This is a genomic window from Agromyces intestinalis, assembly GCF_008365295.1.
In the GTDB taxonomy this organism is placed as follows: domain Bacteria; phylum Actinomycetota; class Actinomycetes; order Actinomycetales; family Microbacteriaceae; genus Agromyces; species Agromyces intestinalis.
The window spans coordinates 2,447,212-2,503,475 of record NZ_CP043505.1 but is presented as its reverse complement, the minus strand read 5'-3'; the positions used below and the strand labels follow the sequence as shown (position 1 = coordinate 2,503,475).

Genomic DNA, 56,264 nt, shown 5'->3' with positions numbered 1-56,264 from the left:
CCGCGGTCGCCGAGGCGGTGAGCTCGGGATGCAGCATCCCGCGATCGCCGGCGAACCCGCAGCATGACCAGTCGACGGGTACGTGCACCTCGCGCGCTGCGGCGCGGCCGAGGGCGATGAGCGCGTCGTTCAGGCCGAGCTGGGTCGACGAACAGGTCGGATGCAACGTCAGCGACGGTGCCTTCTCGTCGGCGTCGAGCGGTCGCAGTGACGGAAGCACGCGGCTCGCCGCGAACGCGACCGCGTCCACCACGCTGACCGTGCGCGGGTCGCCGGCGACGACCGCTTTCTCGACGATGCGCGCGACGCCCTCGGTGCACGACGAGGCATCCACGACGACGGGCAGCTCGCCGCCTCGCGAGGCATCCCAGATCGCATCGAGCACGCGCTCGCTCATCGCGGCGTGTCCGTCGGCGAATCCCTTCGATGACCACGGAGTGCCGCAGCACAGCCCGTCGACGCCGTCGGGCACGACGAGCCCCACACCGGCGGCGGCGCACAGCGCCGCGAACGCACTCTGCGTGCCGAGCGCGGCCGATCCCCCACGCCGGGGACGCTCGTGGTCGCCTGCCTCGCCGCCGAGCGGCAACGAGCGTCCCCGAGACCTCGAGCCCGAGCCCGAGCCCGAGCCCGAGCCCGAGCCCGAGCCCGAGCCGAACATCGCGCCCTGGCAGCTCGGGAGGAAGACGGCGGCCGGGGCGCCAGCGGGGGCGACGAGCGAGGCGGCCGGGGCGACAAGCGAGCTGGAAGGCGCGCCGGTCGCGCCGAGCGATCCGCTCGCACCGCGCGAGCGCGCCACCCGGCTGCGCCGTCGTCCGCCCGCCGGCAGGTCGCGCGTGTGCAGCGGCACCGCATCGGCACCCAGCACGGCGCGCGCAGCGCGGTTCGGCAGGGCCACGAGCGGCTCGGGCAGGCGTGCCGTCGCGTCGAGGGCCACAGCGGCGGTCGCGGTGATCGTGCCCCAGGTGCCTGCGGCGGCCTTCCACCCGCGCTGGGCGATCGTGCTGTGCTGTTCGGCGCGCAGGCGCTTCACGAGGTCGCCGGTGTTGATGCGCACGGGGCACGCGGTCTGGCACATGCCGTCGACGGCGCACGTCTGCACGCCCTTGTAGTCGTACGCGCGGTCGAGTTCGGCGACGAGCGCTCCGTCGCCCGCCGCCTCGGCGACCGCACGCGCCCGACGCACCGCGATGCGCTGGCGCGGCGTGAGCGTGAGGTCGCGGCTCGGGCACACGGGCTCGCAGTAGCCGCACTCGACGCACCGGTCGACCTCGGCCTCGACGGTCACGACGGGCTTGAGGTCGCGCAGGTGCGCGTCGGTGTCGTCGGTGAGCACGACGCCCGGGTTCAGCACGCCCGCGGGGTCGAACGCGCGCTTCAGCTCGCGCATCACCTCGACGAGCTCGGGCCGATACTGCCGCGGCACGAACGGCGCCATCGCCCGGCCCGTGCCGTGCTCGGCCTTGAGGTTGCCGCCGTGGCCGAGCACGAGATCGACGAGTCGCTCGGTGAACGCCTCGAGCCGGGCGATCGCCGCGGGCTCGCCGAAGTCGTCGGTGACCATGAAGTGCAGATTGCCGTCTTTCGCGTGCCCGAAGATCACCGCGTCGGCGTAGGCGAACTCGGTGAGCAGGGCGGCAAGTTCGCGGCAGGCGTCGGCGAGACGTTCGACGGGCACGACGATGTCTTCGAGCAACGCCGTCGTGCCGCTCGGGCGGGCACCGGCGACGGTCGCGTAGAGGTCTTTCCGCACGTGCCAGAGCGCGGCGCGCGTGGCGGCATCGGCCGAGAGCGCGGCGGCGCGAACGAGCGGCAGCCCGTCGAGCACAGGAGCGGCGGCGGCGGTCGCGCGATCGAGATCGGCCTGCGTCGCGCCGCGATACTCGACGAGCAGCGCCGCGTGCTCGACGATCTCGAACCCGCCGATGTCTGCGGGCGCGGTCGGGTCGCGGCGGGCGACCCGCAGCGACGTGGCATCCAGCAGTTCGACGGTCGCCGCACCGGTCGCGACGAGCGCCGGCAGCGCGCGCATCGCGTGGTCGACCGACTCGAACACGAGCAGTCCGGTCGCGGCGAACGGCAGCACCGGCAGCGTGCGGAACACCGCCTCGGCGACGAATCCGAGCGTGCCCTCGCTGCCGATGAGCAGCCGCACGAGCAGGTCGAGCGGGTCGTCGTGGTCGAGGAACGCGTTGAGCCCGTATCCCATCGTGTTCTTCATCGCGAAGCGCTCGCGCAGCTCGCGCACCGACTCGGGATCGGCGCGCACGCGGTCGCGCAGGCGCTCGAGGGTCGCGACGAGCTCGGGCTCGGCTTCGCGCAGGCGATCGGATGCCCCGGGCGCAGCGCTGTCGACGACCGTGCCCGACGGCAGCACCGCGACGAGCGACTCGAGCGTGCGATAGCTGTTGTGCTCGATTCCCGCGGCCATGCCCGACGAGTTGTTCGCGATGACGCCGCCGATGGTGCACGCGACCTCGCTGGCCGGGTCGGGGCCGAGCACGCGGCCGTGCCGCGCGAGTCGCGCGTTCGCCGCGCGCATGGTGACGCCGGGCTGCACGCGCAGGCGCTCGCCGCCATCGAGGATCTCGAGTCCGCGGAACCCGCGTCGGGTGTCGAGCAGGATGCCGCGGCCCGACGCCTGCCCCGACAGGCTGGTGCCGCCCGAGCGGAACGTGACCGCCACGCCGTGTGCGGTGGCGGCGGCGAGCGTGGTGGCGACCGCGTCGCGGTCGTCGGCCGAGACGATGAGCTCGGGCACGAGGAGGTAGTGCGAGGCGTCGTGGGCGCGGGCGTGCCGGGCGAGGGCCGAGGCGTCGACGGCGTGGGGGCCGAGGGCGGTGGTGAGGGTGGTGGATACGGCTGCGAGCGCCGAGTCACCAGGTCTCGATACGCGGCCTCCTTCGTCGGTCGCTCCTCGACCAGCGGATATGGAGACCGTCGCCCCCTCCGCTGGTCGAGTAGCGCCGACGCGAAGCGGCGACGCGTATCGAGACCCGGGGACGTGCGCTGGGTCGCGGCGTCTCGATGTCACCGATTCGCCCAGACGTACGGGACATGGGTGGTCACCTCGGCGGCGGCGGCGCGCTCGGCGAGGATGAGGGCGCCGTCGAGCGGGTCGCCGGCGGGGGCGACGAGCTCCACGTCGGGTCGCGCAGCGGCGAGCGCCCGGGCGAACGCGGCGGCGACCCCGCCGCCGGCGCCGAACACCCCGCCGGTCGCCGCGACGCGCCCGGGCAGCGCCGGGTCGAGCGCCGCGATCGCACTGCGCGCGGCTTCGGCGCCGGCCTCGGCGATGATCGCGGATGCCACGGGGTCGCCGCCCTCGGCGACCCGGGCGACGTCGGCCGCGAATCCCGCGAGCACGCCCGCCCGGTCGGCCCGGGTGTAGAGCTGCGAGGGCCAGGTGAGCACCTCGCCGAACCGCGCCCGCGCGGCCTCGAGCAGTGCCGCGCCGGCCGGGTCGACCCCGTCGTGCGCGCGCACGGCCGCGTCGAGCGCGCGCAGGCCGATCCACGCCGCGCCGCCGCGGTCGCCGAGCAGATGCCCCCATCCGTCGACCCGCCGCCACACCTCGCGGCAGTCGGTGCCGAACGCGATCGCACCGGTGCCGAGCGCGACGACCACGCCGCCCTCGCCGGCGAGTGCGCCGAGATGCCCGGTCACCGCGTCGATCGCCACCGCGACGCCGACCGAACGGCCGGGCGCGAGCCTCGCGAACGCCCGCTCGACCGCGGCCACCAGGTCGGCAGGCCGCTCGACCAGGGTCGCGAGCCCGGTCGCTCCGACGCCGACGCCCTCGACCGCGGCGAACTCGTCGGGCCACTCGGCCGCGGCGCGCTCGATCAGCGCGAGCACGGCGTCGGGCACCGTGCTGCCCTCGGCGGTCACGCCGATCCGGTCGCCGAGCAGCTCGAGCCGCGAGGCATCCGGAGCAGCTGAGACATCCGAGACATCCCGCACCCACGCAGCCCGCCGCAACGCGACCCGACTCCCCGAGCCGCCCACGTCGATGCCGAGAAGGTACGTCACTTGCTCATTCCAGCAGTGAGTCCGGAGACGATCTGCTTCGTGGCCAGCAGGAACAGCACGACGAGCGGAATCGTCGCCAGCGTCAGGCCCGCGAACAGCGTCGCCCAGTCGGTCTGGTACTCGCCGAAGAACCGCGTGATGCCGACCGGCAGCGTGTACGAGTCCTGGTCGCGGATGAGGATGAGCGGGTAGAAGAAGTCGTTCCACACCGGCACGAAGCGGAACACGATGACCGTCGCGATCGCCGGGCGCACGAGCGGCAGGTGCACGCGCCAGAACGTGGCGAACGGGCCGGCCCCGTCGAGGCGCGCCGCCTCGTCGAGCTCCATCGGCAGCTGCCGGAAGAAGCTCGCCAGCACGAACGTCGAGAACGGGATGCCCAGCGCGCCGTACACGAGGATCAGGCCCCAGAGGTTCGACACCAGGCCCGCGGCATCCAGCATGAAGAACAGCGGGAGGATCGCGAGGTAGACCGGCAGCATGAGCCCCGACAGGAACAATCCCTCGAGGGTCGCGAACAGCTTCGAGCGGGTGCGAGCGAACGCGTACGCGGCGAGCAGCGACACCGCGGTCGACAGCAGCACCGACGCGACGGTCACGAAGATCGAGTTGAAGAAGTAGGTGTCGAACGACGCGGTGATCCACGCCTTCTGGTAGCTCGTGAAGTTCGGCGGCAGCGGCAGGCCGAGCGGATGCTGCGCCATGTCCTGCGTGGTGCGCAGCGAGTTCGACAGCATCAGCAGCAGCGGCGCGATCGAGATCGCCGCGTAGATCCAGAGGAAGGTGCCGGATGCCGCGCCGCCGAAGGTGACGCGGCGCCGACGGCGCGGGGTATCGCTGCGAGCGGGCGTGCGCCCGACGGATGCCTCGGTGGTGCCGGGGGTGATCGTCGCGGTCATCAGAAGAGCTTCCGTTCGGCGCGGCGCATGAACGCGGTGATGAGCATGGAGATCCCGAAGATGAACAGGAACAGCAGGGTCGCGATCGCCGAGCTCGTGCCGATCGCGTTCGACGAGCCCGACTCGAAGGCCGTGCGGTAGAACAGCAGGCTCAGCACGTCGGTGGCGCCGGCCGGGTTGCCCTGCGAGCCGCCGAGTGCGTACGGAATCGGGAACGCCTCCATCGCGCCGATGAACGTGAGCACGCTCACCGTGCCGATCGCGGGGATGAGCATCGGCAGCGTGATCGAGCGGAACCGCTGCCACGAGCTCGCGCCGTCGATCGACGCGGCCTCGTCGACCTCGGCCGGGATGCCGCCGAGGGCCGCGCCGTACAACAGCACGGGGAAGCCGATCCACTGCCAGGCGGTGACGATGACGACCACCCAGATCGCGGTCTGCGGGTTGCCGAGCCACGGCTGGGCGAGGTCGCCGAGCCCGATCGCCCGCAGCGTCGCGTTGACCGGGCCGAACAGCGGCGACAGCATGAGCGACCAGAGGTAGCCGATGACGAGCGGCGACACCAGGTACGGCAGCGTGTACATGGTCTGGAAGAACCGCTTGAAGCGGCGCACGCGGTGCAGCAGCGTCGCGAGCCCGAGGCCGACCGTGTTCTGGAACAGCATCGCGCCGACGAACAGCAGCAGGTTGTGCACGAACGCGTTCGGGATGTCCTCGGTGTAGGGCAACTGGGTGAACAGCGTGAGGTAGTTCTGCAGCCCGACGAACTCGCCGCGCAGGATCCCCGTCCAGCCGAAGAACGAGTAGCTGAGCGCCGTGAGCAGCGGGTACGCGATGAACACTCCGAAGAGCACCAGCGCGGGGAGGACGAAGACCATGCCCGCCCTGCGGGACAGGGTGACGCCGGTCGTAATGCGCTTGCGGCGCACCTTCGGCACGGTGATGGCGGACATGGTCTTCGTCGCTCCTTATCGTTCGGTCGTTGCGGGCCGCCGGCTCACTCGCCGGGCGTGAACCACTGCGAGATGCCGGTCTGCAGGGCGGCCGCGGCACCGGCCGCGTCGACCTGGCCGAGGAACATCTTCTGCACCTCGGCGCCGAGCACCGCGGTGCCGAGCGGCTCACCGTACCGGAAGTCGACGAGCAGCAGGTACGGAGCCTGGCCGTCCTCGTAATTCGACCACGCTTCCTGCATGACCTCGTCCGAGTACTCGACACCCGGGATCGCCGAGAACTGGTTGAGCTCGTCGGCGACCAGCTGGCCGAACTCGGGCGTCGCGAGCCAGTTCAGCAGCTCGAACGCGGCCTCCTTGTGCTTCGACTTCGAGTTGATGGCGAAGTTGCCGTCGGCGTACGCCGGCGAAACGGGCGCGTCGAGCACGGCGCCGTCGGGCACCGGCACCTGGTAGGAGCCGAAATCGAGGTCGGGGTTCTGCGCGCGGAACGTCGCGATCTCGAACGAGCCGCCCGGGAACTGCGCGGCCTGCCCCGAGGTGAACTGGATCTGGCTGTCGGTGTAGCTCACGCCGACCACGTCGGGCGTGAGGTACTTCTGCAGGTCGGTGATGAGCTGCAGCGCGCCGACGTAGTTCGGGTCGGTGAAGTCGGTCTCACCCGACAGCACCTTCTGCTCGAACTCCGACCCGCCGTAGCGGGCGCTGCCGACGATGTCCGAGAAGATCGGCAGGATCCAGTCGTCCTTCGCGCCGAGCGCCATGGGGGTGATGCCCGCGGCGAGCAGCTTCTCGTTGACGTCGATGAACTCGTCCCACGTGGTGGGCACCTCGAGTCCCTGCTCCTCGAAGATCTGCTTGTTGTAGAACATCTGCAGCGTCTGGGTGGCCAGCGGCACGGCGTAGGTCTGGCCGTCGGCCTTGCCCTTCGCGCCCGCGATGACGCTGTCGGCGATGCCGTCGAGCCCGTCGACCTTGCCGTCGATCGGCTCGAGCTGACCGGCCTCGATGTTCGGCTGCAGCTGGCCGTAGGCGCGCACCATCGGCACGTCGGGGCCGTCGCTGCCGGCGAGGCCGGTGGTGAGGATCTGGTTGTACTCGGTGTTCTGGAACGCTTCGAACTCGACGGTGATGCCGGGGTGCTCTTCCTCGAACACGTCGAAGATCGCGTTGTACGCCTCGACGTCTTCGGTGCGCCACGACCAGACCTTCAGCGTGACGTCGTCACCGCTGGCCTGTTCGACGTCGCCGCTGGATGCGCTCGGTGCGCAGGCGCTCAGCAGCAGCGCGGTTCCCGCCGCGAGCGCGGCGGTGGTGAGGATGCGTCGCCTCATTGTTTCCTTCTCCTTCGTAGGTGATGCGGATGCTTCGTGGTGCGGGTGGTGCGATGGGACGTCAGTTCGCCGCGGTCGGCGCCGCCTCGAGCGCGGCGAGCGCCGCGCGCACCGCACCGTCGTGCTCGGCGAGCAGGGTGCGGGCGCGGGGCGCGTCGACGCCGCCGAGGGCGGCGACGATGGCGGTCTTGAGTTCGCCGTCGGCGGCGTCGAGGAGGGTGCGCGCGGTGGGCTCGTCGACGTCGGCGGCCTCCTGCAGGATGCGCACGGTGCGGTCGCGCAGCTTCGCGTTCGTGGCGACGACCGAGACCATGAGGTTCGACCAGGTGCGCCCGACGGCGATCATGAGCGCGGTCGAGAACCCGTTGAGCACGAGCTTCTCGGCGGTGGCCGCCTTCAGCCGGGTCGAGCCGGTGAGCACCTCGGCCCCGGTCTCGAGCACAAGGTTCGTGTCGGCGAGCGGGGCGAGCAGCGCGTCGGGGTTGCTCGACACGAGCACGGTGTGGGCCCCCGCCGCGCGGGCCGCGGCGAGCGCGCCACCGACGTAGGGCGTGTTGCCGCTCGCGGCGAGGCCGATCACCACGTCGGCGGCGCCGACCGCGGCGGCAGCGGCGGCGCGGCCGTCGGCCTCGGAGTCCTCGGCGTCCTCGACCGCGTTGACCAGCGCGGTCTCGCCGCCGGCGATGTGGCCGACGACCCGGCCCGCCTCGAGATTGAAGGTGGGTCGTAGTTCGGCGGCGTCGAGCACGCCGAGTCGGCCAGAGGTGCCGGCGCCGAAGTAGTGCACGTCGCCACCGCGGCGGAATCGCTCGGCGGCGAGGTCGACCAGATCGGCGAGCTGCGGCAGCACGGCCTCGACGGCGTCGACCGCGATGCGGTCGTGTGCGTTGAGCAGCCGAAGGACCTGCAGACTGGGAAGGGCGTCGAGCTCGGCGGACGCGTCGAGGCGCTGCTCGGTCGGCGGGAGTCGCCGATCAGCCTCGGAGCGGTCGAGCAGGTCGTGGTGCGTTGGCATCGGCGAGCGGATCCTTCACGTCGTCGGGGTGGTCGAGAACCCAGTATGTACAAGAATGTCGCAGATGCAAACTGAATCGGATATTTTTTTCAGATGAGCGAATCCTCCACCGCGGCACCTGCCGATCTCGCGACCCTCATCGAGCACGGCGCCCGCGACGGCGTCTACAGCGCGGCGACGCTGCTGATCGCGGTCGACGGCGAGATCGTGGAGGAACACGCGGCGGGCATCACCCGCCGATGGGACGCACCCGGCATCGAGGCATCCAGCCCTGGTTCGAAGACGGATGCCTCGACGCGATTCGACCTCGCCTCGATCACCAAGCTCGTGACCGCCGCGACCCTGCTGGGCCTCATCGACGAACGCGGCGCCGACCCCTCGCTGCCCGCCGCCGAGGTGCTGCCCGAGTTCGCCGCCGACCCCGCGCTTCGCGCGATCACGCTGCGCCACCTGCTCTCGCACACCGCGGGTATGCCGCCCGAGTGGTTCGACCGCGAGGCCGATGCGGGCGCGGTGCGCTTCCGCGCCGGCGCGCGCCCGACCGCGGCGCCCGACACGGTGCACGCGTACTCGTGCGTGAGTTACATCTGGGCAGGCCTGGCCGCCGAGGCCATCGGCGGCGAACCGCTCGACCGGCTCGCGCGGCGGCTCGTGCTCGATCCCCTCGGCATGACCGAGACCGGCTATCGCCCCGACCCGGCGCTCGTGCCCCGCATCGCCGCCACCGAATACCAGGCCGAGCCGCCACGCGGCCTCGTGCACGGCGTCGTGCACGACGAAACCGCGTGGGCGCTCGGTGGAGTCGTCGGCAACGCCGGACTGTTCGGTACCGCCCGCGACCTGCTGCGGCTCGCCGAGGCGCTGCGCCTGCCGCCCGGCGACAGCGCGCTTCCGGCGGCGGTGGTGCGGTGGATGACCACGCCGGTCGACGTGCCGGGAGAGCCGGGCTACCGGCAGGCGCTCGGCCCGCGCCTCGACGACGCGTGGACCGCGGCCTGGACCTCGCCCGCCGGAGTCGCCGGGCACACCGGGTACACCGGCACCGCCGTGGCGACCGAGCCCGGCGGGCGACGCTCGGTAGTGTTCCTCACGAACCGGGTGCATCCCGAGCGCACCTCGCTCGAGATCCTCGCGCTGCGGCGCCAGATCGCCGCAGCCGTCGCCGAACGTGGAGAGAGCCGATGACCGACGTCTTCGTCGCGCTGCGCCAGCGCGTGCCGACCCTTTCGAAGGCCGAGCACCGCATCGCCGAGCTCGTGCTCGAGCACCCGTCGGTCGTCGTCGAGTCGACCATCACGCGCCTCGCCGAACTCGCCGAGACTTCGCCAGCGACCGTCGCCCGGTTCTGTCGCGCGGTCGGGTTCGCCGGCTACAAGGAGTTCCGCATGGCGATCGCCGCGGCGAACAGCCGCGAGGAGACCCAGCGCGAGCTCTTCCGCGTCGACGACGCCGAGATCGACGCCGCCGACTCGGCGCTCGATGTGATCACCAAGGTCGCCTACCAAGAGATGCGCGCGATCGAGGAGACCGCGCGCGGCCTCGACCCCGAGGCACTCGACGCCGTCGTGGGCACGCTGCGGTCGGCGAGCCGCATCGACGTGTTCGGCGCCGCGTCGAGCGGGCTCACCGCGCTCGACCTGCAGCAGAAGCTGCACCGCATCGGCGTCACGAGCTTCTGCTGGGCCGACACCCACCTCGCGCTCACGTCGTTCGCACTCACCGGTCCGGGCGGGGTCGCGATCGGCATCTCGCACTCGGGGCAGACCCTCGAGACGAACCAGATGCTCGACCTGGCGCGTCGCAGCGGTGCGACGACCGTCGCGATCACGAACTACCCCGACTCCCCGCTCGCGTCGGGGGCCGACCACGTGCTCGTCACGAGCGCGCGCGAGTCGAAGTACCGCACCGGCGCGATGTCGAGCCGCCTCGCCCAGATGGCGGTCGTCGACTTCGTGGTCGTGCGCCTGCTGCAGGGCGAGATCGACCGCGCGAGCGATCTGCTGCGCCGCACCTACGACGCCGTGCAGGAGCACCGCCTGGACGGGTGAGCCACCCGCTGGTCGAGGAGCGAGCGCCAGCGAGCGTATCGAGACCTGGTGAGGCGCCTTCCGGGGTCTCGATACGCGCTGCGCGCTACTCGACCAGCGGACGGGTCGAAAATTCTCTTCACATTTCGCGTGGGTTGCTGATACTTTTTTTCACTGTTGCCCCGGCGCGTGAAATCCCCCGCTCAGACCCGAGCCACCGGCGCCGGCGACGCGGCCACGAGCCGACTCTCGAATCGAATCCGAACGCAATGGAGCATCCAGTGAAGATCTTGGGACGAGTCGCCGTCATCATGGCGAGTTCGCTCACCCTCAGCGGGCTCGGCGTCGCACCCGCGCACGCCGCACCCGACCCGACCCTGACCGTGCACTACACCGATTCCACGCCATCCCCCGTCGGAGGCGTCACGGCGCAACTGCTCGACGGCACCGCCCCGACCTCGACCGAGGTGACGGGTGATGCCTACGGCGAGACCACGCGATTCGCGTTCGACGGCGACGTCGACGGTCCCGTCGGATTCCGCGTCACCGCCGACTCCGTCTTCGGCGACGATCTGCGGTACGTGCGGCCCGAGGCCGGCAGTGCCGAGGTCTGGGTCGTCGACGGCGATCCGCGTGCCTACGGCGAGCCGATCGCCGTCGACGACGCCGATGTGCGCGTGCAGGACCGCGCCGCCTACCTGCCCGTGTCGTCGCTCGAGGGCTACCTCGACGTGCGCTCGCAGTACGGCCGCAACGGCTACCGGTTCGATGGTGCGGCGACCGGCACCATCGACATCCTCACGATGTACCGCGGGCGCGACTACTTCGAGATCGCCGTCGACACGAACCGCATCGGCTCGAACGTCACCGGCAACATGCTGAACGCGTACACGGACCTCGTGTTCGACGACGTCGACGGGTTCCGCGACGGCGACGATTATTTCCTGTCGCTGTCGGCCATCGAGCGGATCTTCCAAGTCGGCACACTCGTCCACCCCGAGGGCGTGCTGCTGCTCGAACCGCAGCACGTCGCGCACGACCAGCTCGCCGAAGCCGACCCCGCATCGGTCGGATTCGACCCGGCGAAGCTCGACGAGATCGATGCGTACGTGCAGCGGCAGGTCGACGATGGCGGCCCCGCGGTCGCGATCTCGGTGACGAAGGACGGCAAGCTCGTGAAGACGGGCGCCTGGGGGGAGGCGTTGCGGTACTCGACGTCGACCGCCGAGGACGGCACCGTCACCCCGGCGGCCGAGCTGCCCGAGGCCGAGCAGATCCCTGCCGCCACCGACACGCTCTTCGACCTCGCCTCGAACTCGAAGATGTACGCCACGAACTACGCCATCCAGCGACTCGTCAGCGAGGGGCGGCTCGACCTCGACCGCACCCTGCAGAGCTTCCCGGGCTGGGAGGGCTTCACCGACGCGAACTCCGACTACACGGGCAAGTGGACGGTCGGCGGCCCCGGCGGCATCCCCGCGGTGTACACCGGCAAGGAAACAGTCACGATCCGCGACATCCTGCACCACGTCGGCGGCATGATCCCCGACCCCGAGTACCCGAACCGCGCATCCGCGGGCGACCTCTGGTACCAGACCGACGACCCCGACGACCGCGCCGGCATCGTCGACGCCATCTCGCGCACGCCGCTTCGGTACGCGCCGCGCACCGTGTTCGCATACAGCGACGTCGACTTCATGATCCTCGGCCTGCTCGTCGAGCAGATCACCGGACAGCGTCTCGACGTGTACCTCGATGCGGAGTTCTACGGCCCACTCGGCCTGGAGGACACCATGTACCGCCCGCTCGCCGCCGGCGTCGACCCCGACCGCATCGCGGCGACCGAACTGAACGGCAACACGCGCGACGGCAACGTCTCGTTCGGCGCACTCGATGACGGCACGCCCGTGCCGATGCGCGAGTACACCCTGCGCGGCGAGGTGCACGATGAGAAGGCGTACTACGCGATGGGCGGCGTCGCCGGGCACGCGGGCCTGTTCTCGACCGCGCCCGACATGGCAGTGCTCACCCAGCTCATGCTGAACGGCGGCGTCTACGGCGGGCACGAGTACTTCGCGAAGGACGTGGCCGACGAGTTCGTCACCCCGTTCAGCCTGAACCCGGCGACGGTCGGAAGCGCGACCGTCGGCCTCGGGTGGCGCGTCCACTCGCAGAACGCGGCGGCGTACTACTACTTCAACTGGGGTCCGAGCCGGTCGACCTACGGGCACCAGGGGTGGACGGGCACGCTGACGGTGATCGACCCGCTGCACCAGATGACGATCACGATCCTCACCAATATGCGCCACTCGCCCGTCGTGAGCCCGCCGAACGGGTTCGCCGGCGCGAACTACCCCGTTGCCGACCTCGCACCCCTCTCGGGGCTCGTGTACCGGGCGCTCGTGGGCGAGTCGACCGACTACGTCGTCGAGTCGTCGGTCTCGGCCGTCGACCCGATCGAGGTCGAGGTCGGCACCACCGCCGACGAGGTGGCCGCCGCGCTGCCGGCCGAGGTCGACGTCACCGACACCGACGGCGGCGTGCACCGGGTCGGCGTGACCTGGCGCCTCGGCGAGTTCGACGGCACGACTGCGGGCGACGTCTCGATCGCGGGTGACCTCGCACGGCCCGCGTGGCTGGTGCCCGCCGAGGGCGCCGAGCCGCTCGTGGCTTCGGCCGCGGTCACGGTGCGGGCCGCGACCGACCCCGGCACCGGTGAACCCGGCACGGGCGAACCCGGCACGGGTGAACCCGGCACCGGCGAGCCCGGCACGGGTGAACCCGGCACCGGCAGCCAGCCGGCCGGGTCGGATCCGTCGGGCGCGAACGCCGGCGACCTCGCGAGCACCGGCTTCCCGGTGGCCGCGTGGTCGACCCTCGCGGCGCTGATCCTGGCGGCGGGCGGCGCACTCGCGGTGATCGGCCTGCGCCGACGCGCACGTGGTGCCATCGCTGCGGGCGATCGCACCGAGTAGCGGTCCGGGGCGGCGGGAGGATGCCTCCCGTCGCCCCCGCCTGCACGGCACCCCGCATCACTGCGCCACCTGCGTGGGCACTGCGCCACCTGCGTGGTGTCTGCGCCACCTCAGCTGGCGCGGAAGCCGCCCAAGTGGCGCAGACCGAGATGGCACGCGGCGGCGAGGTGGGCGGGCGCCGGGCGCCGCGTCAGTCGGCGAGCAACTCGCGCACGTCGGCGGCGGTGAGCGCGGATTCGGGTGCGGCGCCGGGCGCGGCATCCACCCCCGCGTCCGGCTCGAGCCCGACCCCGTCGAGCACCGACGCGACGAGCTCGCCCTTCTTCGCCTTCAGCGCCATGACCTTCTCTTCGATGGTGCCGGCTGCCACCAGCCGGTACACGTTCACCCGTCGGGTCTGCCCGATGCGGTGCGCCCGGTCGACGGCCTGCGCCTCGCTCGCGGGGTTCCACCACGGGTCGAGCAGGAACACGTAGTCGGCCTCGGCGAGGTTCAGCCCGAATCCGCCGGCCTTCAGGCTGATCAGGAAGACGGATGCCTCGCCGGCACGGAACCGCGCGATCTCGGCGTCGCGACGCTTCACGGGCGTCGACCCGTCGAGGTACGCGTACGGCACCCCGGCCGCGTCGAGCCGCGCCGCCGCCCGGGCGAGGAACGACGTGAACTGGCTGAACACGAGCGCCCGGTGCCCCTCGGCGAGCACGTCGTCGAGCTGCTCGAACAGCGCGTCGAGTTTCGCCGACGGCATGCCCTCGTGGGCCTCGGGGTCGATGAGCGCCGCGTCGAGCGCGAGCATCCGCAGCAGGGTGAGCGAGCGGTAGACGATGAACCGCTGCCGGTCGAAGTCGTCGGCCACGAGCCCGAGCAGCTTCTGCCGCTCGCGCTGCAGGGTCGCGTCGTAGAGGCGCCGGTGCTTCGGCGCGAGCTCGACCGTGAGCACCTGCTCCTGCTTCTCGGGCAGTTCGGGTGCGACCTGCTCTTTCGTGCGTCGCAGCAGCAGCGGTCGGATGCGACGTCGCAGCCGCTCGCGTCGTTGGGCATTGCCGTCGAGCTCGATCGGGCGGCGGTACCGCTCGTCGAACGCACGCCGGCTCGGGAACAGCCCCGGCGCGACGAGCCGCAGGATCGACCACAGCTCGGACAGATCGTTCTCGATCGGCGTGCCCGTGACGGCGAGTACGAACGACGCACGGATGCGTCGGGCCGCGTCGTGCACCTTGGTCGCCGCGTTCTTCACGAACTGCGCCTCGTCGAGCACGAGGCCGCCCCACTCGATCGCCGCGAACGCGTCGGCCTCGAGTCGCAGCACCGCGTACGTGGTGATGACCAGATCGGCCTCGCGGGCGAGGTCGGCGAGCGGCGGGGCCGACTTCGCCCGTCGCCGTTCGGTCGCGGTGACGGATGCCACACGCAGCCCCGGCGTGAACCGTTCCGCCTCGGCGACCCAGTTCGACGCGACCGAGGTCGGGGCGACCACGAGGAACGGGCCGCCCCGCCCGCGGGCCGAGGAGCGTCCCGCGGACGCGACCGCATGCGCCACCAGCGCGAGCGTCTGCACCGTCTTGCCGAGCCCCATGTCGTCGGCGAGCACCGCGCCGACGCCGTTCGCCCACCGAGCGGCGAGCCACCGGAACCCGTCGAGCTGGTACGGCCGCAACGGCAGCACGAGCCCGGCGGGCGGATCGACGGGCGTCGCAGCTCCCGTGGCATGGGGCGCCGCCGCGAGCCCCGCCACGAGGTTCCGCCACGCCACGGCGGGCTCCGCGACATCCGCGAGGTCTTCGAAGTCTGCCCACAACCCGACCTGGCTGCGATGGATGCGCACCCCGGTCTGCCACTCGGCCAGTGTGCCGGCCTCTTCGATGAGCTCGCGCAGGGGTTCGAACACCGGCTGCTCGAGCGACAGGTAGGTCTTGTCGACGAGCAGCAGCCGCTTCTGCCCGCGCGCGAGCGCTCGGAACAGCGGCATGAACGGGATGCTGCGGCCCTGCACCGTCACCATGACCCCGAGGTCGAACCAGTCGCGCTGGCGCGATTCGACGGTCGACACCCGCAGCTCGGGCGCCTCGGTGAGCTCGCGGTACTCAGGTCGTTCGCCGTGCACCTCGGCGCGCACCCGCTCGATCGCCTCGATGCGCGGCATCGCGCGATCGGCGAGCCAGGCGACATCGTCGCCGCGCAGCACGATCGCCCCGAGCGGCAGCCCGTCGAGCTCGTCGCGCACGCGGGCGAGCACGTCGAGCGCGTCGCCGTCGAGAACGGACGCTTCGGGAGCGCCGGATGCCTCGGATGTCTCGGATGTCTCGAGTTCGTCGTCGACCGGGTCGCTCCGCCCGTCGGCGTGCTGCCACCGCCAGTCGAGCCGGGCTGCGTCGCCGCGCTCGAACCGCACGCGCAGCACGAGGTCGGGCGGCTCGGGATCGGGCGGCGTGAACGACCCGTCGAGGCTCACCACCGGAACCGCACGCGCGAGCCTCGGCAGCTCGCGCCGCAGAAACGTCGGCAGCTCGGGCGACGGCACGCGCACGGCGCCGTTCGAGGCCGTGCGGGTGCCGTCGCGCCCGAGCAGGGCGCGCTGCGCGGCCCCGAGGCCGCCGTCGACCGGCGCGAGCTCGAGCACGCCCGCATCGAAGTCGGCCCGATACATCCCGTGATCGCCGATCGCGCGCACCCCTGCCACCGGATGCCCCACCCCACCGAACACGACGGTCGGAGTGAGCCGGAACCCCTCGAGGTCGTCGACCGCATCGAGCGCCACCGTGCCCGACGTGTGCGCGCTGACGCGAGGCGTGACATCCGACCCGACGAGCGCGATGCCGAGGCGGCGCGCCTCGGCGAGCATCGCCCACAGCACCGGACTCTCGTACTCGTCGAGGGTCAGCCACTCGGACGAGTACCCGGTGAACACCGTGGGCGACGCGCCCTTCAGCAGCGCGAACTGGCCGAACCACCGCGCCTGCTCGGGGTCGAACCCCTTGCTCGCCCCGAGATAGGCGACGTTCTGCCAGGTCAGGGTGCCCTTGATCCAGGTGCCGCGGGCGCCCTGCTGCACGGGTCGCACGCCCAGCCGATCGACCGTGGCCGCGCGGGTCGCCGGCTCATCCGACGGCCCCTGCCAGTGCCCGGGTCGTCGGGCGACGCGGTGCCGCAATTCGAACTGCAAGCCGAGCGGCGTGGCATCCGAAGTATTCGTTGCCTCCGACGCACGCGATGGGGCCTGCCCTGCCGCCGCGATCGCCGCGAGCTCGGCGCGCCAGTCGGCGTCGGCTTCGGAAGGCATGCCGCCCATGCTGTCACGACCCGCCGACGAACCGGCGCGCCCGCGACCCACCGGCCCGCGAGCTACCAGCCGACCGTGAACCGCTGCCGGCGGTGCGCCGGCATCTCGATCTCGTCGATGAACGCGCGCGCGTAGTCGGCACCCGAGATCGCCGAGTCACCCTCGGCATCGGTCACGAGCACCTCGCCGCCGGTGCGGTACGTGCCGCGCACCTCCTGCGGACCGTACGATCCGAACAGCGCGGCGGGGCTCACCACGAACCAGTCGACTTCGTCGGGCGTCGCGCGCAGTGCGTCGAGGGTGTCGGCGAGCACGAGCGCCTCGGGCTTCCAGTCGGGATGGAAGTCGGGGGTGTCGACCAGACGCGGGCCGCCTTCGCGCACGAACGACGACCCCGCGCCGCCCACGAATCCGACCCGCACGCCCGATTCGGCCGCCTCGTTCGCGAGCGCGAGCGCGACGTCGCGATAGCCCGCCCCGAGCCCCGCGGCCGGCGGGATCGTGACGACCACGACCTCGGCGTCGGCGATCGCGGCGGCCCGCGCGGCGGGGTCGTCGACCGAGCCCGTGCGGTACTCGACGCCCGCCACGCGCGACGCGTCCTCGGGTGCGGTGCGGCTGAACGAGATCACGTCGATGCCGCGTCCCGTCGCCTCGGAGGCAAGATGCGAACCGGCATAGCCGGTGCCGCCGAAGATCGCGATTCGGGTCATACGGTGTCCTCCTCGAACAGGATGCTTCGAAGCATCCAGTCTCGCACCTGCCGGGCCTGCTCCCCTCTCCCCTCTCCCCTCTCCCCTCTCCCCTCTCCCCTCTCCCCTCCGCCCATTCCCAAAGTCGCATCCGCCGAGTGTTTCCGTTCGCGCCCACCGTTCCCACTGCAGCAGAAACCCAGTGCGCGAACGGAAACACTCGGCGGGGACGCCGGGTTGGCGCGCGAGGGAGAGAGGGAGAGGAGGGGGAGAGGAGGGGGAGAGGGAGAGGAGGGGGAGAGGGAGAGGAGGGGGAGAGGGAGAGGAGGGGGGTGAGAGTGACGTCAGAACAACCGCGTCTGGGCGACCACGGCCGCACCCTCGAGTTCGAGCAGCGTGCGCTTGCGATCCAGCCCGCCCGCGTACCCGGTGAGCGAGCCGTCGGCGCCGACCACGCGGTGGCACGGCACGATGATGCTGATCGGGTTGCGCCCCACAGCGCCACCGACGCGCCGGGCGAGGTTGCGGTCGCCGAGCCGTTCGGCGAGCGCGCCGTACGTCGTGGTCGTTCCGTACGGGATCTCGCGCAGCATCGTCCACACCGCGTGCTGGAACTCGTCGCCGACCGGCGCGAGCGGCAGATCGAATGCGGTGCGGGCGCCCTCGAGGTACTCGCCGAGCTGCCGCCCGAGCTCGCGCACCACGGGCTCGCCGCGCGGGTCGACATCGACGCCGAGCACTGCCGCGGCCGGCGGATGCCAGTGCGCCGGGAAGTACAGCCCCGTCAGCGCCTCGCCGTCGAGCGTGACGAGCAGGTCGCCGAGCCGCGAGGCGAGAGTGGTGTGCCGCAGGGTCATGCATCCATCCTCGCGCGGATGCGATCGGGATGCGCCGCTGTCGCGATGCCTCAGCGCTACGCGGCGCCGAGCAGCACGCGGGCGCGGTCGCGGTGCAGCGCGAGCTCGACGCGGGCTTCGTAGTCGAGCCGGCGCACGCGCCACGGCGCGGTGTCGTCGTCGAGGTCGGCGAGTTTCACGCGGCGGGCGAGCGGGTGCCGCCCGATGCGGGCGTAGTACGCGTCGTCGGAGAGCTCGGCGCTGCGAGTGAGCAGCTGCACGACCTCGACGACCGCGGGCACGACGCCTGCCTCGAGCAGGTCGTCTGCGGTCAGATCGGTGCGCTCGAGCACGTCGTGCAACCAGGCGACGGCCGCACCGATGGGCTCGGCGTCGTCATCGAAGCGCTCGGCCAGTCGGGCCGGGTGGTCGATGTACGCGGCACCCATGCGGTCGACCTGACCGTGGTGGGCGACGAACGCGATGCCCTTCGCCAGCGCCACTTGGTTGGCGAGGTCGCGCGCGGGGTCGGCGACGGGCGGCGCCGAAGCGGCCGACGCGGGCGCGGGCAGCGCCGAAACGGCCGACGCCGGCGCGGGCGGCAGCGGCGCCGCAGCTGCCGCAGGCGCCGGTGCGGTGATCGTGCCGCTCATCAGGTGCTCGAACTCCTCGATGGTCCAGTTGCGGTCGTCTGGTGCGCCGGCGGGCGACGCGGATGACTCGATGCTCACGGAGGCCTCCTCAGCCAGGGATTCGGGGGCAGGGGTGATCGGGGCTTCGGGTTCCGGTTCCGGCTCGGGCTCGGCGGCGGGCGCCGCCGCGGCGACCGCGGGCAGGAACACCGCCCACTCGGGCTCCGACAGTGGGTCGCGCCCGTGCACGGGACGAACGAACGCCAGCTCCGCCTCGAGCTCGCCCATCTCGCGGTCGTCGAGTTCGAGCATCGAGCGGGCGTTGCCCGTGCTGCGACGCGCGAAGTACCCCTCGTCGACCTCGGTGAGGCGCGACCCGTCACGGGTGGTGAAGTAGCGGCGGCGGTCGGCGTCGGTGACGGCGACGATGACCTCGACGTACTCGCCGCTCGGCTCGATGCAGCAGAGGTAGTAGCGCTGGCCCGAGGCGGCACGCGACGCCCGACGCGAGGTCGGGATCTGCCGGGGCGCGTCCGCCGGGGGCACCGCCGGGGGCGACGAGATCATCGCCACCGCACTCGCCGCGTCATCCGCCACTGCCTGCCGCCGGGGGCGCAACGGCCCGGCGGTCACCGTCGCGGGCGCGCCGGCGGTGCCGGGGGCGTCGTCGGAACTGGTCACGGGGGCTCCAGGGCGGGGGATCCGGCCGGCCGGGGGTGGCTGATCGGGGTGCGGCGCGGGGGCGCCGTGTCGATCGTATGCCGGGGCGGTGACGCGGCGCACCTGCCACGCGCCGTGTGACGCCCTGATCAGGGGGTTCGCGGCCGCGCCAGCACGCCGCCGACGAATCCGAGCACCGCGCCCAGCCAGACGAGGAACAGCCCGATGCCGATCGCCGGCACCACGGCCACGACCGCGAGGAAGATCAGCCAGGCGACGCTCAGCAGCACCACGAGGATCGCCGCCGCGCGCGTCAGCCGCCCCGACCGGCCGATCATGCCGAGCAGCATGAGCGCGGCGAACAGCAGCACGAGCACCCGCATCGCCGGCTCGGTGAGGCCGACGTCCTGCGGGTTCACGCCGAACATCACCACGTCGCCGATGAGCGCCGCCGACGGCAGGAACGGCGGGAACCCCGCGAACCACTCGGTGAGCGCGCCGATGATCACGAGCATGCCGCCGACGATGACGAGCACGCGGCTCACGATCGGCCGGCGGTCGGCGCGGGCCTGCGTGAACGTCGCCAGCGCCTCGATGCGGTGCACGCCGTCGGTCGCCGACACATGCAGTTTGCGCACGGCGGTCTGCCGGGGTTCGGGCTGCGGCGCGTCGACGATGAACCGCGAGCTGCCGACGGTGCCGGGCGGCACCACGAGCTCGGGTGGAGTGAACGTGAGCCGGGCGGCGCCGTCCTCCGACACGCCCTCGAGGCGCACGCCGAGCGGGTCGACGCCGCGCCGGTTGTCGATCGCGACGGTGAACGCGGCCTGCCGTTCGTTCACGACGAGCTGGGCCGGCGGGTCGACGGCGATGCCCGCGGTGAGGATCGGCTCGGGCGGCGACGAGAGCTCCACGGTTCCGGCCGCCTCGACGTCGCGCACGCCGTCGGAGGCGACGACGGTGAAGGGATGTCTCGCCGTCTCGCCACGGGCCGGAAGCGGTGCACTGAATCGCCCGCGCACGCGCTCGACGGCGTCGGCCTCGACCACGACCTGCGTCGTGCTGAATGCGAAGCCGATGACATGCGCCGGGTCGCGCCCGGCGATCGCGAGCGTGACCGGCTTGTGCGAACCGCGGTGGTCGATGACCACGTCGAACTCGCCGACGTTGCCGCGGTCGAGGGCGAGCGTGCTGGGTTCGATGCGCACGCGCACCGGTTGGTCGACCGCCTCGGGCGCGGTGCGCTGCACGATCGTGAGCGGCGCGGCCGCGCGCCCGGCGTCGTTGCCGGCCTCGATCGTGACCTGCCGGGTGAGTTCCTGCCCGGGCGCCGGCAGCGGTGCCGAGAACGCCACCACCACCTCGACGACCTGTCCGGGCGGCACCGAGACCACCGATGGCGCGAACGCGAATCGCACCGCCTCTTCGCTGTCGGTCGCGGTGAGCCGCACCGTCTGCGGGAAGTTGGCCGCCCGGTTGTCGAGCCGTACCGTGAACTCACCGGCCCCCGCGTCCTCGAGCCGGATCAGGCTCGGCCGCACCTCGAGCGCGGCGCTCGGCCCTCGCGGCGGCACGGTGAGCTGCAGCACCGCGTCGGCGGTGAGCGACGGGTCGGCGAGGGACGACGCGCGCACCGTCAGCGGCACCCGCTGCGCGAACACGAGCACGTCCCCGCGCAGCGAGAGCCGGAGCTGCACCGCCGCCTCCTGCCCGGGCATGAGGTGGGCGTCGTCGTGCGAGAACTCGAGCCACGCGGGGCCCGCGACGGGTTCGATGCGGTACCCGTCGACGATCGACGACGGGTTGGTCAGGCGCAGCGCGACGATCGCCGGGCCGTCGGGCGCGACGAGTGCTTCGGTCGCCTCGAGCACGGCGATGGGCGCCTCGGCGGGCGCCGGGTGCGCGGATGCCCCAGGCTTCGCGGATGCCTCGAACTCACCGGATGCCTCGAACTGACCGGATGCCTCACCGGATGCCTCGAACTGACCGGATGCCTCGGGCTGCACCGCTGTCGCAGCCGGGCCGGATGCCTCGGCGCCCTCGCCCGTCTCGACGCCGGCGGTCGGCGCGACGGGAGGCGCGACATCCGTCTCGAGCGACTGCTCGGTCGCCACCGACGCGACCACCGTGGGCACGCTGCCGGCGAGCGGCTCGCCGTCGAGCGTCGCGCCGCCCGAGTCCCAGCCGAGGTACGAGTCGCAGACGCGGCAGAAGCGAGCGGCCGGATCGTTGGTCGCTCCGCACACCTCGCATACGCGTTCCGCCATCGGCGACTCCCCCGTGGTTCAGCCGCACCCTAGCGCCGCACCGCCGCTGCGGCCACCGCGCTGCCTCAACGGGAACGGAGGTCTGCCCCGCGCGCGGCCGCGATTCGGGCATCCCCTTGCCTCGCGCGGGCCGACCGCCCATCCTCGAACCATGGAGTTCGTCGGCATCCTGCCCGAAGACGCCCCAGACCCGCGCACCGAGGCGCTCGCGCGGCTGCGCACCGTGCCGTTCCGGGTGGTCGGCTTCGAGCCCCAGCCTTCGCTGGAGGATCTCGGCTGGCCCGGCTTCGCCGAGGGATCGGGGCCGGCGGGCACGACCGAGCTCGCCGTGAGCCTCACCTATCAGCTCTGGCGCAACCCCGCCGACCCCGACGATCCGGCCAATCTGGCCGACCTCGACGAGCGCGTGCGGGCCTCGCTCGATGAGGTTCCGCCATGGCCGCGCCCCGAGTGGCTGGTCGCCCAGGTCGAGCGCATGCGGTACGCGCAGCTGTGGGAGGCGGTGCGCACGTCGTGGCACCGCGCGCCGTCCGAGTTCACGACGCTCGAGCGACAGCTCGTCGACCACGTGAACCACCTGCTGATGAACCGGTTCCGCGCCGAGCTCGGGCTCGGGCCTGCCGGCCCGATCGTCGAGACCGGATGGCGGGCAGCGACGAACGCGGTTCGCGGCGGCCTCACGACCACGCTCGACGGGGAATCGGTCGCGGCCGTCGAGCTCGACACCGACCCGTTCGTCTACGGCATCGGGTTCGAGCTCGAGCCCGGGGTGGTCGTGACGGCGGCCGTTCCGCGAGCCGACCTCGATCACGTGCGCCTCGCGTTCGCGCGCGTGACGTGACCGCCCCGCCCAACCCCGATCAGGAAGGACCCGACCGGATGCCTCGCACCGACCACGGCGCGCAGCTCGTCGTGATCACGGGCGCCTCGGGGCGCATCGGCAGCCGGGTCGTGCCGCTGCTCGACCGGCCCGGGCGCACCCTGCGCCTCGTCGACACCGACCTGCCCGCCAGCGTCGAGGACGGCCCCTGGCGCGTGGCATCCGACCGCCCGCGCGGTGACCTCGAACTGCACCGCGCGTCGATCGAGCGCGACGACGAGATCCGCGCGGCCGTCGAGGGCGCCGACGCGGTCGTGCACCTCGCCGCGTTCCCCTCGGAGCGCCCGTGGGCCGACCTCGTGCGGGTCAACATCGACGGCACCCAACGCGTGCTGGAGGCGGCGCGTCTCGGCGGGGTGCGGCGGGTGTTCCTGGCGTCGAGCATCCACGCCGTCGGGTTCGCCGACGCGAGCGCCGCGGCGACGACACCCGTGCTCGTGCCCCGGCCCGACACGTTCTACGGCGTCAGCAAGGCAGCCGTCGAGGCGCTCGGCAGCGTCTACGCCGACCGGTACGGCATGAGCGTGGTGTCGGCGCGGATCTGCGCGTTCGGTGCCGAGCCCAAGCCAGGTCTCGACCTCGGGCACTGGCTGTCGCCGACGGACGCGGCACGGCTCATCGAGGCGGCGATCGCGCTCGACGACGGGCGGCACCACATCGTGTGGGGCGTGTCGGCGAACGCGCCGGGCGGATTCGACCTGCGGGCCGGGTACGTGATCGGGTTCGAGCCTCAGGATGACGCGGTGCACGTCGTGACCGAGCGCGACGGCGTGGCGCCCGAGCCGCCGCGTTCGCCGGGCGCCTCGCGCGAGCCGATCGGCGGCGAGTTCACGCACGACGACCATCCGCTCGGCGAGCGGTGGTGAGATGACCCCGGCTCGCGCCGGCTACTCGTCGCGCGGCGTGCGGAATCCGCCGCCCGTGTCGAGGTCGTCGCCGCCCTCGAGGTCCGGGCCGTCGTTCTCGGTGATGTTCGCGCCCTCCCAGAACGGGTCGACGCCGAGTTCGCGGTCGTGTTCGGCCTTCAACCGGGCCTGTTCGTCGGCGCTGTCGGCGTAGTCGCGGTCGTCGGGCAGGGTGTCGTCGGCGTCGGCGGTGTCGCTCATGGTTCCCCCTCGGTTGTTCCGTTCAGGCTACGTCGGAATCCGCCGCTACGCGCCGAAACCCATGCGCCCGCGCGCTGCGCCGATCAGCCCCTGCAGGTAGCCGACCCGGTTGAACACGTCTCCGCGCTGCACGGCGTTCCACACCGGCACGTTCTCGACGTACGCCTGCCCGCCCGGCCCCCACACCGTCACGTTCACGTAGCCCGACACGCGCGTCTCGCGGGCGAGCAGGAACAGCAGGCTCAGCAGGAAGAACCAGATGAAGAGGATGACCATGACGATCGCCCAGGCGGGGGTGTGCGTCGTGGTCGAGGTGTGATCGTGGGTCGAGACGTTCACCTCGGCGATCGGCCACGAGCCCGCGGGCGTGACGACGTGATGCTGCGTCGCATGGATGTTGCCGATCGACACGAGGAACGGCGCCGGAGTCGGCCCGCTCGCGGCTGGTTGGAGGGTCACGCCTCGACCGTAGCGAACGGCGGACGCGAGCGGGCGCCGCCGCGCGAGCCGTTGGCCCTCCCCCTCTCCTCAGTCCTCCTCCAGCAACCCGCTCACCTTCACGCACGTGCCCCAGCTGCGCACGGTGTTCTGCTGGAACACCGGCAGCGCCATGAACTTCTGGATCCGCGTCTTGGTCGCCCGCGCGGCGACCCGCGAGAAATACAGCGCGCCGGGGCCGACCGCGATCGTATCGACACCCTCGCGCAGCTCGGGCATCTCGGCGAGCGCCTGCTCGGGCGTGAGCGGATGCCGGCAGAAGAACACGTCGGCGCGCAGGTCGGGCGAGCCGTGGCCCGGGGGCGCCTCATCCATGGTGCGGGCGAACTCGGCGCGCGACCGGATCACGGTGGGCACCGGCATCCCGAACCGGTCCTCGAGCATCGCGGCGACGTCGCCCTCGAACCTCGCGCCGCTCGTGCGCCGGGCCGTGAAGACCACGTTGCCGCTCTGGCCGAGGGTGCGCACGTCGGCGAATCCGGCGTCGGCGAAGCACCCGACCAGGTCGGGCATGCGCACGGCATTGCGGCCGCCGACGTTGATACCGCGCAGCAGCGCGACGAAGCGGGTCGATGCGGTCATGCGGCATGGCTAGCAGACCTCGACGGATGCCGCGACTCACGGGTGCCGCTAGGGTGAGCCGCATGTCGGAGGCCGGGGCGACCTCGCAGCCGCTCGCGGAGGCAGCAGCATCCGCCCCGCCCGAAGCGGGGTCGCACCTCGCCGCGCACCCCCCGCTCGCCCGTGGGCCGGTGTTCGCCGCGATGGCCGCGCTCGGGCTGCTGCTCGCGGCGACGAGCCAGTGGTACGGATTCCACCGCGACGAACTGTACTTCCGCATGCTCGAGCCGGCGTGGGGATACGTCGACCAGCCGCCGCTCACCCCGCTGCTCGCTCGCGCGATCACGTCGGTCGTGGACGAGCCGTGGGCGCTGCGCATCCCGGCGATCCTCGCCGCGATCTCGGCCGTGCTGCTCGTCGCGCTCGTCGCCCGCGAGGCGGGCGGCGGTCGGCGGGCACAGGCGCTGGCGGCATGGGCCGCGGCATCCGCCTCGTTCCCGATGGTCTTCGGCCATATCTTCCTGACCGCGTCGATCGACCTGGCGGCGTGGCTGCTCGTCGGATGGTTCGTGGTGCGCGCGCTGCTGCGCGACCCGCGCTGGTGGCTCGCGGTGGGCACGGTGACCGGGCTCGCGACGTTCAACAAGCTGCTCATCGTGCAGCTCGTCGCCGCAATCGGCCTCGGCATCCTGGCGTTGGGGCCGTGGAAGACGCTGCGCTCGCCGTGGCTCTGGGGCGGGGTCGCGCTCGCCGTCGTGCTCGCCGCGCCGAACCTCGTCTACCAGGTCGCGAACGACCTGCCGCAGTTGCGTATGGGCGCCGCGCTCGCCGACGACACCGACGCCGCGAGCCGCGTGCTCACACTGCCGCTCCTGCTGCTGCTCGTCGGCCCCCCGCTGGTGCCGATCTGGGTCGCCGGGCTCGTGGCGCTGTTCCGCCGACCCGCATGGCGGCCCATCCGGTGCCTGGCCGTCGCGTTCGCGGTCGTCGTGCTCGCCACGATCATCGGCGGCGCGCAGGCGTACTACCCGCTCGGCATCGTCGAGGTGCTGCTCGGGCTCGGCGCCGTGCCGACCGCCGAGTGGATGCGCGCCACGTGGCGCCGAGTGCTGGTGTGGTCGGCGGTGGCGCTCAACGCGATCGTCTCGGCGCTCATCGCGCTGCCGCTGCTGCCGCTCGCCTGGGTGGGCGCGAGCCCGTTCGCGTCCGCGAACCAGACGGTGGGCGATTCGATCGGATGGCCCGTGTACGTCGAGCAGGTCGCCGCGGTCGTCCATGAGGGAAGCGACCCGGATGGCTCGGGGCCTGCGCCGATCGTGATCACCTCGAACTACGGCGAGGCCGGTGCGCTCGCCCGGTTCGGTGCCGACGTCGGGCTCGACCCGGGGGCGGTGTTCAGCGGGCACAATGCGCTCTGGTTCCAGGCGGGGCCACCCGAGTCGGCGCGCGACGTGGTGTTCGTCGGACGGATCTCGCCGCGCCTCGCCGCGGACTTCGACGAGTGCACGACCGAGGCGACGCTCGACAACGGCCTCGACGTCGACAACGAAGAGCAGGGGCTGCCGGTGATCCGCTGCGTCGGTCGCACCACCCCGTGGAACGAGCTGTGGCCGCGACTCGCGCACCTCAGCTAGCGCAGTGATCGCGTGGTCGGCCGCTTCGGCGCACCGGGTCACCGGCAGACGCGACGAGGGCGGATGCCTCGCAGCATCCGCCCTCGTGTCGGAACGCGCTACTCGCCCGCGGCGACCTCGCGCGGCGCGGACTCGGGCGTCGACGCCCGCACCTCGACCTTGCGGGGCTTGGCCCGCTCGGAGACGGGGATGATGACGCTCAGCACGCCGTTGTCGTAGTGCGCGCTGATCGCGGCGGTGTCGATGCCGTCGCCGACGGTGAGCTGGCGCAGGAACGACCCGCTCGGGCGCTCGTGCGCGAGCCACTGCACGCCCTCGCTGTCGCTGTCGCGCAGCGTGCGCTCGGCGCGGATCGTCAGCAGCTGGCCGTCGATGTCGATGTCGATCGAGCCCGGGTCGACGCCCGGCAGGTCGGCGCTCAGCACGTAGTGGTCGCCGTCGCGGTGCAGGTCGATCGGCATCATGCGCGGCCCCTGCCGCGAGTCGAGCATGCTCGCGGCGAGACGGTCGAGGTCGCGGAACGGGTCCCAGGTGACAGGCATGGATTCCTCCTCGGTGTGGGTCGGTCGCGGCTGCGCGACCGAAGGTTCAAGACTTGAGCGGGATCGACTCAAGTATGGTCAGATTAGCACTCTCGACCCGAGAGTGCCAACGCTCGGCGTACCGCTGACTAGGCTGACCGCATGGCCGTCGACCTGCGCGACCCGCTCCGCTCCGTGCTCGGCTCGATCCTCGACGAGGTGCGCGACCGCACCGACGGCGAGGTCGCGAGCTACATCCCCGAGCTCGCGAAGGCCGACCCCCGGGCACTCGGCATCGCACTCGCCAGCACGCATGGCGTCGTGCACGAGGCGGGCGACAGCGCGGTCGAGTTCACGATCCAGTCGGTCTCGAAGCCGTTCGTGTTCGCACTCGCCCTCGACGCGCTCGGACTCGAGGAGGTCACCCGGCACGTCGGCCTCGAACCGAGCGGCGAGCCGTTCAACGCCATCAGCCTCGACGAGGCATCCGGTCGCCCGTTGAACCCCATGATCAACGCGGGCGCCATCGTCACGTCGTCGCTGATCCCCGGCGACACCGCCGACGAGAAGTTCGCGCGCATCCGGGCCGGGCTGCAGGCGTTCGCCGGGCGCGAACTCGACGTCGACGAGGCCGTGTTCGCCTCCGAGGCGGCGACGGGCGACCGCAACCGCGCCCTCGCCTACCTCACCCGTTCGGCCGGCACGCTCGCCTCGACCGCCGAGATCGCCACGACGGCGTACTTCCGCCAGTGCTCGCTCACGGTCACCGCGCGCGACCTCGCGATCATGGCCGCAACGCTCGCGACCGGCGGCGTCAACCCGGTCACCGGCGAACGGGTGGTCGGCGAGGACGCCGCACGCTGGACGACGGCGGTCATGACCAGCTGCGGCATGTACGACGCGTCGGGCGACTGGTTGGTGCGGGTGGGGCTCCCGGCCAAGAGCGGCGTGGGCGGCGGCATCGTCGCCCTGCAGCCGGGCCAGTTCGGCATCGGCACCTTCAGCCCGCCGCTCGACGCACGCGGCAACAGCGTGCGCGGCGTCGCGATGCTCGAGGCCCTCTCGAGCCAGTCGGGGCTGCACCTGCTGCGCCATCGCGGCGACCCGCTGTCGCCCATCGCCTCGCTCGCGCACGAGGGCGACGATCTGGTCGCCGTGCTGCGGGGCGAGATCGCCTTCGCGGGCGCCGAGGAGCTGCTGACGCGTCTCGCTCCGCTCGTCGGCGAGCAGGGATGCCTCGTGCTCGACTTCACCGCCGTCACCCGGGTCGCGCGGGGCGCGGCCGGCGTGCTGCGCGCCCTGCCCGAACTCGCCGGAACCGACACCGACGGGCGGCCGCGCATCGTGCTGCGCGACCCCGAAGGGGTGCTCGAGGGCTGAGCACGCGGCGGCACGCCGGCTGTCGCGCGGATGCCCCTCACGTCGCCGCGGGCACGGATGCCGCGGGCCCCTGCCGCAGCACGACGACGCCGAACCATCCGATCAGCGCCGCGAGCACGGCAGCGACCACGCCGAGCGCGATCGACACGTCGAAGCGCTCGGCGAGCCAGAAGGCGGCGAGCGGTCCGGCGGCGGCACCGACATCGCCCGCGGTGCGCGTGACGCCCACCACGAATCCCGAACGGGTTCCGGGGAACGCCTCGGCGGTGACGACGCCCGGCACCACGTTCGCGACGCTCGTCGCCACGGCGTAGCCCACGATCGCGGCCGTGAACCCGATCGGCTCGGCCGCCAATCCGAACGCGACGACGGCGAGCGCCGCACCGATGCCGCTCACCGCGATGACCGCGGTACGCGCGCCGCGGTCGACCGCCCGACCGACGAAGGGCAGCGCGACCATGCTGAGCACGGTGCCGGCGCCGAGCGCCAGTCCGAGTCCGAGCGGGTCGAGCCCGCCCTGTTCGTAGGCGAGCACGGGCACGAGCCCCTGTTCGATGCCGAATCGCGCGAAGAACAGTGCGAACGAGACGGCCGCGAGCGCCACGACGAGGGCGAGATCTGCGGTCCGATCGCCCCGCGGGACGGGCGGTCGGCCGGCCGGGGCCGAGGCGCGTTCGAACGACGACCAGTAGGCGCGGGCCGGCCGGATCACGTCGATGATCGTCACGAGCAGCACCGGCACCGCGGCCGCGGCGAACGCGGCAGCGACGCCGGCGAACGCGACGACCGCGCCGCCCAGCGTCGCTCCGACCGCGGCCGCGCTCATCTGCACGACGGTGGCCACGGCGACCACACGGCCGCGGCGGGCCGAGGGCGCACCCGCGAGCAGCACCGAGAAGCCGACCGTCACCGCGGCACCGCCGAGCACGCCCGCGACGAGCCGCGCGACCACGAGCAGGGCCGGGTCCGTGACCAATCCGGTCGCGGCGGTGACCGCGGTGAGCAGCAGGCAGGTCGCGAGCATGAGCGCCCGCGGAGGGACGCCCCGCAGCGCCAGCCCGGCGGGGATGTTGACGAGCACCCGGCCGATCGCGAACGCCGCGATCACCGGCCCGAGCACCGCGGTCGGCAGTTGCTGGTCGGCCACCATGATCGGCAGCACGGGGACGACCGCGCCCCAGGTCATCTGCGCGGTGGCGATGAAGGCGCAGATGAGCAGGGTCGGCGCCCAGCCGGGGGCTTCCGCGGTGCGGGTGGACGGAGTCGTGCGTGTCACGCCGCGAGGTTCTCGCGGAGGGTTCGCGCCGGGTAGGCAGGAGCGAGCGCACCGCGGCGGCGCAGCTCGGGTGCGAGCAGCTCGCCGATGTCGTCGAGACCCGACGGGGTCGGCAACGGCGTCGAGAACATGTATCCGCCGCGCGAGCCGGTCGCCGCGAAGTTCTCCTCGAGCAGGTCGGCGATGCGGCCGGGTGCCCCGCAGAGGGTGTGGTCGAGCCCGGTGGCGCTGCGCCATCCGTGTTCGAAGAACTCGGCGCGAGACATCCGGTGATCCTGTCCGTACTCGTCCACCAGCGCGCCGACGAGCCCGCCCGGGCTCGCGTGTGCGGCGACGATCCGCTCCGACAGGTCGCCGAGCCGGAACGTCGGCGGCAGCTCCGAGAAGTCGAAGCCGGCATTGTGCGAGAGGTAGGCGCCCACCGCGTCCTCGCTCCAGAACTCGAGCACCTCGGCCTTGCGCGCCTCGGCCTCGGCCTCGGTGCGTCCGACGATGACCTGCGTCGCCCAGAGAATGCCGACCCCCGACGGGTCGCGCCCCTCGGCGGTCAGCGCCTCGTCGAGCATCCGCCGATGGCGCTGCTGGCCCGCCACGGAGCCGCCGAAGCCGAAGATGAGGTCGGCGAACTTCGCCGACGTCGCGATGCCGCGAGGCGAGTTGCCCGCCTGCACGAGCACCGGATGCCGTTGCGGACTCGGCATGCTCGAGAGCGGCCCCTTGACCCGGAAGTACGCTCCCGCGTGATCGATCGGGCTGATGAGCTCGGGGTCGGCGAAGCGCCCGGTCTCGCGGTCCATCACGATCGCCTCGGGGGGCACCGAGTCCCAGAGCGCCTTGCAGACGTCGATGAACTCCTCCATGCGCTCGTAGCGGCGATCGTGCTCGAGCAGTTCGTCGAATCCGTAGTTGGCAGCGTCGGCGAGCCGCGTCGAGGCGACGACGTTGAACGCGATGCGCCCACCGGACACGTGATCGAGCGAGTTCAGCAGTCGCGCCACATAGAACGGATGCATGAACGTCGAGGAATACGTGAGGCCGAACCCGATGCGCTCGGTGACCGCGGCCATCGCGGCGATGAAGGGGCTCATGTCCTGGCGAGGCCACTGCACCCCCCACTCGACGGCGGGCGCGATCGACCCGCGCCAGGTGTCGGGGATGCCGCTGCCGTCGCCGAAGAACAGCAGATCGATGCCGGCGCGCTCGGCGCTGATCGCGAGCTCCTGGAACATGCGCACGTCGGGAAACGTGCGACCGACCCAGGATCCGGGCCGCGCCCACCGGCCCTCGGTGTGGGTGAACGAGAGGTCGTAGGCCAGGTGCATGCCGCTCATCGCACGGCCTCCCATCGTTCGCGCACTTCGTCGACCGTGGCGAGCACGCCGACGTTCAGCGCCAGCTGCTCGAGGGCGTGCGCGTGCAGGTCCACGTCGTACGCGGCGGTCGCATCGGTCGCGACGACGACCGGCCAACCGAGCTGGATCGCGTCGGTCGCGGTGGCGGCGACGCAGCACTCGGTCGTGAGGCCCGCGACGGTCACCCAGCGGACGCCGGATGCCTCGAGTCGAGCGCCGAGGTCGGTGCCGAGGAACCCGCTGTACCCGCGCTTGACGATGCGCGCTTCGCCCTCGCTCGGGCGAAGCCGATACCACTCCGCGCCGGGCGTGCCGATCACGCAGGGCTCGTCGGCCGAGAGCGGCGCATCGAGGTCGCCGGCGCGGAGCCACGCGCTCGCCCGCCATGGCGAGCCGGGATCGGTGCCGAGTTCGACCCAGAACACCGGCACGCCGGCTGCACGCGCGGTATCGACGAGACGCGCCGATGCGTCGACGGCCGCCGCGACGGACCGCCCTGCGGCATCGTCGAGTTCGTAGGGCGCGAGGAACTCGGGGTCGCCGAACGATCGCTGCACGTCGACGACGAGCAGCGCGGCGCCGTCGGCGGTGAGCCCGCCGAGCTGTCGTTCGCGCAGGGCGCTCATGCGGCGATGCTCTCGGACTCGGCCGCTCGCAGCACCGGCAGCACCGACTCCCCGAACACGGGCATGTCCTCGAGATAGTCGGGGAAGATGAGCATGAGCCCGTCGAGCTCGGCGGTCTCGAGCACGGACTGGATGCGCTCGGCGACGGTCGCGGCGTCGCCGGCCACGTACGGCGTCTGGAACGCCTCCTCACCCTTGGCGCCCTCGGCCCACGACAGAGCGCGTTTGTCGTCCCATCCCCACGAGCGGCGCATGTTGCCGAGCGCGGTGCGGTCGAGGCCTTCGCCGTAGCGGATGACTCGTGCCTCCGCCGCGGCATCCGTCTCGTCCTGCACGATCGTGAGCATCGAGTAGGTGCGCACCTCGCGCCCGGCCGCTGCGGCCTTCTCGTGGACGTCGCGCGACAGGTCGCGCATCTCATCGAGGCTCTCGGCGCCGAGGAAGGCGCCGTCCGCGAACGCGGCCTGGAAGGCGCGGCCCTGGGGCGACCTGCCGGCGCTGATGATCGTCGGCCGCGGGTCGGGGTGCGGTCGCGACTCGCAGTCCTCGAGCGTGAAGAACTCACCGTGCATCGTCACCGACGGCTCGCTCCACAGGCGCAGCACGGCGCGCGTCCATTCCTCGGTCATCCGGTAGCGAGCGTCCTTCGACATCTCGGCGTCCCAGATCCCCATCTGCTCGAACTCGTCCGCGTACGCGCCGTTCACGATGTTCATGCCCGCGCGCCCGCGGCTGATCTGCTGGAGCGTGGTGAAGACCTTCGCCGCGAACGCGGGGTGCTGCATGTTCGCGTGCACGGTGGCCCAGATCTTCACGCGCTCGGTGGCCTCGGCGATGCCGGCCATCATCGTCATCGACTCGATGGTCTCGCCCCAGTGGTCGGTCGAGCCGCCGAAACCGCGCCACTTCGCCATCGCCATGACGAAGTCGAGTCCGATCCGCTCGGCGACGAGTGCGACCGAGCGGTTGTAGTCGTAGCTCGCCGGCGGGTACGGGGCCGTGGTCGAGATGAGCCAGCCGCCTGCCGCGTTGGGCAGGAACACGCCGTAGTCCTTGTGCTGCATGGGTCCGTTCCTTCGGTTCGGGGTGGTGCTGGGTGGCCGGGCGGCGGTGGGTCGGGGCTGGGGGCCCGCCGCCCGGCCGGCATGGGAGCCGCGGGTGCGGCCGTCTACGGCGCGGGCCAGACGACCTCGCCGTCGGCCGAGATCGCCTCGACGTACGACGGGTCGAAGAACGCGTTGGCCTCGTCGGCGGTCAGCGGCGTCGTGAGCAGGCCGTAGGTGTCGAGCATCTCGGCAAGTGCGGCGATGTTGTCGGGGTCGATCGCGCCCAGGTCGGCCCCGGCGGGCCGGGTGTCGGCGATGATGCCGACCTCGGTGTTCCAGATCGCGACGTTGTGATCGACGTCGTACCCCTCGCCCGAGATCTCGGCGGCGTAGCCGACGCACTCCTCGGCGTTGTCGGCGCAGTACTCGAACGCGTGGAACGCCGCACGCAGGAAGTCCTCGACCACGGTGGGGTGCTCCGCGGCGAACTCGGGGTTCGCGGCGAGCGCGCCGAGCGATCCGGGCACGCCGTAGTCATACGGACGCCACACGGTCACCTCGTCGCCGGATGCCGCAAGCAGGTTCGGCTCGTTCGAGATGAACCCGGTCAGCGAGTCGACCTGTCCGCGGGGCAGCACGCTCGGGTCGTAGCCGACCGTGACCTGCTGGATGCTGTCGACGTCGACGCCTGCGTTGTCGAGCATGGCGTGGACACCCGAAGGCAGCGCGCCCTTCTGGCCCAGGATGGTGCCGTCGAGTTGGGTGAGGTCGGTGATCTCGGGCCCGGTCATGAGGATCTCGAGTCCCACATTGGAATACGACGAGATGCCGACCAGCTCGATGCCGTTGTCCTGCGCGGCCAGCAGGTCCTGCTGGCTCACGGCCGTGAACTGCACCTGGTCGCTCGCGACGAGCTGCGTGTTCTGGCCGGTGTCACCGGTGCCGGGCTGGATCTCGAGGTCGATGCAGACGTCGTCGAAGTAGCCGAGCTGTTCGGCCGCCAGGATCTCGAGGATGGACGCGGATGCCTGGTACTGGTACCCCGTGAGGTAGGTGATGGTGCCTGCGGCCTGGTTCTCGGCGCAGCGCTCGGCGGAGATCGCACCGCCGACGGCGGTGGCCGGTTCCGCGGCGGCGGCGCATCCGGTCAGTGCGGCGAGGGTGGCGCCGAGGCCGGCGAGGGCGACGGCCGATCGAAGGGCGGAACGCTGGGACATGGGTCCTCCTGGGGGACTCGGAAGGGTGCGGCGATCACCCGCAGGCGCGATGCCTCGGGGTGGATGCTGCGGGGCTGTGAGTGCGGTGCGGTGATGGGTGCGGTGTTGCGGGGGAGGTTGGTGCGCGGACGAGGAACGAGGTCGGGCTGGAGGCGAGGTGGGGCGAGTCAGTCGGCGCGATCGGCGTGCGTGTCGTGCCAGTGCAACGCGCGCCGCTCGACCGCGGTCACGATCGCGAGCAACGCCGTGCCCATGAGCGCGAGGATGAAGATCGACGCGTAGATGACGGACAGCTGGTTGTTGCTGCTGGCGAGGCTGATGGTCGTGCCGAGGCCCTTGGAAGCCCCGGGTGCGAACATCTCGGCCACGACCGCGCCGACGACCGAGAGCGGGAAGACGATGCGCAGGGCGGCGAACAGGTACGGCAGCGCGTTCGGAACGCGCAGGTGCCGGAGCAGTTCGATCCGCGACGCGTGGACGGTGCGGTAGAACTGCAGCACGGGCTGCGGCACCGACCGGAGTCCGACCGACAGGTTGATCAGGATCGGGAAGAAGCAGATCAGAGCGGTCACGATCAGCTTCGGTTCGGGGCCGAAGCCGAACGCGACGACCAGCGCCGGCGCGATCGCGACGAGCGGCGTGACGTTGAGCACGACCGCGACGGGCATGATGGCCCGTTTCACGAGGGGCAGCTCGCTGACGAGCACGGCGAGCACCGATGACGCGACGAAGGCGATCACCAGGCCGAGCAGTGCCTCCTGCAGGGTGATCCACGCGTTCTCGAGGTAGAACAGCGGATTGCCCGTGAGGGTGGCGGCGATCGATCCGAGGTGCGGAAGCAGGTAGGGCATCTGCGTCGCGCCGAGCTCCCAGAGGGCGCCGAGCGCGATGAGCATGACGGTGATCGGCAGCCATCGGCTCGGGCGGAGTGCGGCGGGAAGCGAGCGGCGGCGGGTCCGCGCCGCCGTCGTCGCGGGTGCCGATGCGGCGCGGTCCGCGACGGTGACCGGATCGGAGAGGCCGGGGGTGGCATCGAGCGTGGTCATCTGCGGCTCCTAGGCGGCGTGGGCGGTCGGGCGATCGCGCCATGCGGACTGCAGGCGGTCGCGGATCAGGTCTTCGAAGTGGTGGAAGTCGGCGGTCTTGAGCTGCGCCGCGCCGCGCGGACGCGGCAGGTCGATGTCGATGACGTCGACGATCCGCCCGGGCTTCGGGGCCATGACCACGACGGTGTCGGACAGGCGCACGGCCTCGGTCACCGAGTGGGTGACGAACATCACGGTGGTCGTGATCTCGTCCCACAGGTCGAGCAGCTGCTCCTGCAGGCTCTCGCGGGTGAACTCGTCGAGGGCCGAGAACGGCTCGTCCATCAACAGCACCTCGGGTTGCAGCCCGAGCGCGCGCACGATCGCGACGCGCTGCTGCATCCCGCCCGACAACTGCGCCGGAAGCCGGTGCATCGCCTCGCCGAGGCCGACCTCGCGCAGCAGCCGCGGCAGGTCGGGGGCGGTACGCCCGTCGGGAGCATGGCGGAGCCGCCGCCGACCGGCACCGCGGTTGACGCGCTGCGGAAGCGTGACGTTCTGCAGCACGTCGAGCCAGGGCAGCAGGGCGGGCGTTTGCGGCACGAACCCGACGAGCTTCTGCGCGCAGGCCTCCTCGGGCGATGTCCCGCGGATCTCGACCGTGCCGGAGTCGGCGCGTTCGAGACTCGCGACGAGCCGCAGCAGGGTGGACTTGCCGCACCCCGACGGGCCGATGACGCTGACGAACCGCCCGGCCGGGATCTCGAGGTCGACCCCGTCGAGTGCGACCAGCGCACCCGGCCCGGTGCCGTAGACCTTGCGGGCACCTGCGAGGCGGATGGCGGGCTCGGTGGTGGCGGGTGTGCTCACAGCAGCCTCCTGAATGTTCGGTTGTGGTAGACGAGCGGTTCCTTGCGGTCGAAGACGACGTCGTCGACCGCGATCAGCAGCATGAGGTGATCGCCCGCGGGCCACCGTTGGTCGATCCGCCCGATGAGCGAGGCCATCGCGCCTGCGACGACGGGGAGGTGGGGATGTCGCGGGTCGAGGTCGATGCCGGCGAACTTATCGGCGCCCTTGGTCGCGAACCGGCGCGCGAGCTCCCCTTGACCGTCGGCGAGCACGTTCACGGCGACGTGCTCGGTCTCGGCGAAGGCGCCGTAGCAGGTCGCCGAGTTCGCGAGGAACACCGTCACGAGCGGCGGATCGCTCGACACGGCGGCGAAGCTGTTGGCGGTGAACCCGTGGTGGCCGCCGTCGTGCGTGGTCGTCACGAGCGTCACCGAGGTCGCCATGTGCCCGAGCGCGCGGCGCAGCGGGTTGTCGGGCTCGCTCGAGGTCGATCCCGAAGTCGCTGGCACCGCGACCTGACGGTCCTCGACCACGCTCACGCGATCACCCCCTCGGCGAGGGTCGCCGCGATGAGTCGCCGGCGTGCGTCGACCCAGGCGCCGAACCGCTCGCCGCGCGCGATCGCGTCGGCGACCTCGGACTCGAGCATCGCGAGCCGGCCGAACGGCGTCTCGGCGCCGACCTCGTGCAAGAGGGGCCGGAGGTGGATGTCGGCGACGAGCGTCGTGTGGGCGGGCGAGCCCGCGACCACGAAGGGGATCGCGGCGACGCCCTCGAGGGAACTCGGCCCGTAGCCGTCGAGGAACGCCTTCAGCAGGCCCGTGTACGAGCCCTTGTATGCGGGCGTCGCGACGACGAGCACGCTCGCGGCGGCCACGGTCGCGCGGGCCGCGACGGTGCGCGGGTCGCTCGGGTCGAGCACGGCGCCGCCGAGCTCGGCGAGTTCGACGACGACCGGCTCGGCGATCGCCGCGAGGCCCGAGGCATCCGCGATGCGCTCGGCCAGGTCGACGGCCGCGGCGCTCGTCTTCGACGGGGTTCTCGGGTTGCCCGACAGGACCACGAGTGATGGCATGGAATCCTCCACGATCTCGAACAGCGAATCGATGTCTGGAGAGCGTGCGAGGCGAATCGGTGACGATGTGCCTCACGGAATTCCAACTGGCCTCGAGCGTAGGAAGGCGACGTTTCAGGAGCATCCCCGACGCGTTTCATTCCTGTGAACTCCCGGCCGGATGCCCCGCGACCGCCCAGTCGGGCATCGTCGACCCGAACAGACCGCTGAGGGACGCGTCGTCGTGGAAGACGACCACGTCGATGCCGAGGTCGGCACACGCAAGGGTGACCCAGTTCGACGGGGTGAACGCCTGGGTCGCAGTGCCGCTCACGCACAGCGCGAGCCGCGCGTCGGGCAGCAGTCGACCGAGCCAGGCGAGCTTGAACAGGTTCGCGCTCACCCGATTGCGGTGCACCGACTTGAACTCGCCCTGGTTGGCGACGAACTGCGCGAAGAAGCGGCCTCCGGGATCAGCCGCCTCGACCTCGAAGCGGGTGCCGCCCTCGATCGTGATCGTGACGGGCACGAGCGCGGAGCCGAGCGATGCCGAGAGCGACCCCAGCATCGCGTGCTCGGTGCTGTCGGGCGCGAACCGCAGCCGCGCCGTCTCGATGTCCATGCGTCGCGACCGGGCCTCCATGTCGGCAGCGTAGGCAGGCCGTGTTTCCGAGCGGTTTCCGTCGTGTGCACGACGACGGATGGTCGCTCACCCCAGCTCGACGAACTCGGTGAGGTCGTCGTCGGGCAGCACGTCGGCCACGGCCGACACCTCGACCGAGTCGAGCACCACGGCACCGCCGTAGGAGCTCAGGAACGCCGTGTCGGCCGCGTCGCGCCCGGTCGAGATGCGCACCAGCGTCGAGCGCGGTGCGAGCGCCGTGGCATCCACGACGCGCCAGGCGCCGTCGACGTGGGCCTCGGCCACCGCGTGGAAGTCCATCGGGTCGAGCCCGGGCGCGTACACCGCGGCGAGCCGGGCCGGTACGCCGAGCGCGCGCAGCAGCGCGATCACGAGGTGCGCGTAGTCGCGGCACACGCCCTGCCGTGAGAGCAGGGTCTGCACGGCGCCGTCGGTGGGCCCGCTCGATCCGGGCACGTACGCGAGGCGCGTGCCGACCCACGACGAGACGCCGTCGAGCAGCGCGGCACCCTCGAGTCCGCCGAACTCGGCGGCGGCGGTCGCGGCCAGCGTGTCGGATTCGCAGTATCGACTCGGGCGCAGGTAGGCGAGCAGGTCGACCTCGGATGCCACGGCCGGCGCCGCTCGGCCGTCGACGGTCGCCGTGTACGAGACGGTCAGCTCCCCGGGTGACGCGTCGACGACGTGGATGCGGCTGCCCGTGGCATCCGTCAGTTCGGTCGCGGCGACCGGCCGACCTGCCGACCGCAGCTCGAGACGCTCGACGGATGCCTCGCCTGAGACCGCGACCATGAAGGCGAGCCGCGCGGGCTCGGCCACGCGCAGCACGAGTTCGGCGGAGACGTGTCGTTGCATGGCGAACCCCGGTTCGTCGTCATCGGGTGGAGCCGTGCCGAACGGCACCGCACCAGTCTCGCGGTCGGAGACGCGGCGCGCCATGGGTCGGTCGTTCGCATCGGCCGGATGACCCGTCGAGTGCCGCACGACTGCGCATCGCTGGCGACACCTGGCGGCGGCGCGACTCCGACTCCCTGACCTGGCGTTGCGCGGGACCCGTACCCCGGAAGGGGGCGCGCCGGCGCGTAGCCCTGAGGCGGATCCGCTGAATAGTCTGTGATTCGATTGGGGGTCGGATGGAGATCAGAGGCGTTCGAAGCCCCGGCAAGGCCGCCATCGGTGCGCTCCTGTTCGTGTTCGCTCTCGTCCTCTTCGGTTTCGCCATCAGCCCGAGTGCACCACCTCCCACCAACTCACGCGTCATCGCGGCTGGTTTTCCGGTGGGCAGCGCGGTCTCTCAGCTGTTCGTCTGGGGTGAGCACCTCGACCCGATCAGGCGACACAACGCGCGCGACGTGGACCCCGAGGCCGAGCGGGTGTTCCGACTCCACGTCGTGGTCTCCCAGTCTCCGGTGGGCGAGCCGCCGATCGCGAGCAGCCTCTACCTCGTCGGCATCACGTCGGACCAGGTGTTCCGTTGCGGAGACGCCGACGAGAATACGCCCGCGCCCGTGTACACCCAGACGGAGTTCGATCTCATCGAGCCGGTCGCCCAGCGCGCGGTGCTCGACTACTTCACCGATCCCGAACGGCACGGCGACGTCATCGACTCGCCGTCATGGGATGCCGGGGAGTCCATCTCAGATGACGACGCCAAGAAGGCGGCCCGGCGAGCGAGCATCGTGAAGGTCACGGGAACCCCCGTCGCAGCCACCGTGACCGCCGACGGGGGCGAGAAACAGGTCGTTCGTCAGCGCTACTCCTGCGACCTCGCCGCTGAGATCGCGTGGTCGGTGGACGGCTTCTGGCCGCTGCCCGACCGGCGCATCTACTACCAGTTCCCCGCGATCAGCGCACGATCCGAGGGCGTCGCCGACCGCACCTACGTCGAGGTTTCGAGCCAGCACCTGTTCGACCGGAAGATCGGGGAGTTCGCTGTGCGATCCGAACTCGGGCAGTCGGCACGGGACAACGGCCAGCTCTACCTCGACACGAGTTCGAACGGCACCGAGGCGGGCGAGGCCGGGCAGCAACTGCGCCGGGTGGCGGTCGAGTTCACGCCGCAGGCCTGGACGACGGCGACGCAGGCCGCCCTGTTCCTCGCAGGAATCCTGGCGTCTCTCGCCACGACGCTCATCGTGGGCGGCCTGTCGCCGCTGCGGCTCCACGTCACGTAGCGGCCTGCGAGCCCACTGCGGAAAGTCCGGAGACCGTCACCGGCTTCCCGAGAGCACACATCAGTCGGCGCGGTCTTGTCGGGAGTGAGCTCGCCCGGTCGGCCCTCGAGGTTGACGCGACGCGGGCGCCGTCTCCCCCTGGAGCACAGTGTCCACCGAGCAGCCGGCGGGCAGAAGCAGACACGCGCCCGCCGCTTCCCGACCCAGGATCAGCCCTCGGTCCAGAACCCGACGATCAGCTCGGCGACCGCCTCCGGCTGTTCCAGCGAGACGAGCGTGCTCGCCCCGGCGATGTCCGCCCGTTTCGCTTCGGCGATGAGGGTGGCAGCGGCATCTGCACCTTCGCTCGTCCACTCGGCTCGCTCCGTGCCGTGCACGATCAGTGTCGGCACCCCGATGTCGGGCAACTCCGTACCCCGGAAGGGGGCGCGCCGGAGGGCCGGTAGGCGTCGAGGCTGCCGCGGAGCTCGCCGAGGCGTATCCCCGAACGCAGGTCACGCTCATCGCTCCGCGAGGAGTGCTGCCGGCCTGGCGTCCTGCCGCGAGTCGGCGGATCGAAAGGGAACTGCGACGACTCGGCGTCGCGGAGATCGTGCGCGACCGTGTCACGGCCGGGACCGAGCACGGCGTCGAGACCCTCCGAAACGTTCGGCACCGAGGCGAGATCGTGCTCTGGGCGAACCCGATCACCCGCACTCGTCGAAGGTTGCCAGGAAGCGAGGGCGCTATCGGTTTCGCGACCGGCCCAGATCGCGGTGCGGGCGCCGATCGTCGTTCATGAGTCGCGTGAAGGCGTCGCGGGACGGTCCTGCACGGGCAGCAGCGCCCGGATGAGCATCTCCGCCAGCCATTGCTCGTAACGATCCCACGACCACTTGCGCTGTCCGGTGAGTTTGAAGCCGATCTCCCAGCTCATGATCGACCAGAGGGTATCTGTCGCGTCCTCGGTGTTCAGCCCGGGGCGCAATTCGAATCGGTCGGTCAGCCTGCCGACGAGGTATTCGGCGCCCGCGAACCGCTGGCGCTCGATGATCCGGGCCAGCTTGCCGACGTCGGGGATGCCCGACTCCCCGAGGATGACCGCGACGATCGGAGCCGTCCGCGAGACGGTCGCCGCGCCGATCGCTGCGTAGCGCGCGAGCATTTCGGCCGCGGTCGGCGCATCGAGCATCGCCAGGTACGCCGGGCTGTCACGGAGCGGCTGTTCGTCGTCCCCGCGGATGGCGAGGGTGTAGGCCGCCGCGAGCAACGCCCGCTTGTTCCCGAAGCCGTTGTAGACGGTCTGCGCGCTGACTCCGGCGCGCTCGGCGATCGCCGTGACGGTGGTTCCCGAGTAGCCGAGCTCACTGAAGGCGTCGAGCGCCGCCCGCACGATCCGCGCCTTGCCGAGGGCTGCCTGATCGGCCCGCAACGTGCTCCGGTAGCCCTGCGTTGACATATCACTCCTCTTAGGGTCATGCTATTTTGACTTGAGTAACACTACAAACTCGATCGTTTGACTCAAGCGAATGTTCGAATTCAAGCACAGGAGCAACCATGAAGAGCCGATCGACACTCGCCGCGCCGGAGCGGCCGACGTCCGGAACGGTCACCGTGAACGGCACGACGCTGTACTACGAACGACGGGGAAACGGGGCTCCCCTCCTTCTCGTCCACGGCGCGGGAGAGGATGCGGGCATGCTCGCCGACCAGGCCGCCGGATTCGCCGCAGTCGGCTACGACGTCGTCACCTACGATCGCCGCGGAACCGGTGCATCCGGTCGCGAGGATTGGCCCGAAGCCGGCGCGGCCCAGCATGCCGACGACGCGCACGCGCTCCTCGGCGCACTGGACCTCGGGCCCACGACCGTCGTCGGACTCAGCTCGGGCGGCGTCATCGGGCTCTCGCTCGCGGAGCGCCACCCCGAGACGGTCGCACGGTTGATCGCGTGGGAGCCGCCGGCGGTTGGAGTGGTCTTCGGGGGTGCCGCGATGACCGCGGAGGTCATGGCGCCGATCGAAGCACACTTGGCCGAGCATCCCGGCGACTACATCGGAGCACAGGCGATCCTGCTGACCTACGTCCTCGGGTTCCCGGTCACGACAGACGATCCCGCGTTCGAGCCCGCTCGAAGGAACGCCGAGTCGATGATCCGCGACGACCCGACGATCACGCTCCAGCCTTTCGACGCCGGATCCTTCGTGGGCCGCGATATCACGCTCGCCATCGGAGACCAGCCGAACGGCATTGTGGCCGCAGCATCCGACTCGCTCCAGGCCTTGGGCGATCTCAAGCTCGTGCAGGTCGCCGCCCGGCACAACGTGTACTTCGAAGACCCGCGCGTACTCGCGGGAATCGTGGGCGAGCCACGCTGATCGCCGACTGGACCCGATGAACCGAGAGGACACCATGACCATCACGACGGAGCACCACCTCGCGCCGGCGAACTCGCCGAGCGACCGGGGAGCCGTCCTTCGCGCGACGCGCCTGTTCACGGATGACACGGGACGCGCACGCTTCGAGGATGTCGAGCTGACGATGCTTCCCGACCCGCCCCCGCCCGACGGCACCGCCACGTCGATGCCGATTGCCGCCTCGGCCGTCTTGTTCGCTCGAGCGGGCGCCGACACCGGCCACGAGGAGCGGCCCGAGAAGGGGCGCCAGCTCGCCATAGGCCTGGCGGGTTCGGTGCGGATCACCGCGTCCGGTGAGGTACGCGATTTCGGACCGGGCACGGTCCTGCTCATCGAGGATACGACCGGCAGCGGCCACTCCGCCGAATCCGCCGAGGGTTTCCTCGCTGCGGTGGTGATGCTGCCCGAAGACGACGCGCTGCCCGAATACCTGATCTAGGGACAACGAGCACCCCAACCGCTCTGCCCGTCACGAGAAAGGAAGAGACGCAGAAATGACTGCAACCGCAGAGAGAGCCGCCGTGCTCGATATCGCCGAGCGCTCCATCCAGGGAGTCATCGGGAACGACAGCGACGAGCTGCACGCTGTTGTTCATCCCCGAGCGGTGAACCGCGAAGCGCGCACCGAACCGCCCGCGGCCCGAGGCCGTGGCCCGCGAGCCTTCGCGGCGACGGGATCCTGGCTCGCGGCGGCATTCGATGAGCTCACGTGGGCGACGGAAGAGCACGTCATCGAGGGGGACCTGGTCGTCACCTCTGGCCGCCTGTCCGGCCGCCACACCGGCGATTTCGTCGTCTGGACCCCGGATGGGACCGTCGAGCGGGCCTTCGCCCCCACCGGGCGCATCTTCAGTGTGCGGCAGGCTCATTTCCAGCGCGTGCTCGACGGACTCGTCGTCGAGCACTGGGCGGTGCGGGACGACCAGGGCATGGCCATGCAACTCGGCTGGATACCGCCGACGATCGGCTATCTCGTCCGCTGCCAGCGCGCCACCATGCGCGCCCGGCGGGAGGCGGCGAGGTCTGGCAAGGCCTCCAGTTGACGATATTCCTCGCATCCGTCCTCTGGGGCCTGGCCCTGGGGCTGCTGCTCTCTGCGGTCGTCGTCGGTGCGGGGCTCGTCGCCCAGGACTTCGCGCTGCACGACTATCCTCCGGCGATCCGCGAAAGGTATGGCCGTCCGCGGAGCGCACGTGGAAGGCGCGTCGCGAGAGTGGCGGTCATACTCATCGGGACCGTGCTGATCGGATGCCTCGTCGGCTGCCTGCTCACGACACGATGGATCAGCGGCGCACCACTGGACTTCGTCGTCGCCTCGCTCAGTGCCGGGATCGCGCTGCTCACATACAACGTCTGGGACTTCGTCGTCCTCGACGTCCTCGTCTTCATGCTGTGGACGCCTGCACTGGTCGTGCTGCCCGGCACCGAGGGCATGCCCGAGTACCGCGATTGGGTCTTCCACGCGATCGGTTTCGCGCGCGGTCTCGTCGTCGTCATCGTCGGCGCCGTGCTGGCGGGTGCGGCGGCCGTCGGAGTCGAGGCTGTTGCCGCGATGGTGGCGTAGCGGGCGTCGAGTGTTCGCGAGAGACATCCGCACTTGACAAACATCCGTTCGCGCGAATACTTAAGCACATGGTTAACCATTTCGAGCGACTCGACCGGGTGTTCCACGCCCTGGCCGATCCGAGTCGGCGCACCATCGTCGACCGGTTGAGCCGCGGACCGGCCTCGGTCTCACAGCTCGCCGAACCGCTCGACATGTCCCTGCCCGCCGTCATGCAGCACCTCGCGGTGCTCGAGGCGAGCGGACTCGTCCGCACCGAGAAGCTCGGCCGCGTGCGCACCTGCACGCTCGAGTCCGACGTGCTGAGCGCCGCCGAAGCGTGGATCCACGAGCGACGCACCGACTGGGTGCGCCGGCTCGACCGCCTCGGCGAACTGCTCGACGGCGACGGCGACAACGGCCGCCGACCGACCACGGACCCCACGGGCCCCACCGACCCCACCGACCCCACCGCTCCGAAGGAGCCATCATGACCGACCTGCAGCAGGACACCGATGCGCGCCTGCACCACGCCCTCCACTCGCTCGCCGAGACCGCGATCGCCGCGGGCACCGAGACCGGCGTGCAGCTCACCGTCTTCCGCGACGGGCGACTCGTCGCCGATGTCGCCGCCGGCACCGCCGAACCGCGCGGCGCCCGGCCCGTGACCCCCGACACGCTCGTCTACTCGGCCTCGACCGGCAAGGCCGTGGCCTCGACGGTCGCGCACGTGCTCGTCGAGCGCGGGCTGTTCGAGCTCGACACGCCGCTCGTCGAGTTCTGGCCCGAGTTCGGCGCGCACGGCAAGCAGGGCATCACGCTGCGGCACGTGCTCACGCACTCGGCGGGGCTGCCCGCGCTGCCGCTCGACATCACCGTCGAACAGCTCACCGACTGGGAGTGGATGTCGGCCATGCTCGCCGGCGCCGAACCCCGCTGGGCGCCCGGCGAGCGGGTCGGCTACCACGCCGGCACGTTCGGGCACCTGGTCGGCGAGTTCGTGCGGCGTGCGACGGGCCGCCCGATCTCGCAGGTGCTCGCCGACGAGGTCGCCGGCCCGCTCGGCATCGCCGACGAGCTCTACTTCGGCGTCCCCGATCGCGAACTCCCCCGCGTCGCGACGCTCGAGAACGACCCGCAGGGCCACGCGATCTTCACCTCGCTGCCCGACCAGTTCCCACTGTTCCAGGCGGCACCGCGTCAGGTCGTGCCCGATGCGGTGTTCGGCAACCGGGCCGACGTGCTCACGAGCGACCTGCCCTACCAGGGCACGATGACCGCCCGCGCGCTCGCGCGCATGTACGCGGCGCTGGTCGGCGAGGTCGACGGCGTGCGGCTGGTCTCCCCCGACCGGCTCGCCGCGCTCGCGGCGCCCGCCCTGCCGGGCGCCATCGACGAGGTCACGGGGGCTCCCGCGATCTGGTCGGTCGGGTACGCGGCCGCATGGCCGCCCGCGAGCGGGTCGGATGCCTCGGGCGACGCGGGTGTCCTCCGCGACGTCGCTCCGGGGCATCCGACCTCCTTCGGCATGGGCGGAATCGGCGGCAGCGGCGGGTGGGCCGACCCGGTCACACGCGTCGCCGTCGCGGTCACGAAGACCCGGTTCAACCCGGTCGACGCGAGCCTGATGCAGCAGGTGACCGACCTCGTCAGGGGGTGGGAGTCATGACCGAGACGGCCCAGGCCACGACCGCACCGCCGCTTGCGACCCGCCGCGAATGGATCGGGCTCGCCGTGCTCGCGCTGCCGACGCTGCTGCTCGCGATCGACGGGAGCGTGCTGTTCCTCGCGCTGCCGACCCTCAGCGCCGACCTCGACGTCGACGCGACCCAGCAGCTCTGGATCCTCGACATCTACTCGTTCCTGATCGCCGGCCTGCTCGTCACGATGGGCACCCTCGGCGACCGCATCGGGCGCCGCCGCCTGCTGCTCATCGGCGGGTCGGCGTTCGCCGCGGCATCCGTCATCGCCGCCTTCTCGGTGAGCGTCGAGATGCTGATCGTCGCACGTGCGCTGCTCGGCATCGCGGGCGCGACGCTCGCGCCCTCGACGATGGCGCTCATCCGCAACATGTTCCGCGACCCCCGGCAGATGGCCATCGCGATCGGCGTCTGGTTCACGTGCTTCATGGGCGGCATGCTGCTGGGGCCGATCGTCGGCGGCCTGCTGCTCGAGCACTTCTGGTGGGGTTCGACGTTCCTGCTCGGCGTGCCGTTCATGGTGCTGCTCGTCGTGCTCGGGCCGATCTTCCTGCCCGAGTACCGGGCCGCCGACCCCGGCCGCATCGACCTCGTCAGCGTGGCGCTGTCGCTCGCCGCGATCCTGCCGGTCGTGTGGGGGCTGAAGGAGCTCGCCCGCACCGGATGGGAGGGCACGCCCGTCGCCGCGATCGCGATCGGCGGTGCGATGGCCGCGCTCTTCGTGCGACGTCAGTCGCGCCTCGCCGACCCGCTGCTCGACCTGACGCTGTTCCGCAACCGGGTGTTCGGCACCTCGCTCGTGCTGCTGCTCGTGACCGCGGTGATCATGTCGGGCGTCTCGCTGCTGCTGGCGCTGTTCCTGCAGTCGGCGCTCGGGCTCTCACCGCTGACCGCCGGGCTCTGGCTGCTGCCCCAGGCGGTGGCCATGATCATCGGCTTCCAGGTGCCCGGCGTGCTCGCCCGCTGGTTCGCGCCGCCGGTCATCGTCACACTGGGGCTCGCGATCGCGGCAGTCGGGTTCGCGGTGCTGACCCAGGCCGGTCAGGTGGATGGTCCGGGCCTGGCGATCACCGGCTTCGTGATCGGATGCTTCGGCATCTCGCTGCCGATGACCGTGCTCACCACGCTCATGCTCGGATCCGTTCCGCCCGACAAGGCCGGCGCCGCGTCCGCCGTGAACGAGACCAGCAGCGAGTTCGGCATCGCGCTCGGCATCGCGAGCCTCGGCAGTCTCGCCGCCGTCATCTCCCGCGGTGAGCTCGCCACCTCGCTCGCGCCGTACGTGCCGGTTCCGGTGCCAGAGCACGCTGCCGAGGCAGCAGGCACCGGCATCACCGCAGCCGTCGACACCGCGGCGAGCCTGCCCGGCGAGGCTTCCGAGCTGCTCCTCGAACTCGCGCGCGCCGCCTTCACCAGCGGGCTCGCCATCACCGCCGGATTCGCGGCACTCGTGTTCCTCGCGCTCGCGACGCTCGCAGCGATCATGCTGCGCGAGCGGCGAGCCGGTGAGGCATCCGAAACCCCCGACTCGCAGACCGTCGAGACCCGACCCACCACCGAAGGAGAACTCCGATGACCGACCACGCCGTACTGCACTCGTCCTTCACGCTCGAGCGCACCTACCCGCACCCGCCCGCCCGAGTCTTCGCCGCGCTCGCCGATCGCGACCAGAAGGCGAAGTGGTTCGGCGGCGCCGGCGACCCCGACACGACCTGGGAGTTCGACTTCCGCGAGGGCGGACGCGAGCTCCAGCACGGGCCGTTCGAAGGGCGCATGTCGACCTACGACGCGATCTACCACGACATCGTCGACGACGAGCGCGTCGTCTACAGCTACACCATGGTGATCGACGGCACCCGCCTGTCGGCGTCGCTCGCCACCTTCGAGCTCTCGCCGACCGACGACGGCGGAACGCACCTGACCCTCACCGAGCAGGGCGCGTACTTCGACGATGTCGACGACCCGGCCGAACGCGAACGCGGAACCGCCGAGCTGCTCGACCTGCTGGGTGCAACGCTCGCCGACTGACCCGCCAGGGTCGGGCGGGAATCCCGTCCGACACGCGACGACGGCCCGGGCGCATCGCCCGGGCCGTCGTTCGTGCGGGGTGCCTAGCCCTGCGCGCGGCGACCGCGGAGCGCGGCGACGGCCATCGCGAGCGCGCCGAGCAGCAGGGCGATGCCGCCCGCCGCCACGGGCGCGGCGATCTCGGCGCCGGTGCTCGCGAGCTCGGCGGTGCGCTCAGCCGCCGTGGCGGCCCTCGCGACGGGGGTCGAGGTCGTCGCGGCCGGCGTCGAGTTGCCGCCCTGCGTGCCGGCATTCTCGGCAGCGGGGCCGGAGTCGCCGAGCTGCGGCTCGTCGCCGCCGGCACCCTCGCCCGAGCCGTCCGTCTCGCCCGAGTCATCCGCCTGCTCGACCGGCAGGGTGTCGTCGACGTCGCCGCCCTCATCGCCGGTGCCCGACTCGCCGTTCTCGCCCGAACCGGAACCGGGGTTCTCAGGTTCGATGACGACCGGCGCACCCGGCCCCTCGACCTCGCCCGTCTGCTCGGCCACGGCGAAGTTCAGCACGACGACCGTCACGTTGCCCGCGGCATCCTCGGCGCCCGCCTTGATCGTGTAGTCACCGGGGGCGTAGTCGGTCGGCAGCGCGAATGTGTGCGCGTACGAGGTCACGCCGAGCCCGCGCGGACTCGTCTGCGGGGTGAGCAGCGTGCCGTCGGCGCCGTACACGTTGGCGGCCAGGTAGTTCAGCCCGTGGTTGTCGGTGCCCTCGACGAGCACGGTGGTGCCGTCTTCCGAGAGGCTCGCCGAAACGCCCGGCTTGGCGGTGTCGACCGTGAGCTGGCGGGTCACGGTGTGCGACAGGCCGGCGAGGTCCTTCACGCTGGCGCGGATCGTGTACACCCCGTCGGCGAGGCCGGTCGGCAGGGTGAACGCGTCGTTCCACGACGTCGTGCCGCCGATCTTCGCCGAACCGAGGTTCTTCACCATCGTCGAGTTGGCCGCGTCGTACAGGTTCACGCCCACCGACGCGAGACCTGCGTTGTCGGTCGCCGACAGCGCGACCGAGCCGACGTTCGCCGGCTTGAACGTCGACCCTTCGGTCGGCGTGTCGATCGAGAGCACGGGACGGGTGTTGTCGACCGTGAACCGGCGGGTCACGGTGTGCGAGTTGCCCGCGAGGTCCTTAAGGCTTGCGCGCACGGTGTACACGCCCTCGGCCAGGTTCGTCGGCAGGGCGAACGAGCCCGACCACGTGGTGCCGCCCGCGATCTTCGCCGAACCGAGGTTCTTCACCATCGTCGAGTTGGCCGCGTCGTAGAGGTTCGCGGCCACGGACTCGAGACCCACGGTGTCGGTCGCCGACAGCATGACCGAGCCGACGTACGCCGAACGGAAAACCGATTCCTCGTCGGGCGTGTCGATCGACAGCACCGGGCGCGTGACATCGATGGTGAACGTGAGCGTCGCGGTCTGCGAGAGGCCCGAGACATCCTTCGCGCTGGCCCGCAGCGTGTACACGCCGGGTTCCAGGGTCTTCGGCAACGCGAACGAACCGTTCCACGAGCGGTCGCCGCCGATCTTCGACGCCGAGCCCAGGTTCTTGAGGAGCTGCGAGTTGCCCGCGTCGTACAGGTTCACGGCGACCGACGTGAGCCCGACGTTGTCGCTCGCCGACAGCTCGACCGAGCCGACGTTCGCCGGCCGGAACGCCGAGCCGGCAGTGGGCGAGTCGATCGACAGCGAGGGGCGGGTGGTGTCGGTCGTGTCGGCGAAGGCCGCGGCCGGGGTGAGGGTGCACGCGACGAGCGTCGCTGCAGCCGCGGCGGTGAGGGCACCGGTGGTGCGTCGGGTCATGGGGAGTTCCTCGGGGTTCATGTGCGCACTGCGGGATGCCGTGCGACTCGAGCAGCGTTTCCCCCCGGACGCGGCGACCGTTGCCGATCTCGACTCACGCTAACAGCGGGCGACCGGCCGATTCGGACGAACTGTGGCCCCTCTTCGCGGGCCATGCGTGTGCATGCATCGCCCGTGGCGGTCGCCCGCCGCGAGCGCCGTCGGCGGCTCTCGTCGTCAGCCCCCGAGCAGCCCCCGCCGCGCGAGGCTCGCGAAGAGGTCGGCGATGCCGAACTCCCACGGCTCGACGACCTCGCTGCGGTCGACGCGGTTGGCGAGGCATCCGAGCCGCGGTTCCGAGATGCGCACGACGTCGCCGACCTCGTGGGTGAAGCCGTGCCCGGCCTCGCCGCGATCGACGACCGGGGCGAACAGGGTGCCGAGATAGAGCACGAATCCATCGGGATACCGGTGATGGGCGCCGATCGCCTGCCCGACGAGCTCGGTCGGGTCGCGGCTGATCTCAGCGAGCGGGCTGGTCGCCGACAGCGCGAACCCGTCGGGGCCGTCGAGGTCGAGGGTGACTACGGCACCACGCACGTCGTCGAGCGAGTACGCGTCGTCGAACAGCCGCAGGAACGGCCCCACCGCCGCCGACGCATTGTTGTCCTTCGCCTTGCCGAGCAGCAGCGCCGACCGCCCCTCGACGTCGCGCAGGTTGACGTCGTTGCCGAGCGTCGCGCCCACGATCGCACCACGCGAGCTGACCGCGAGCACGAGCTCGGGTTCGGGGTTGTTCCAGCTCGACGCCGACGCGACGCCGACGTCGACGCCCGTGCCGACCGACGAGAGCACGGGCGCTTTCGTGAACAGCTCGGCGTCGGGACCGATTCCGACCTCGAGGTACTGGCTCCACAGGCCGCGGGCGACGAGCAGCTCTTTCAGGCGCATCGCCTCGGGCGAGCCGGGCACGAGGTCGGCGAGGCTGCCGCCGACGGCGGCGATCACGTCGGCGCGGATCGCCGCGGCCTGATCCTGGTCTCCGCCCGCGCGCTCCTCGATCACGCGCTCGATCATCGACACCGGGAACGTGACGCCCGCGGCCTTCACCACGTGCAGGTCGATCGGGGAGAGCAGCCACGGCTGCCCCCGATCGCGCTGACTCGGAGCGGTGTTCGCGAGGGTCTCGGCGAGCGCGGCGACGACAGGCCCGTCGGCGGCCGCGAGCGCGGCGGCGGGGTCGTCATGCTCGGTGAGCTCGCGAACCGTGGGGAACGTCTCGGTCACGTCGACCAGGTCGGTGCCGCGCACCGCGACCACGCTCGGGCCGCCCGCGGCCGGGTCCCAGACGCGCCCGACGAGCAGGGCTGCCGCGGCATCGTCGGGAAGCGTCGCCTCGGCCGTCGTGTACGGATGCTCCATCAGGATGCTCCTCTCCGCGGCGAGCCTAGCGAGCGCGTCTCGAGACGCGGCGCACCTCACCGGGTCTCGAGACGGGCGCCGGCGGCCTGCTCGACCAGCCGAGCCGGCGGCGCGTCACGCCGTGCGCAGGCGGCGCTGGTAGGCGGCGTGCCGGGCGTCGAGTCGCGCGATGCGCTCGCGCAGCCCGACGAGCAGCGCACCGGCACGCGAGCGGTCGCCCACGGTGAGCGCACCGGCCGCGGCGAGCCGCGACGCGCGCGCCGCGAGCGCCTCGGCCCGGTCGACGGTGTCGCGCCGCCACTCGCGGTACGGCGCCTCGGGGCGGCAGGCGAGCCGGTCGAAGCGGTCGTCGATGATCGCGAGGCGCAGCTCGAGCGCCAGCACGTCGGCGAGCAGGCGCCGCCGCTCGGCGGCGAGGATCGGGTCGGCCGGCGGACGCGCCGCACCGGCGACCGAACGCATCGCGACGTGGGACCGGGCGGGGATGGTGATGGGGTCGGAACTCATGTCGACTCCTCGGGGACTCCGGGACATCCCGAAGATCACGACCGTACGCACCCCCTCCGACATCGCCTGCCGGAAGGGTCCGACGGCCGCGGGGGAACTGCGGCCGCCGGACGGCTGAGAGGGACCCCGGGCGCCGGGCGGAAGGGGATGCCGAAAGGAAGTGCCACGGCGCCGCATCCGGCGGTGGATGCATCGGGGTCGGAATCGGCCGGATTCGCCATCGCAGGGTGTTGGTGTCGACGTCGCGGCCTGCAGCCAGACTATCGACGGGGGGTGGGTGTCGACTGGGCGTGGACTGCGTGAACCCTTGAGGATGTCTGGGCGAATGCCGAGCACAGCGCAGCGCAGCCGCGCCTACGTCGCGCCGCTCATGCCGCCGCCCAGTCCCCCAGCTGGCGCCGCTCGACCACCGAATCGAGGTCGTCGCCGAACACGAAGGTCGCCTCGATGCCGCCACCGCGCAGTACCCCCGGCAGCCAGTGCTGCGCGTCATCCCACATCAGGTCGAAGGGCACGTCGTCGAGGGTGATCCAGCGAGGGATGAGCTCGCGCGATTCGCGCGGCTCACCGGCGAACCGTCGGCAGCGGAACACGAGCGACTGCTGGCTCCACGCCGGCTTCGCGGGGAACAGGTAGTCGAGCGTGCCGACGTGCTCCAGATCGCGTTCGTCGACGATCAGCCCGACCTCTTCGCGCACCTCGCGCACCGCGGCCTGCCGGGGGGTCTCACCGGGCTCGATCTTGCCGCCCGGGCCGACGTGCTTGCCGACCCCCAGCCCGACCCGCTTCACCCCGAGCAGCACCTCGGTCGCGCCGCCGCGTTCGCGGAGGAGGTACACCACGCACACCTGAGGCAGTGCCATGCCGCCATGGTAGGCGACCCAGCGTCCACCCTGCGGCCGGGCGCGCGGGGCGCTCGTCTCGCGCGAAAACAGGATCAGACGCGCCAAGGGTCGCACAGAAGACGGATGACCCGGCTCATCCTGTTTTCTCGGACGGGTCGGGAGCCCAGCACGACGGGACCGGCGGACTCGGCCCCTACGCGAGCACCGCGTGGGGCGGGGTCGCCACGTCGCCGACGATCGCCTCGGCCGGGTCGGTGCCGAGTTCGACGATGCGGTTCGCCGCGTCGACGTGCACGATCGCCGGCGCGAATTCCGCGGCATCCGCCGCGTCGAGCGACGCCCACGAGATCAGGATGACCAGGTCGCCCACCGCGACCAGCCGCGCGGCCGCGCCGTTCACGCCGATGACGCCCGAGCCGCGCTCGCCCGCGATCGTGTAGGTGTCGAATCGGGCGCCGTTCGCGATGTTCACGACCGAGACGAGCTCGCCCGGCAGGATGTCGGCCGCGTCGAGCAGATCCTGGTCGACGGTGATCGAGCCGACGTAGTGCAGGTCGGCGTGCGTCACGGTCGCCCGGTGGATCTTCGACTTCAGCATGGTTCGACGGAACGACGGCATCGTTCCATCCTGCCCGATGCCGCAGCACGGCCGGTCTGGGAGGATCGGCGCATGGACGAGGCATCCGAGGCATCCGGCGCTCCCGAGGCATCCGGCGCTCCCGAGGCATCCGGCGCTCCCGAAGCATCCGTGATCGCGCCCGTCGGCGACCTGCCCGCCGGGGTCGCGCTGCGCCGCCCGACCGAGCGCGACCACGCGGCGGTCGTCGGCGTCATCACCGAGTGGTGGGGGCTGCCGGGCACCAGCCACCTGCCGTTGCTGATGCCGCGGCTGTTCTTCCAGCACTTCTCGGACACGAGCTTCATCGCGACGGATGCCTCGGGGCTGGCGGGGTTCCTCATCGGATTCCGTTCGAGCGCGCAACCGGGGGTCGCGTACATCCACTTCGTCGGCGTGCGGCCCGACCTGCGCGGGGCCGGGCTCGCGCGCACGCTCTACGAGACGTTCTTCGCCGAGGCGCGCGCCGCGGGCGGCCACCGCGTCGACGCGATCACCGGGCCGGGCAACCGCCGATCGCAGGAGTTCCACGCCGCGATGGGGTTCACTGCGACCGGCGACATGGAGGTCGACGGCGTCCTCGCGTGGCGCGACTACGACGGGCCGGGCGAGCATCGCGTCGCGTTCACGCGGGCGATCTGACGCCGCCCGCAACGCATCTCACCGGGTCTCCGAACACGTCCGCTAGGCTCGCACGCAGTGACACGGGGTGCCGCGACCGCGCGGCTGAGATCACACCCGTCGAACCTGATCTAGCTCGTACTAGCGAAGGGATGTCGCGATGCAGACGCGCGCACTCACCGACCCTGCCCACCTGACCGCCGCGAGCGTCGAGCTGCTCGACCGCGTGCGATCCACGACCCCACTGGTGCACTGCATCACGAACAGCGTGGTGACGAATTTCACCGCGAACGTGCTGCTCGCGCTCGGCGCCGCTCCGGCGATGGTCGACATCACCGACGAGTCGGGCCTGTTCGCCGGCGTCGCCGGCGGTCTGCTCGTCAACCTCGGCACTCCGACGCCCGAGCAGCGTGCGGCCGCCCGCGAAGCGGTCGCGGGCGCGAACGCGGCGGGCACGCCGTGGGTGCTCGACCCCGTCGCGATCGGCGCACTGCCGGTGCGCACCGCGCTCGCCCACGAGCTCGTCGCCGGCCGGCCCACGGCCATCCGCGGCAACGCGTCGGAGGTGCTCGCGCTCACCGGCGCAGGTGCCGGCGGACGCGGCGTCGACGCGGCCGACACGACGGAGGCCGCCGCCGACGCCGCAACGCACCTCGCGGCGACGTTCGGCTCGGTCGTCGCCGTGTCGGGCCCGGTCGACCTTGTCACCGACGGCGTGCGCACGGCGCGGCTCGCCAACGGAGACGCGCTGCTCACCCGGGTGACCGGCGGAGGCTGCGCGCTCGGCGCGGTGACGGCGGCGTTTCTGGCGGCGGCGCTCGGCACCGAGCACGACGCGTTCACCGCGACGGCTGCGGCGACCCTCGTCTACACCGTCGCGGCCGAGCTCGCCGCGACCGACGAGACGGGCCGGGCGGTCGGGCCGGGCACCTTCGCGGTGCGGTTCCTCGACGCGCTCGCCGCGGTCGACGGCGCGCGGGTCACCGAGCGAGCGCGGGTCGCAGCGGGCGCTGCGGGCGACGCGGATGCCACGGCACCGGCCGCGGTGGTGCCGGCGTGAGCCCGCGGCATCCGCTCGACCTGTCGACCTACCTCGTGACCGATGCCGCCCTCTGCGGCGAGCGTGGCGTGACCGACGTCGTGGCCGAGGCGGTCGCGGGCGGCGTGCGCGTCGTGCAATTGCGCGACAAGCAGGCGACCACCGAGGAGTTGCTCGACCAGGTCGCCGAGCTCGCACGGGTGATCGGCGGGCGCGCAGCGCTCGTCGTGAACGACCGGCTCGACGTCGTGGTCGCGGCGCGTGAACGCGGCATCCGCGTCGACGGCGTGCACCTCGGGCAGGGCGACGCGGCGGTGCTCGCCGCACGCCGAGCCCTCGGACCCGACGCGATCGTGGGCCTCACCGCGAACACGCCGGCGCATCTCGAGGCGGTCGCGCGCCTGCCCCGCGGCACGGTCGACTACCTGGGCGTCGGCGTGATTCGACCGACGACCACCAAACCCGATCACCCGCCGGCCCTCGGCATCGACGGATTCGCGGCGATCGCCGCAGCGACCGAGCTGCCCTGCGTCGCGATCGGCGGCGTGGGCGTCGCGGATGTCACGGCGCTGCGCCGCGCGGGGGCCGCGGGCGTCGCGGTGGTGTCGGCGATCTGCGCGGCACGTGATCCGCGTGCAGCGGCCGCGGAGTTCGTCGCGCGGTGGGCGGAGAGCGCGGGAATCGAGCCGGTGCGGTGGGAGGCACGGTCGCGGGGTCTCGAGATGCGTCCGACTGCGTCGGGCGATCCTCGACCAGCGGGCAAGGGCGACCCCGCGGCACGCGTGCCGCGGGTGCTGAGCATCGCGGGCAGCGACCCGTCTGGCGGCGCGGGCATCCAGGCCGATCTCAAGTCGATCGCGGCGGTCGGCGGGTACGGCATGGCTGCGATCACGGCGCTCACCGCGCAGAACACGCGCGGGGTCCGGGGCGTGCACGTGCCGCCTGCGACGTTCCTGGCCGACCAGCTCGACGCGATCGCCGATGACATCGAGATCGATGCGGTGAAGATCGGCATGCTCGCGAATGCCGAGGTGATCGACACGGTCGCCGCGTGGCTGCGTCGCATCCGCCCGCCGGTCGTCGTGCTCGACCCCGTGATGGTCGCGACCAGCGGCGACCGGCTGCTCGACCCGGCCGCCGAGCGCGCGTTGCGCGACCTGCTGCCGCTGGCCGACGTGGTGACGCCCAACGTGGCCGAGCTCGCGGTGCTCGCCGACGCCGAATCTGCAACCACCTGGGCCGGTGTCATCGCCCAGGCCGAGACCGTCTCAGCCGGTTTCGGCGTGCGGGTGCTCGCGAAGGGCGGACACCTCGCGGGGGCGACGGCACCCGACGCGCTCGTCGATGCGGCGACCGCCACCATCGTCGAGTTCGACGGCGACCGCATCGCCACCACGGCGACCCACGGCACGGGCTGCTCGCTCTCATCGGCGGTCGCCACGCTGCGCGCCTCGCACGGCGAATGGGAACCCGCCATCGCCGAGTCGCGCCGATGGCTGCGCGAGTCGCTGCGGCACGGCGAGGAGCTCGCCGTGGGCGGCGGCCACGGGCCTGTACATCACTTCGCCGGCCTCTGGTCGCGCGGCGGTACGACGACCGCCCCGACTGCCGCCGAGGTCGAGGCAGAGTGGTGGACGCACATCGTCGACGTGCGGAGCGCGATCGACGACCTCCCGTTCGTGCGCGGACTGGCCGACGGTACGCTCCCGCGCGACGTGTTCTCGGGCTACCTCGCACAGGACGCGATCTACCTGGGCGAGTACGCGCGGGTGCTGGCCGAGGCATCCAGGCTCGCGTCGGATGCCTCGGAGCAGGCCTTCTGGGCGCGGTCATCGGTCGGCGCCCTCGACGGCGAACTCGCGCTGCACGCCGAGTGGCTGGGCGGGACATCCGACCCGGGCGCCGCCCCGGAACCCGACGCGACGAGCGTCGCCTACCTCGACCATCTGCACGCCACCGCGGCGCGCGGGAGCTACGCCGAGCTCGTGGCCGCCGTACTGCCCTGCTACTGGATCTACGCCGACCTCGGCGACCGGCTCGCCGACGGCGGCTTCGGGGCGGCCCCGCGCGATCCCGAGCACCCGTACGCGTCGTGGCTCGCGACCTACGGCGATGCCGAGTTCGCCGTCGCGAACCGCGAGGCGATCCGCATCGTCATCGAGACGGCGGCCGCGGCCCCGCCTGAGGTGCGCGAGCGGATGCGACGTGCGTTCCGCCGCTCGTCCGAGCTGGAACTCGCGTTCTTCGCGGCCCCGCTCGTGGCCGACGCCGGCCGGGCCGACGCGTTGACC

General features: G+C 71.9%; 51 protein-coding genes, 1 pseudogene and 1 riboswitch (2 of these 53 only partly in view). Of the genes and pseudogenes, 19 read left to right on the top strand and 33 right to left on the bottom strand.

All coding sequences use genetic code 11. From position 1 onward, the window contains the following. The 6 genes from FLP10_RS11400 to murQ all read right to left on the bottom strand — a co-directional run. A protein-coding gene (locus tag FLP10_RS11400) for an FAD-binding and (Fe-S)-binding domain-containing protein (RefSeq protein ID WP_342780529.1) crosses the window boundary here: on the bottom strand, positions 1-2,761 show its 5' portion. It extends 143 nt beyond the left edge of the window; the window shows 2,761 of its 2,904 coding nt (coding positions 1-2,761); its start codon is at positions 2,759-2,761; the stop codon falls past the left edge of the window. Positions 2,762-3,030: 269 nt separating this feature from the next. Next, complete coding sequence (locus tag FLP10_RS11395) at positions 3,031-4,032, bottom strand: BadF/BadG/BcrA/BcrD ATPase family protein (RefSeq protein WP_149160974.1); 1,002 nt, start codon at positions 4,030-4,032, stop codon at positions 3,031-3,033. Then, positions 4,029-4,931 (bottom strand): carbohydrate ABC transporter permease, encoded by a 903-nt coding sequence (locus FLP10_RS11390; RefSeq protein ID WP_149160973.1) that lies wholly within the window; start codon positions 4,929-4,931, stop codon positions 4,029-4,031. The genes FLP10_RS11395 and FLP10_RS11390 overlap by 4 nt, the downstream gene beginning before the upstream one ends. Further along, a complete protein-coding gene (locus FLP10_RS11385) occupies positions 4,931-5,884 on the bottom strand; it encodes a carbohydrate ABC transporter permease (protein WP_149160972.1) in 954 nt (317 codons plus the stop codon). Before FLP10_RS11385 ends, FLP10_RS11390 begins: the two co-directional genes overlap by 1 nt. Positions 5,885-5,928: 44 nt before the next feature. Continuing rightward, positions 5,929-7,218 carry an ABC transporter substrate-binding protein gene (locus FLP10_RS11380; protein WP_149160971.1) on the bottom strand — a complete coding sequence of 430 codons (1,290 nt, stop codon included), beginning with the start codon at positions 7,216-7,218 and terminating at the stop codon, positions 5,929-5,931. Between the two features lie 61 nt (positions 7,219-7,279). Beyond that, positions 7,280-8,233, bottom strand: a complete 954-nt coding sequence (murQ, locus tag FLP10_RS11375; RefSeq protein ID WP_149160970.1) for an N-acetylmuramic acid 6-phosphate etherase — start codon at positions 8,231-8,233, stop codon at positions 7,280-7,282. A 93-nt stretch (positions 8,234-8,326) separates the two neighbouring features. Here murQ and FLP10_RS11370 point away from each other — a divergent pair, with 93 nt between their 5' ends. From FLP10_RS11370 to pbp4b, 3 genes are all read left to right on the top strand, one after another. Further along, positions 8,327-9,418, top strand: coding sequence for a serine hydrolase domain-containing protein (locus FLP10_RS11370; protein ID WP_149160969.1), 1,092 nt, complete (start codon positions 8,327-8,329; stop codon positions 9,416-9,418). Beyond that, positions 9,415-10,281, top strand: coding sequence for a MurR/RpiR family transcriptional regulator (locus tag FLP10_RS11365; protein ID WP_149160968.1), 867 nt, complete (start codon positions 9,415-9,417; stop codon positions 10,279-10,281). The genes FLP10_RS11370 and FLP10_RS11365 overlap by 4 nt, the downstream gene beginning before the upstream one ends. A gap of 269 nt (positions 10,282-10,550) precedes the next feature. Further along, a complete protein-coding gene (pbp4b, locus tag FLP10_RS11360; protein ID WP_168209182.1) occupies positions 10,551-13,235 on the top strand; it encodes a penicillin binding protein PBP4B in 2,685 nt (894 codons plus the stop codon). Between the two features lie 190 nt (positions 13,236-13,425). On the opposite strand, the gene FLP10_RS11355 is transcribed toward pbp4b, so the two are convergent. The 5 genes from FLP10_RS11355 to FLP10_RS11335 all read right to left on the bottom strand — a co-directional run bounded on the left by FLP10_RS11355 (position 13,426) and on the right by FLP10_RS11335 (position 21,602). Beyond that, on the bottom strand, positions 13,426-16,515 hold the full coding sequence (locus tag FLP10_RS11355) for a DEAD/DEAH box helicase (protein ID WP_168209181.1): 3,090 nt from the start codon (positions 16,513-16,515) through the stop codon (positions 13,426-13,428). A 62-nt stretch (positions 16,516-16,577) separates the two neighbouring features. After that, positions 16,578-17,228, bottom strand: coding sequence for an NAD(P)-dependent oxidoreductase (locus FLP10_RS11350; RefSeq protein WP_149160965.1), 651 nt, complete (start codon positions 17,226-17,228; stop codon positions 16,578-16,580). 323 nt (positions 17,229-17,551) lie between these two features. Next, positions 17,552-18,064, bottom strand: a complete 513-nt coding sequence (locus tag FLP10_RS11345) for a methylated-DNA--[protein]-cysteine S-methyltransferase (RefSeq protein ID WP_149160964.1) — start codon at positions 18,062-18,064, stop codon at positions 17,552-17,554. A gap of 56 nt (positions 18,065-18,120) precedes the next feature. Continuing rightward, positions 18,121-19,356, bottom strand: coding sequence for a hypothetical protein (locus tag FLP10_RS11340; protein WP_149160963.1), 1,236 nt, complete (start codon positions 19,354-19,356; stop codon positions 18,121-18,123). Between the two features lie 128 nt (positions 19,357-19,484). Beyond that, positions 19,485-21,602, bottom strand: coding sequence for a hypothetical protein (locus FLP10_RS11335; RefSeq protein ID WP_149160962.1), 2,118 nt, complete (start codon positions 21,600-21,602; stop codon positions 19,485-19,487). Positions 21,603-21,753: 151 nt separating this feature from the next. Between FLP10_RS11335 and FLP10_RS11330 the strand changes: the two genes are divergently transcribed. Continuing rightward, complete coding sequence (locus FLP10_RS11330) at positions 21,754-22,443, top strand: hypothetical protein (protein WP_149160961.1); 690 nt, start codon at positions 21,754-21,756, stop codon at positions 22,441-22,443. Between the two features lie 38 nt (positions 22,444-22,481). Further along, positions 22,482-23,348 (top strand): NAD-dependent epimerase/dehydratase family protein, encoded by an 867-nt coding sequence (locus FLP10_RS11325; RefSeq protein ID WP_149160960.1) that lies wholly within the window; start codon positions 22,482-22,484, stop codon positions 23,346-23,348. 21 nt (positions 23,349-23,369) lie between these two features. On the opposite strand, the gene FLP10_RS11320 is transcribed toward FLP10_RS11325, so the two are convergent. From FLP10_RS11320 to FLP10_RS11310, 3 genes are all read right to left on the bottom strand, one after another. After that, positions 23,370-23,588 carry a hypothetical protein gene (locus FLP10_RS11320; protein ID WP_149160959.1) on the bottom strand — a complete coding sequence of 73 codons (219 nt, stop codon included), beginning with the start codon at positions 23,586-23,588 and terminating at the stop codon, positions 23,370-23,372. Positions 23,589-23,633: 45 nt separating this feature from the next. Then, the gene (locus FLP10_RS11315) at positions 23,634-24,047 is read right to left on the bottom strand and encodes a hypothetical protein (protein WP_149160958.1); all 414 of its coding nucleotides are present in this window, start codon (positions 24,045-24,047) and stop codon (positions 23,634-23,636) included. Between the two features lie 69 nt (positions 24,048-24,116). Beyond that, positions 24,117-24,668 carry a DUF1697 domain-containing protein gene (locus FLP10_RS11310; RefSeq protein ID WP_149160957.1) on the bottom strand — a complete coding sequence of 184 codons (552 nt, stop codon included), beginning with the start codon at positions 24,666-24,668 and terminating at the stop codon, positions 24,117-24,119. A 62-nt stretch (positions 24,669-24,730) separates the two neighbouring features. Here FLP10_RS11310 and FLP10_RS11305 point away from each other — a divergent pair, with 62 nt between their 5' ends. Continuing rightward, entirely contained in the window at positions 24,731-26,281 is a 1,551-nt protein-coding gene (locus FLP10_RS11305; RefSeq protein ID WP_168209180.1) for a glycosyltransferase family 39 protein, read from the top strand. A gap of 98 nt (positions 26,282-26,379) precedes the next feature. Here FLP10_RS11305 and FLP10_RS11300 read toward each other — a convergent pair whose 3' ends face one another. Then, positions 26,380-26,823, bottom strand: coding sequence for an Hsp20/alpha crystallin family protein (locus FLP10_RS11300; RefSeq protein ID WP_149160955.1), 444 nt, complete (start codon positions 26,821-26,823; stop codon positions 26,380-26,382). 141 nt (positions 26,824-26,964) lie between these two features. Here FLP10_RS11300 and glsA point away from each other — a divergent pair, with 141 nt between their 5' ends. Continuing rightward, positions 26,965-28,182, top strand: a complete 1,218-nt coding sequence (glsA, locus tag FLP10_RS11295; RefSeq protein ID WP_149160954.1) for a glutaminase A — start codon at positions 26,965-26,967, stop codon at positions 28,180-28,182. Between the two features lie 37 nt (positions 28,183-28,219). Here the strand turns inward: glsA and FLP10_RS11290 are convergent, their stop codons facing one another. The 11 genes from FLP10_RS11290 to FLP10_RS11240 form a co-directional block, all read right to left on the bottom strand. Beyond that, complete coding sequence (locus tag FLP10_RS11290; RefSeq protein ID WP_149160953.1) at positions 28,220-29,458, bottom strand: MFS transporter; 1,239 nt, start codon at positions 29,456-29,458, stop codon at positions 28,220-28,222. Continuing rightward, positions 29,455-30,789 carry an NtaA/DmoA family FMN-dependent monooxygenase gene (locus tag FLP10_RS11285; protein WP_149160952.1) on the bottom strand — a complete coding sequence of 445 codons (1,335 nt, stop codon included), beginning with the start codon at positions 30,787-30,789 and terminating at the stop codon, positions 29,455-29,457. The genes FLP10_RS11290 and FLP10_RS11285 overlap by 4 nt, the downstream gene beginning before the upstream one ends. Beyond that, a complete protein-coding gene (locus FLP10_RS11280) occupies positions 30,786-31,436 on the bottom strand; it encodes a cysteine hydrolase family protein (RefSeq protein ID WP_149160951.1) in 651 nt (216 codons plus the stop codon). The genes FLP10_RS11285 and FLP10_RS11280 overlap by 4 nt, the downstream gene beginning before the upstream one ends. Further along, a complete protein-coding gene (locus tag FLP10_RS11275) occupies positions 31,433-32,500 on the bottom strand; it encodes an LLM class flavin-dependent oxidoreductase (protein WP_149160950.1) in 1,068 nt (355 codons plus the stop codon). The genes FLP10_RS11280 and FLP10_RS11275 overlap by 4 nt, the downstream gene beginning before the upstream one ends. Positions 32,501-32,604: 104 nt before the next feature. Further along, on the bottom strand, positions 32,605-33,699 hold the full coding sequence (locus FLP10_RS11270) for an ABC transporter substrate-binding protein (RefSeq protein WP_149160949.1): 1,095 nt from the start codon (positions 33,697-33,699) through the stop codon (positions 32,605-32,607). A 167-nt stretch (positions 33,700-33,866) separates the two neighbouring features. Continuing rightward, entirely contained in the window at positions 33,867-34,745 is an 879-nt protein-coding gene (locus tag FLP10_RS11265; RefSeq protein ID WP_210418388.1) for an ABC transporter permease, read from the bottom strand. Positions 34,746-34,754: 9 nt separating this feature from the next. Then, on the bottom strand, positions 34,755-35,594 hold the full coding sequence (locus FLP10_RS11260) for an ABC transporter ATP-binding protein (protein WP_149160948.1): 840 nt from the start codon (positions 35,592-35,594) through the stop codon (positions 34,755-34,757). Continuing rightward, positions 35,591-36,115: a flavin reductase family protein gene (locus tag FLP10_RS11255; RefSeq protein ID WP_149160947.1), complete on the bottom strand. Its 525-nt coding sequence runs from the start codon at positions 36,113-36,115 to the stop codon at positions 35,591-35,593. The genes FLP10_RS11260 and FLP10_RS11255 overlap by 4 nt, the downstream gene beginning before the upstream one ends. After that, entirely contained in the window at positions 36,112-36,651 is a 540-nt protein-coding gene (locus FLP10_RS11250; RefSeq protein ID WP_149160946.1) for an NADPH-dependent FMN reductase, read from the bottom strand. Before FLP10_RS11250 ends, FLP10_RS11255 begins: the two co-directional genes overlap by 4 nt. A 136-nt stretch (positions 36,652-36,787) precedes the next feature. Further along, positions 36,788-37,273, bottom strand: coding sequence for a hypothetical protein (locus FLP10_RS11245; protein ID WP_149160945.1), 486 nt, complete (start codon positions 37,271-37,273; stop codon positions 36,788-36,790). 66 nt (positions 37,274-37,339) lie between these two features. Further along, positions 37,340-38,128, bottom strand: coding sequence for a transglutaminase-like domain-containing protein (locus FLP10_RS11240; RefSeq protein ID WP_149162223.1), 789 nt, complete (start codon positions 38,126-38,128; stop codon positions 37,340-37,342). Between the two features lie 278 nt (positions 38,129-38,406). Between FLP10_RS11240 and FLP10_RS11235 the strand changes: the two genes are divergently transcribed. Beyond that, positions 38,407-39,447 (top strand): hypothetical protein, encoded by a 1,041-nt coding sequence (locus tag FLP10_RS11235; protein WP_149160944.1) that lies wholly within the window; start codon positions 38,407-38,409, stop codon positions 39,445-39,447. A gap of 209 nt (positions 39,448-39,656) precedes the next feature. Here the strand turns inward: FLP10_RS11235 and FLP10_RS11230 are convergent, their stop codons facing one another. Both FLP10_RS11230 and FLP10_RS11225 read right to left on the bottom strand, forming a co-directional pair. Then, positions 39,657-39,854 carry an alpha/beta fold hydrolase gene (locus FLP10_RS11230; protein ID WP_149160943.1) on the bottom strand — a complete coding sequence of 66 codons (198 nt, stop codon included), beginning with the start codon at positions 39,852-39,854 and terminating at the stop codon, positions 39,657-39,659. A gap of 368 nt (positions 39,855-40,222) precedes the next feature. After that, positions 40,223-40,885 (bottom strand): TetR/AcrR family transcriptional regulator, encoded by a 663-nt coding sequence (locus FLP10_RS11225; RefSeq protein ID WP_149160942.1) that lies wholly within the window; start codon positions 40,883-40,885, stop codon positions 40,223-40,225. Between the two features lie 98 nt (positions 40,886-40,983). On the opposite strand from FLP10_RS11225, the gene FLP10_RS11220 reads away from it, so the two are divergent. From FLP10_RS11220 to FLP10_RS11185, 8 genes and pseudogenes are all read left to right on the top strand, one after another. Continuing rightward, positions 40,984-41,802 carry an alpha/beta hydrolase gene (locus FLP10_RS11220; protein WP_149160941.1) on the top strand — a complete coding sequence of 273 codons (819 nt, stop codon included), beginning with the start codon at positions 40,984-40,986 and terminating at the stop codon, positions 41,800-41,802. A 34-nt stretch (positions 41,803-41,836) separates the two neighbouring features. Beyond that, a complete protein-coding gene (locus FLP10_RS11215; RefSeq protein ID WP_149160940.1) occupies positions 41,837-42,280 on the top strand; it encodes a cupin domain-containing protein in 444 nt (147 codons plus the stop codon). An 82-nt stretch (positions 42,281-42,362) separates the two neighbouring features. Next, entirely contained in the window at positions 42,363-42,884 is a 522-nt protein-coding gene (locus FLP10_RS11210; protein WP_210418387.1) for an ester cyclase, read from the top strand. After that, a complete protein-coding gene (locus tag FLP10_RS11205) occupies positions 42,881-43,405 on the top strand; it encodes a hypothetical protein (RefSeq protein ID WP_149160938.1) in 525 nt (174 codons plus the stop codon). The genes FLP10_RS11210 and FLP10_RS11205 overlap by 4 nt, the downstream gene beginning before the upstream one ends. A 68-nt stretch (positions 43,406-43,473) precedes the next feature. After that, a complete protein-coding gene (locus FLP10_RS11200) occupies positions 43,474-43,878 on the top strand; it encodes an ArsR/SmtB family transcription factor (protein ID WP_149160937.1) in 405 nt (134 codons plus the stop codon). Next, positions 43,875-45,053: a serine hydrolase domain-containing protein gene (locus FLP10_RS11195; RefSeq protein ID WP_149160936.1), complete on the top strand. Its 1,179-nt coding sequence runs from the start codon at positions 43,875-43,877 to the stop codon at positions 45,051-45,053. The genes FLP10_RS11200 and FLP10_RS11195 overlap by 4 nt, the downstream gene beginning before the upstream one ends. Then, positions 45,050-46,552: pseudogene (locus FLP10_RS11190) on the top strand (MFS transporter); the annotation flags it as partial. The gene FLP10_RS11195 and the pseudogene FLP10_RS11190, both read left to right, overlap by 4 nt. 104 nt (positions 46,553-46,656) lie before the next feature. Beyond that, positions 46,657-47,112, top strand: coding sequence for an SRPBCC family protein (locus tag FLP10_RS11185; RefSeq protein ID WP_149160934.1), 456 nt, complete (start codon positions 46,657-46,659; stop codon positions 47,110-47,112). 83 nt (positions 47,113-47,195) lie between these two features. Here the strand turns inward: FLP10_RS11185 and FLP10_RS11180 are convergent, their stop codons facing one another. The 5 genes from FLP10_RS11180 to panD all read right to left on the bottom strand — a co-directional run bounded on the left by FLP10_RS11180 (position 47,196) and on the right by panD (position 52,295). Next, positions 47,196-48,944, bottom strand: a complete 1,749-nt coding sequence (locus FLP10_RS11180; protein ID WP_149160933.1) for an Ig-like domain-containing protein — start codon at positions 48,942-48,944, stop codon at positions 47,196-47,198. A 216-nt stretch (positions 48,945-49,160) separates the two neighbouring features. After that, positions 49,161-50,345: a fumarylacetoacetate hydrolase family protein gene (locus FLP10_RS11175; protein ID WP_149160932.1), complete on the bottom strand. Its 1,185-nt coding sequence runs from the start codon at positions 50,343-50,345 to the stop codon at positions 49,161-49,163. Between the two features lie 114 nt (positions 50,346-50,459). Beyond that, complete coding sequence (locus FLP10_RS11170) at positions 50,460-50,852, bottom strand: hypothetical protein (protein WP_149160931.1); 393 nt, start codon at positions 50,850-50,852, stop codon at positions 50,460-50,462. Between the two features lie 368 nt (positions 50,853-51,220). Continuing rightward, on the bottom strand, positions 51,221-51,715 hold the full coding sequence (locus tag FLP10_RS11165) for an 8-oxo-dGTP diphosphatase (RefSeq protein WP_149160930.1): 495 nt from the start codon (positions 51,713-51,715) through the stop codon (positions 51,221-51,223). A gap of 175 nt (positions 51,716-51,890) precedes the next feature. Next, on the bottom strand, positions 51,891-52,295 hold the full coding sequence (gene panD, locus FLP10_RS11160) for an aspartate 1-decarboxylase (RefSeq protein ID WP_246150000.1): 405 nt from the start codon (positions 52,293-52,295) through the stop codon (positions 51,891-51,893). 72 nt (positions 52,296-52,367) lie between these two features. Here panD and FLP10_RS11155 point away from each other — a divergent pair, with 72 nt between their 5' ends. The 3 genes from FLP10_RS11155 to FLP10_RS11145 all read left to right on the top strand — a co-directional run. Next, complete coding sequence (locus FLP10_RS11155) at positions 52,368-52,955, top strand: GNAT family N-acetyltransferase (RefSeq protein ID WP_149160928.1); 588 nt, start codon at positions 52,368-52,370, stop codon at positions 52,953-52,955. A gap of 53 nt (positions 52,956-53,008) precedes the next feature. Beyond that, positions 53,009-53,104, top strand: a riboswitch (TPP riboswitch). Then, positions 53,095-53,994 (top strand): hydroxyethylthiazole kinase, encoded by a 900-nt coding sequence (thiM, locus tag FLP10_RS11150; protein WP_149160927.1) that lies wholly within the window; start codon positions 53,095-53,097, stop codon positions 53,992-53,994. Its footprint overlaps the riboswitch before it by 10 nt. Continuing rightward, a protein-coding gene (locus FLP10_RS11145) for a bifunctional hydroxymethylpyrimidine kinase/phosphomethylpyrimidine kinase (protein WP_149160926.1) crosses the window boundary here: on the top strand, positions 53,991-56,264 show its 5' portion. The gene runs 18 nt beyond the window's last position; the window shows 2,274 of its 2,292 coding nt (coding positions 1-2,274); it begins with the start codon at positions 53,991-53,993; its stop codon lies off the right edge, out of view. Before thiM ends, FLP10_RS11145 begins: the two co-directional genes overlap by 4 nt.

What these genes read in the sequence shown, in the direction of transcription:
- panD (WP_246150000.1), bottom strand. Translation starts at nt 52,295, where the DNA reads ATGCTGAAGTCGAAGATCCACCGGGCGACCGTGACGCACGCCGACCTG.
- FLP10_RS11225 (WP_149160942.1), bottom strand. Translation starts at nt 40,885, where the DNA reads ATGTCAACGCAGGGCTACCGGAGCACGTTGCGGGCCGATCAGGCAGCC.
- FLP10_RS11165 (WP_149160930.1), bottom strand. Translation starts at nt 51,715, where the DNA reads ATGGCACTGCCTCAGGTGTGCGTGGTGTACCTCCTCCGCGAACGCGGC.
- FLP10_RS11170 (WP_149160931.1), bottom strand. Translation starts at nt 50,852, where the DNA reads ATGAGTTCCGACCCCATCACCATCCCCGCCCGGTCCCACGTCGCGATG.
- FLP10_RS11185 (WP_149160934.1), top strand. Translation starts at nt 46,657, where the DNA reads ATGACCGACCACGCCGTACTGCACTCGTCCTTCACGCTCGAGCGCACC.
- FLP10_RS11370 (WP_149160969.1), top strand. Translation starts at nt 8,327, where the DNA reads ATGAGCGAATCCTCCACCGCGGCACCTGCCGATCTCGCGACCCTCATC.
- FLP10_RS11330 (WP_149160961.1), top strand. Translation starts at nt 21,754, where the DNA reads ATGGAGTTCGTCGGCATCCTGCCCGAAGACGCCCCAGACCCGCGCACC.
- FLP10_RS11275 (WP_149160950.1), bottom strand. Translation starts at nt 32,500, where the DNA reads ATGCAGCACAAGGACTACGGCGTGTTCCTGCCCAACGCGGCAGGCGGC.
- FLP10_RS11250 (WP_149160946.1), bottom strand. Translation starts at nt 36,651, where the DNA reads ATGCCATCACTCGTGGTCCTGTCGGGCAACCCGAGAACCCCGTCGAAG.
- FLP10_RS11155 (WP_149160928.1), top strand. Translation starts at nt 52,368, where the DNA reads ATGGACGAGGCATCCGAGGCATCCGGCGCTCCCGAGGCATCCGGCGCT.
- FLP10_RS11200 (WP_149160937.1), top strand. Translation starts at nt 43,474, where the DNA reads ATGGTTAACCATTTCGAGCGACTCGACCGGGTGTTCCACGCCCTGGCC.
- FLP10_RS11390 (WP_149160973.1), bottom strand. Translation starts at nt 4,931, where the DNA reads ATGACCGCGACGATCACCCCCGGCACCACCGAGGCATCCGTCGGGCGC.
- FLP10_RS11270 (WP_149160949.1), bottom strand. Translation starts at nt 33,699, where the DNA reads ATGTCCCAGCGTTCCGCCCTTCGATCGGCCGTCGCCCTCGCCGGCCTC.
- FLP10_RS11345 (WP_149160964.1), bottom strand. Translation starts at nt 18,064, where the DNA reads ATGACCCTGCGGCACACCACTCTCGCCTCGCGGCTCGGCGACCTGCTC.
- FLP10_RS11355 (WP_168209181.1), bottom strand. Translation starts at nt 16,515, where the DNA reads ATGCCTTCCGAAGCCGACGCCGACTGGCGCGCCGAGCTCGCGGCGATC.
- FLP10_RS11310 (WP_149160957.1), bottom strand. Translation starts at nt 24,668, where the DNA reads ATGACCGCATCGACCCGCTTCGTCGCGCTGCTGCGCGGTATCAACGTC.
- thiM (WP_149160927.1), top strand. Translation starts at nt 53,095, where the DNA reads ATGCAGACGCGCGCACTCACCGACCCTGCCCACCTGACCGCCGCGAGC.
- FLP10_RS11245 (WP_149160945.1), bottom strand. Translation starts at nt 37,273, where the DNA reads ATGGAGGCCCGGTCGCGACGCATGGACATCGAGACGGCGCGGCTGCGG.
- FLP10_RS11195 (WP_149160936.1), top strand. Translation starts at nt 43,875, where the DNA reads ATGACCGACCTGCAGCAGGACACCGATGCGCGCCTGCACCACGCCCTC.
- FLP10_RS11285 (WP_149160952.1), bottom strand. Translation starts at nt 30,789, where the DNA reads ATGAGCGGCATGCACCTGGCCTACGACCTCTCGTTCACCCACACCGAG.
- murQ (WP_149160970.1), bottom strand. Translation starts at nt 8,233, where the DNA reads ATGCCAACGCACCACGACCTGCTCGACCGCTCCGAGGCTGATCGGCGA.
- FLP10_RS11300 (WP_149160955.1), bottom strand. Translation starts at nt 26,823, where the DNA reads ATGCCTGTCACCTGGGACCCGTTCCGCGACCTCGACCGTCTCGCCGCG.
- FLP10_RS11380 (WP_149160971.1), bottom strand. Translation starts at nt 7,218, where the DNA reads ATGAGGCGACGCATCCTCACCACCGCCGCGCTCGCGGCGGGAACCGCG.
- FLP10_RS11180 (WP_149160933.1), bottom strand. Translation starts at nt 48,944, where the DNA reads ATGACCCGACGCACCACCGGTGCCCTCACCGCCGCGGCTGCAGCGACG.
- FLP10_RS11280 (WP_149160951.1), bottom strand. Translation starts at nt 31,436, where the DNA reads ATGAGCGCCCTGCGCGAACGACAGCTCGGCGGGCTCACCGCCGACGGC.
- FLP10_RS11320 (WP_149160959.1), bottom strand. Translation starts at nt 23,588, where the DNA reads ATGAGCGACACCGCCGACGCCGACGACACCCTGCCCGACGACCGCGAC.
- FLP10_RS11325 (WP_149160960.1), top strand. Translation starts at nt 22,482, where the DNA reads ATGCCTCGCACCGACCACGGCGCGCAGCTCGTCGTGATCACGGGCGCC.
- glsA (WP_149160954.1), top strand. Translation starts at nt 26,965, where the DNA reads ATGGCCGTCGACCTGCGCGACCCGCTCCGCTCCGTGCTCGGCTCGATC.
- FLP10_RS11175 (WP_149160932.1), bottom strand. Translation starts at nt 50,345, where the DNA reads ATGGAGCATCCGTACACGACGGCCGAGGCGACGCTTCCCGACGATGCC.
- FLP10_RS11305 (WP_168209180.1), top strand. Translation starts at nt 24,731, where the DNA reads ATGTCGGAGGCCGGGGCGACCTCGCAGCCGCTCGCGGAGGCAGCAGCA.
- FLP10_RS11265 (WP_210418388.1), bottom strand. Translation starts at nt 34,745, where the DNA reads ATGACCACGCTCGATGCCACCCCCGGCCTCTCCGATCCGGTCACCGTC.
- FLP10_RS11385 (WP_149160972.1), bottom strand. Translation starts at nt 5,884, where the DNA reads ATGTCCGCCATCACCGTGCCGAAGGTGCGCCGCAAGCGCATTACGACC.
- FLP10_RS11215 (WP_149160940.1), top strand. Translation starts at nt 41,837, where the DNA reads ATGACCATCACGACGGAGCACCACCTCGCGCCGGCGAACTCGCCGAGC.
- FLP10_RS11240 (WP_149162223.1), bottom strand. Translation starts at nt 38,128, where the DNA reads ATGCAACGACACGTCTCCGCCGAACTCGTGCTGCGCGTGGCCGAGCCC.
- FLP10_RS11350 (WP_149160965.1), bottom strand. Translation starts at nt 17,228, where the DNA reads ATGACCCGAATCGCGATCTTCGGCGGCACCGGCTATGCCGGTTCGCAT.
- FLP10_RS11235 (WP_149160944.1), top strand. Translation starts at nt 38,407, where the DNA reads ATGGAGATCAGAGGCGTTCGAAGCCCCGGCAAGGCCGCCATCGGTGCG.
- FLP10_RS11335 (WP_149160962.1), bottom strand. Translation starts at nt 21,602, where the DNA reads ATGGCGGAACGCGTATGCGAGGTGTGCGGAGCGACCAACGATCCGGCC.
- FLP10_RS11220 (WP_149160941.1), top strand. Translation starts at nt 40,984, where the DNA reads ATGAAGAGCCGATCGACACTCGCCGCGCCGGAGCGGCCGACGTCCGGA.
- FLP10_RS11365 (WP_149160968.1), top strand. Translation starts at nt 9,415, where the DNA reads ATGACCGACGTCTTCGTCGCGCTGCGCCAGCGCGTGCCGACCCTTTCG.